At 60.4% G+C, this 55,896-nt stretch carries 55 protein-coding genes and 3 pseudogenes (1 of these 58 only partly in view); 36 read left to right on the top strand and 22 right to left on the bottom strand.

The window, feature by feature from the left end; translation table 11 throughout:
* Window positions 1-85 carry part of the coding region annotated (locus ACEW8Q_RS19490) for an aldehyde dehydrogenase (RefSeq protein WP_373505721.1) on the bottom strand (this coding region is incomplete at its 3' end). The annotated region extends 963 nt beyond the left edge of the window, so 85 of the 1,048 annotated nt are shown.
* A 144-nt stretch (window positions 86-229) separates the two neighbouring features.
* Here ACEW8Q_RS19490 and ACEW8Q_RS19485 point away from each other — a divergent pair.
* From ACEW8Q_RS19485 to ACEW8Q_RS19470, 4 genes and pseudogenes are all read left to right on the top strand, one after another.
* Window positions 230-835, top strand: coding sequence for a helix-turn-helix domain-containing protein (locus ACEW8Q_RS19485; protein ID WP_373505720.1), 606 nt, complete (start codon window positions 230-232; stop codon window positions 833-835).
* Window positions 836-876: 41 nt separating this feature from the next.
* Entirely contained in the window at window positions 877-1,107 is a 231-nt protein-coding gene (locus ACEW8Q_RS19480) for a hypothetical protein (protein ID WP_373505719.1), read from the top strand.
* Between the two features lie 134 nt (window positions 1,108-1,241).
* Window positions 1,242-1,550, top strand: a pseudogene (locus tag ACEW8Q_RS19475) (CoA transferase); the annotation flags it as partial.
* Window positions 1,547-2,710 (top strand): acyl-CoA dehydrogenase family protein, encoded by a 1,164-nt coding sequence (locus tag ACEW8Q_RS19470; RefSeq protein ID WP_373505718.1) that lies wholly within the window; start codon window positions 1,547-1,549, stop codon window positions 2,708-2,710. The pseudogene ACEW8Q_RS19475 and the gene ACEW8Q_RS19470, both read left to right, overlap by 4 nt.
* A gap of 45 nt (window positions 2,711-2,755) precedes the next feature.
* On the opposite strand, the gene hydA is transcribed toward ACEW8Q_RS19470, so the two are convergent.
* The 5 genes and pseudogenes from hydA to ACEW8Q_RS19445 form a co-directional block, all read right to left on the bottom strand.
* Window positions 2,756-4,213, bottom strand: a complete 1,458-nt coding sequence (hydA, locus tag ACEW8Q_RS19465) for a dihydropyrimidinase (protein WP_373505717.1) — start codon at window positions 4,211-4,213, stop codon at window positions 2,756-2,758.
* Window positions 4,214-4,261: 48 nt separating this feature from the next.
* Complete coding sequence (locus ACEW8Q_RS19460; RefSeq protein WP_373505716.1) at window positions 4,262-4,471, bottom strand: hypothetical protein; 210 nt, start codon at window positions 4,469-4,471, stop codon at window positions 4,262-4,264.
* Window positions 4,472-4,480: 9 nt separating this feature from the next.
* A complete protein-coding gene (locus tag ACEW8Q_RS19455) occupies window positions 4,481-4,987 on the bottom strand; it encodes a nitrilase-related carbon-nitrogen hydrolase (RefSeq protein WP_373505715.1) in 507 nt (168 codons plus the stop codon).
* Window positions 4,988-4,997: 10 nt separating this feature from the next.
* Entirely contained in the window at window positions 4,998-5,177 is a 180-nt protein-coding gene (locus ACEW8Q_RS19450; RefSeq protein WP_373505728.1) for a hypothetical protein, read from the bottom strand.
* 71 nt (window positions 5,178-5,248) lie between these two features.
* A pseudogene (locus tag ACEW8Q_RS19445) lies at window positions 5,249-5,422 on the bottom strand (NAD-binding protein); the annotation flags it as partial.
* Between ACEW8Q_RS19445 and ACEW8Q_RS19440 the strand changes: the two are divergent.
* Window positions 5,421-5,927, top strand: a complete 507-nt coding sequence (locus tag ACEW8Q_RS19440; RefSeq protein WP_373505714.1) for a hypothetical protein — start codon at window positions 5,421-5,423, stop codon at window positions 5,925-5,927. The pseudogene ACEW8Q_RS19445 and the gene ACEW8Q_RS19440 sit on opposite strands and share 2 nt — an antisense overlap.
* A 62-nt stretch (window positions 5,928-5,989) precedes the next feature.
* Here ACEW8Q_RS19440 and ACEW8Q_RS19435 read toward each other — a convergent pair whose 3' ends face one another.
* The 4 genes from ACEW8Q_RS19435 to ACEW8Q_RS19420 all read right to left on the bottom strand — a co-directional run bounded on the left by ACEW8Q_RS19435 (window position 5,990) and on the right by ACEW8Q_RS19420 (window position 9,134).
* Window positions 5,990-6,748, bottom strand: a complete 759-nt coding sequence (locus ACEW8Q_RS19435) for a M10 family metallopeptidase C-terminal domain-containing protein (protein ID WP_373505713.1) — start codon at window positions 6,746-6,748, stop codon at window positions 5,990-5,992.
* Between the two features lie 21 nt (window positions 6,749-6,769).
* Complete coding sequence (locus tag ACEW8Q_RS19430) at window positions 6,770-6,964, bottom strand: M66 family metalloprotease (protein WP_373505712.1); 195 nt, start codon at window positions 6,962-6,964, stop codon at window positions 6,770-6,772.
* Window positions 6,965-7,048: 84 nt separating this feature from the next.
* Window positions 7,049-7,534: a hypothetical protein gene (locus tag ACEW8Q_RS19425; protein ID WP_373505711.1), complete on the bottom strand. Its 486-nt coding sequence runs from the start codon at window positions 7,532-7,534 to the stop codon at window positions 7,049-7,051.
* A 220-nt stretch (window positions 7,535-7,754) separates the two neighbouring features.
* Window positions 7,755-9,134 carry an aminotransferase class III-fold pyridoxal phosphate-dependent enzyme gene (locus ACEW8Q_RS19420; protein ID WP_373505710.1) on the bottom strand — a complete coding sequence of 460 codons (1,380 nt, stop codon included), beginning with the start codon at window positions 9,132-9,134 and terminating at the stop codon, window positions 7,755-7,757.
* A gap of 149 nt (window positions 9,135-9,283) precedes the next feature.
* Here ACEW8Q_RS19420 and ACEW8Q_RS19415 point away from each other — a divergent pair, with 149 nt between their 5' ends.
* Window positions 9,284-10,063 (top strand): SDR family NAD(P)-dependent oxidoreductase, encoded by a 780-nt coding sequence (locus ACEW8Q_RS19415; protein ID WP_373505709.1) that lies wholly within the window; start codon window positions 9,284-9,286, stop codon window positions 10,061-10,063.
* A 10-nt stretch (window positions 10,064-10,073) separates the two neighbouring features.
* On the opposite strand, the gene ACEW8Q_RS19410 is transcribed toward ACEW8Q_RS19415, so the two are convergent.
* The 4 genes from ACEW8Q_RS19410 to ACEW8Q_RS19395 all read right to left on the bottom strand — a co-directional run bounded on the left by ACEW8Q_RS19410 (window position 10,074) and on the right by ACEW8Q_RS19395 (window position 14,669).
* Complete coding sequence (locus tag ACEW8Q_RS19410) at window positions 10,074-11,102, bottom strand: ABC transporter permease (RefSeq protein ID WP_373505727.1); 1,029 nt, start codon at window positions 11,100-11,102, stop codon at window positions 10,074-10,076.
* Window positions 11,102-12,067 (bottom strand): ABC transporter permease, encoded by a 966-nt coding sequence (locus ACEW8Q_RS19405; RefSeq protein ID WP_373505726.1) that lies wholly within the window; start codon window positions 12,065-12,067, stop codon window positions 11,102-11,104. Before ACEW8Q_RS19405 ends, ACEW8Q_RS19410 begins: the two co-directional genes overlap by 1 nt.
* Window positions 12,068-12,093: 26 nt before the next feature.
* Complete coding sequence (locus ACEW8Q_RS19400; protein ID WP_373505708.1) at window positions 12,094-13,614, bottom strand: sugar ABC transporter ATP-binding protein; 1,521 nt, start codon at window positions 13,612-13,614, stop codon at window positions 12,094-12,096.
* Window positions 13,615-13,688: 74 nt separating this feature from the next.
* Window positions 13,689-14,669, bottom strand: coding sequence for an ABC transporter substrate-binding protein (locus ACEW8Q_RS19395; RefSeq protein ID WP_373505707.1), 981 nt, complete (start codon window positions 14,667-14,669; stop codon window positions 13,689-13,691).
* A gap of 367 nt (window positions 14,670-15,036) precedes the next feature.
* On the opposite strand from ACEW8Q_RS19395, the gene ACEW8Q_RS19390 reads away from it, so the two are divergent.
* The 4 genes from ACEW8Q_RS19390 (at window position 15,037) to ACEW8Q_RS19375 (ending at window position 19,470) form a co-directional block, all read left to right on the top strand.
* On the top strand, window positions 15,037-16,125 hold the full coding sequence (locus tag ACEW8Q_RS19390; RefSeq protein WP_373505706.1) for a mandelate racemase/muconate lactonizing enzyme family protein: 1,089 nt from the start codon (window positions 15,037-15,039) through the stop codon (window positions 16,123-16,125).
* Window positions 16,126-16,137: 12 nt separating this feature from the next.
* On the top strand, window positions 16,138-17,760 hold the full coding sequence (locus ACEW8Q_RS19385) for a GMC family oxidoreductase (protein ID WP_373505705.1): 1,623 nt from the start codon (window positions 16,138-16,140) through the stop codon (window positions 17,758-17,760).
* A gap of 36 nt (window positions 17,761-17,796) precedes the next feature.
* Window positions 17,797-18,852, top strand: coding sequence for an aldose epimerase family protein (locus ACEW8Q_RS19380; RefSeq protein ID WP_373505704.1), 1,056 nt, complete (start codon window positions 17,797-17,799; stop codon window positions 18,850-18,852).
* Window positions 18,853-18,915: 63 nt separating this feature from the next.
* The gene (locus tag ACEW8Q_RS19375) at window positions 18,916-19,470 is read left to right on the top strand and encodes an SIS domain-containing protein (RefSeq protein WP_373505703.1); all 555 of its coding nucleotides are present in this window, start codon (window positions 18,916-18,918) and stop codon (window positions 19,468-19,470) included.
* Between the two features lie 700 nt (window positions 19,471-20,170).
* On the opposite strand, the gene ACEW8Q_RS19370 is transcribed toward ACEW8Q_RS19375, so the two are convergent.
* On the bottom strand, window positions 20,171-21,250 hold the full coding sequence (locus tag ACEW8Q_RS19370; RefSeq protein WP_373505702.1) for a YeeE/YedE family protein: 1,080 nt from the start codon (window positions 21,248-21,250) through the stop codon (window positions 20,171-20,173).
* A gap of 118 nt (window positions 21,251-21,368) precedes the next feature.
* On the opposite strand from ACEW8Q_RS19370, the gene ACEW8Q_RS19365 reads away from it, so the two are divergent.
* Complete coding sequence (locus tag ACEW8Q_RS19365; RefSeq protein ID WP_373505701.1) at window positions 21,369-22,319, top strand: MBL fold metallo-hydrolase; 951 nt, start codon at window positions 21,369-21,371, stop codon at window positions 22,317-22,319.
* Between the two features lie 9 nt (window positions 22,320-22,328).
* Here ACEW8Q_RS19365 and ACEW8Q_RS19360 read toward each other — a convergent pair whose 3' ends face one another.
* The 3 genes from ACEW8Q_RS19360 to ACEW8Q_RS19350 all read right to left on the bottom strand — a co-directional run bounded on the left by ACEW8Q_RS19360 (window position 22,329) and on the right by ACEW8Q_RS19350 (window position 24,297).
* On the bottom strand, window positions 22,329-23,423 hold the full coding sequence (locus tag ACEW8Q_RS19360; RefSeq protein ID WP_373505700.1) for a YeeE/YedE family protein: 1,095 nt from the start codon (window positions 23,421-23,423) through the stop codon (window positions 22,329-22,331).
* 58 nt (window positions 23,424-23,481) lie between these two features.
* Complete coding sequence (locus ACEW8Q_RS19355) at window positions 23,482-23,847, bottom strand: ArsR/SmtB family transcription factor (RefSeq protein ID WP_373505699.1); 366 nt, start codon at window positions 23,845-23,847, stop codon at window positions 23,482-23,484.
* Between the two features lie 69 nt (window positions 23,848-23,916).
* The gene (locus tag ACEW8Q_RS19350) at window positions 23,917-24,297 is read right to left on the bottom strand and encodes a transcriptional regulator (RefSeq protein ID WP_373505698.1); all 381 of its coding nucleotides are present in this window, start codon (window positions 24,295-24,297) and stop codon (window positions 23,917-23,919) included.
* A 98-nt stretch (window positions 24,298-24,395) separates the two neighbouring features.
* Here ACEW8Q_RS19350 and ACEW8Q_RS19345 point away from each other — a divergent pair, with 98 nt between their 5' ends.
* The 11 genes from ACEW8Q_RS19345 to ACEW8Q_RS19295 all read left to right on the top strand — a co-directional run bounded on the left by ACEW8Q_RS19345 (window position 24,396) and on the right by ACEW8Q_RS19295 (window position 34,421).
* Window positions 24,396-25,130, top strand: coding sequence for a cytochrome c biogenesis CcdA family protein (locus ACEW8Q_RS19345; protein ID WP_373505697.1), 735 nt, complete (start codon window positions 24,396-24,398; stop codon window positions 25,128-25,130).
* 18 nt (window positions 25,131-25,148) lie between these two features.
* Window positions 25,149-25,739, top strand: a complete 591-nt coding sequence (locus ACEW8Q_RS19340) for a SoxW family protein (RefSeq protein WP_373505696.1) — start codon at window positions 25,149-25,151, stop codon at window positions 25,737-25,739.
* 143 nt (window positions 25,740-25,882) lie between these two features.
* Complete coding sequence (soxX, locus tag ACEW8Q_RS19335) at window positions 25,883-26,344, top strand: sulfur oxidation c-type cytochrome SoxX (RefSeq protein ID WP_373505695.1); 462 nt, start codon at window positions 25,883-25,885, stop codon at window positions 26,342-26,344.
* 26 nt (window positions 26,345-26,370) lie between these two features.
* Window positions 26,371-26,826, top strand: coding sequence for a thiosulfate oxidation carrier protein SoxY (gene soxY, locus ACEW8Q_RS19330; protein ID WP_373505725.1), 456 nt, complete (start codon window positions 26,371-26,373; stop codon window positions 26,824-26,826).
* Window positions 26,827-26,848: 22 nt separating this feature from the next.
* Window positions 26,849-27,175, top strand: coding sequence for a thiosulfate oxidation carrier complex protein SoxZ (gene soxZ, locus ACEW8Q_RS19325; RefSeq protein WP_373505694.1), 327 nt, complete (start codon window positions 26,849-26,851; stop codon window positions 27,173-27,175).
* A gap of 110 nt (window positions 27,176-27,285) precedes the next feature.
* Complete coding sequence (gene soxA / locus ACEW8Q_RS19320; RefSeq protein ID WP_373505724.1) at window positions 27,286-28,092, top strand: sulfur oxidation c-type cytochrome SoxA; 807 nt, start codon at window positions 27,286-27,288, stop codon at window positions 28,090-28,092.
* Window positions 28,093-28,210: 118 nt separating this feature from the next.
* Window positions 28,211-29,902, top strand: a complete 1,692-nt coding sequence (gene soxB / locus ACEW8Q_RS19315; RefSeq protein ID WP_373505693.1) for a thiosulfohydrolase SoxB — start codon at window positions 28,211-28,213, stop codon at window positions 29,900-29,902.
* A gap of 51 nt (window positions 29,903-29,953) precedes the next feature.
* Window positions 29,954-31,240, top strand: coding sequence for a sulfite dehydrogenase (gene soxC, locus ACEW8Q_RS19310; RefSeq protein WP_373505692.1), 1,287 nt, complete (start codon window positions 29,954-29,956; stop codon window positions 31,238-31,240).
* Window positions 31,224-32,321: a c-type cytochrome gene (locus tag ACEW8Q_RS19305; protein WP_373505691.1), complete on the top strand. Its 1,098-nt coding sequence runs from the start codon at window positions 31,224-31,226 to the stop codon at window positions 32,319-32,321. Before soxC ends, ACEW8Q_RS19305 begins: the two co-directional genes overlap by 17 nt.
* 33 nt (window positions 32,322-32,354) lie before the next feature.
* Window positions 32,355-33,095 carry a c-type cytochrome gene (locus tag ACEW8Q_RS19300; RefSeq protein WP_373505690.1) on the top strand — a complete coding sequence of 247 codons (741 nt, stop codon included), beginning with the start codon at window positions 32,355-32,357 and terminating at the stop codon, window positions 33,093-33,095.
* A 51-nt stretch (window positions 33,096-33,146) separates the two neighbouring features.
* Window positions 33,147-34,421 carry an FCSD flavin-binding domain-containing protein gene (locus ACEW8Q_RS19295; protein WP_373505723.1) on the top strand — a complete coding sequence of 425 codons (1,275 nt, stop codon included), beginning with the start codon at window positions 33,147-33,149 and terminating at the stop codon, window positions 34,419-34,421.
* Window positions 34,422-34,467: 46 nt separating this feature from the next.
* On the opposite strand, the gene ACEW8Q_RS19290 is transcribed toward ACEW8Q_RS19295, so the two are convergent.
* Window positions 34,468-34,728, bottom strand: a complete 261-nt coding sequence (locus ACEW8Q_RS19290; RefSeq protein WP_373505689.1) for a hypothetical protein — start codon at window positions 34,726-34,728, stop codon at window positions 34,468-34,470.
* Between the two features lie 144 nt (window positions 34,729-34,872).
* Here ACEW8Q_RS19290 and ACEW8Q_RS19285 point away from each other — a divergent pair, with 144 nt between their 5' ends.
* The 5 genes from ACEW8Q_RS19285 (at window position 34,873) to ACEW8Q_RS19265 (ending at window position 46,283) form a co-directional block, all read left to right on the top strand.
* On the top strand, window positions 34,873-35,100 hold the full coding sequence (locus tag ACEW8Q_RS19285; protein ID WP_373505688.1) for an alpha/beta hydrolase: 228 nt from the start codon (window positions 34,873-34,875) through the stop codon (window positions 35,098-35,100).
* Window positions 35,101-35,299: 199 nt separating this feature from the next.
* Window positions 35,300-35,614 carry a co-chaperone GroES gene (gene groES, locus ACEW8Q_RS19280; RefSeq protein WP_373505687.1) on the top strand — a complete coding sequence of 105 codons (315 nt, stop codon included), beginning with the start codon at window positions 35,300-35,302 and terminating at the stop codon, window positions 35,612-35,614.
* A gap of 53 nt (window positions 35,615-35,667) precedes the next feature.
* A complete protein-coding gene (groL, locus tag ACEW8Q_RS19275) occupies window positions 35,668-37,293 on the top strand; it encodes a chaperonin GroEL (RefSeq protein ID WP_373505686.1) in 1,626 nt (541 codons plus the stop codon).
* A gap of 73 nt (window positions 37,294-37,366) precedes the next feature.
* The gene (locus ACEW8Q_RS19270; protein WP_373505685.1) at window positions 37,367-37,504 is read left to right on the top strand and encodes a hypothetical protein; all 138 of its coding nucleotides are present in this window, start codon (window positions 37,367-37,369) and stop codon (window positions 37,502-37,504) included.
* Between the two features lie 433 nt (window positions 37,505-37,937).
* Complete coding sequence (locus ACEW8Q_RS19265; RefSeq protein ID WP_373505684.1) at window positions 37,938-46,283, top strand: GH36-type glycosyl hydrolase domain-containing protein; 8,346 nt, start codon at window positions 37,938-37,940, stop codon at window positions 46,281-46,283.
* 250 nt (window positions 46,284-46,533) lie between these two features.
* Here the strand turns inward: ACEW8Q_RS19265 and ACEW8Q_RS19260 are convergent, their stop codons facing one another.
* Both ACEW8Q_RS19260 and ACEW8Q_RS19255 read right to left on the bottom strand, forming a co-directional pair.
* Complete coding sequence (locus ACEW8Q_RS19260; protein WP_373505683.1) at window positions 46,534-47,511, bottom strand: hypothetical protein; 978 nt, start codon at window positions 47,509-47,511, stop codon at window positions 46,534-46,536.
* A gap of 122 nt (window positions 47,512-47,633) precedes the next feature.
* A complete protein-coding gene (locus tag ACEW8Q_RS19255; protein ID WP_373505682.1) occupies window positions 47,634-47,981 on the bottom strand; it encodes a hypothetical protein in 348 nt (115 codons plus the stop codon).
* Between the two features lie 94 nt (window positions 47,982-48,075).
* Here ACEW8Q_RS19255 and ACEW8Q_RS19250 point away from each other — a divergent pair, with 94 nt between their 5' ends.
* From ACEW8Q_RS19250 to ACEW8Q_RS19210, 9 genes and pseudogenes are all read left to right on the top strand, one after another.
* A complete protein-coding gene (locus ACEW8Q_RS19250; protein ID WP_373505681.1) occupies window positions 48,076-48,519 on the top strand; it encodes a hypothetical protein in 444 nt (147 codons plus the stop codon).
* A gap of 123 nt (window positions 48,520-48,642) precedes the next feature.
* On the top strand, window positions 48,643-49,779 hold the full coding sequence (locus tag ACEW8Q_RS19245; protein WP_373505680.1) for a TRAP transporter substrate-binding protein: 1,137 nt from the start codon (window positions 48,643-48,645) through the stop codon (window positions 49,777-49,779).
* 82 nt (window positions 49,780-49,861) lie between these two features.
* Window positions 49,862-50,440 (top strand): TRAP transporter small permease subunit, encoded by a 579-nt coding sequence (locus tag ACEW8Q_RS19240; RefSeq protein ID WP_373505679.1) that lies wholly within the window; start codon window positions 49,862-49,864, stop codon window positions 50,438-50,440.
* 36 nt (window positions 50,441-50,476) lie between these two features.
* Window positions 50,477-51,895, top strand: coding sequence for a TRAP transporter large permease subunit (locus tag ACEW8Q_RS19235; RefSeq protein WP_373505678.1), 1,419 nt, complete (start codon window positions 50,477-50,479; stop codon window positions 51,893-51,895).
* On the top strand, window positions 51,885-53,228 hold the full coding sequence (locus ACEW8Q_RS19230; RefSeq protein WP_373505677.1) for an amidase: 1,344 nt from the start codon (window positions 51,885-51,887) through the stop codon (window positions 53,226-53,228). Before ACEW8Q_RS19235 ends, ACEW8Q_RS19230 begins: the two co-directional genes overlap by 11 nt.
* 13 nt (window positions 53,229-53,241) lie before the next feature.
* Window positions 53,242-53,403: a hypothetical protein gene (locus ACEW8Q_RS19225; RefSeq protein WP_373505676.1), complete on the top strand. Its 162-nt coding sequence runs from the start codon at window positions 53,242-53,244 to the stop codon at window positions 53,401-53,403.
* A gap of 676 nt (window positions 53,404-54,079) precedes the next feature.
* Window positions 54,080-54,379 (top strand): hypothetical protein, encoded by a 300-nt coding sequence (locus tag ACEW8Q_RS19220; RefSeq protein WP_373505675.1) that lies wholly within the window; start codon window positions 54,080-54,082, stop codon window positions 54,377-54,379.
* 37 nt (window positions 54,380-54,416) lie between these two features.
* A pseudogene (locus tag ACEW8Q_RS19215) lies at window positions 54,417-54,718 on the top strand (helix-turn-helix domain-containing protein); the annotation flags it as partial.
* 242 nt (window positions 54,719-54,960) lie between these two features.
* Window positions 54,961-55,158, top strand: a complete 198-nt coding sequence (locus ACEW8Q_RS19210; RefSeq protein WP_373505722.1) for a UPF0149 family protein — start codon at window positions 54,961-54,963, stop codon at window positions 55,156-55,158.
* On the opposite strand, the gene ACEW8Q_RS19205 is transcribed toward ACEW8Q_RS19210, so the two are convergent.
* Window positions 55,076-55,561 carry an aromatic acid exporter family protein gene (locus tag ACEW8Q_RS19205; protein ID WP_373505674.1) on the bottom strand — a complete coding sequence of 162 codons (486 nt, stop codon included), beginning with the start codon at window positions 55,559-55,561 and terminating at the stop codon, window positions 55,076-55,078. The two genes, ACEW8Q_RS19210 and ACEW8Q_RS19205, sit on opposite strands and share 83 nt — an antisense overlap.
* Window positions 55,562-55,896 lie beyond the last annotated feature (335 nt).

Here is a 55,896-nt window from a genome sequence, read left to right as displayed (position 1 = left end):
GATGGCTCGTGGCCTGGCTGGCAACGAATTCGCCGCCGACATAGATCTTTCCTGACAATCGCGAAAAGTCATCGAGCACCGTCATCGCCGGAGGTCTCCCTGTCAGGCCTGCCAAGAACCGCTTGGCGAGGGCGTTAATTCTTTTTATAGTCCTGACATAAGTTTTTTTGACACGCAAGAGGTCCCCCGTGAGAGCCATCGCGCCGCAAAGCAGACCGGGCCGTTTGGCATGACTGCCCGCACCGCCTCGAAGTCGGCGGCCCGAAAGAAATCGCGCAGCCAGGCCAACGACCTCGCTGTGGGCGCGCGCCTGAAGGTGGTGAGGGAAGGCGCCGGGCTTTCACAACGTGAACTGGCAAAACGCGCCGGCGTCACCAATGCGACGATCTCGCTCATCGAGCAGGAAGCCCATGCGCCGTCGCTGTCCTCGCTGCACAGGATACTTTCGGCCGTACCCATCTCGATGGCCGACTTCTTCGCCCTTCCGGCCACGCAGAAGAACATCCTGTTCTACGATGCCAACGACCTGGCTGTGGTGAGCCGCGGCGCCGCCGACCTCAGAGTGCTCGGCAGCGAGCGGCGCGACAAGAAACTGCAGCTCTTCATCGAGCGCTACAAGCAGGGAGCCGGAACCGGCGATGAACCGATCTCGCATGCAGGCGAGACCGCCGCCGTGGTCATCCGGGGGACGATAGACGTCGAGGTCGCCGGAGAAACCCGAAGGATCACAGCTGGCGGCGGCTATCAGCTGATCGGCAACCAGCCCTATCGCTTGCGGAATGCCGGAAAGATCACCGCCGTCGTCGTCTGCGCCTGCACCCCGCCGATGATCTGAACCGGCAGAGTACTGCATTCGCTATATAGGAATGCGTGCTCATGACGGATGTTGCAGGACTGCCCGGAAACGCGGCACGCAAGATGTTCGAGAAGGCAGATGGCAGAGTTGTCGTCATCGATCGCATGGGAGCACCAGGCGGGGATCGCGATGTGATCGAATGCGACGTCACGGATGTTCACGGACTTCACGGCATTGCCCGCCGCAGCGCGATCACTGGCGGGACATGTATGACGCCGGGCGAGATTGCCGATGTTGTACGCCAGGTGTGAGCTTTCAACAGGTTGTCCATCCGGCCTGGATCGAGGAAGCTGCTGTTGCGGGACGGCAGGGGCATTGAGGAAGACCGGATGAACATTCAAAAGAACGCCAAACTGACGCCCAGTGGTCGAGAACGAATGGTGCGGGCGAACGGCTGGGCCTGGGCCACGCGGTCCTTCGGCGCAGCAATCCGATGCTCGTGACCTGTTCCATTTCCGGTTATCGTGCTGGCGGGCCTTGCGAGAGCGGCAAGGCCTACCATCTGCAACCTGCCGCTCGCCTGTGCTGGCAGGACTTCGGCACGCCTGTGGGACCGCTGCCGGGTCTCAAGCCTGTGACAGGCGAAGCCTGGACGCCGCGGTTCGATCCGGTGCCGGCTGTCGGCAAACACACCGCGAAATTTCCAGCAGCGTTCGGCACCGCCAAAGATACTTCGAAAGACAAGACGCCATGATGATCCCAAAGCCCGACCGCCACCAGGACATGCGCGAAGCCTTGCGTGCCCTTTGCGCCGGGTTTCCGGCCGAATATCATCGCAAGCACGGCGCGGACGCGACCTATCCCGTCGAATTCATTGAGGCGCTGACACGGGCGGGATGGCTCGCCGCCATGATTCCGGAGAAGTATGGCGGGTCGAACCTTGGCCTCACCGAGGCTTCGGTGGTGATGGAGGAGATCAACCGTTCGGGAGGCAATGCCGGTCATTGCCATGGCCAGATGTACAATATGGGCACACTGCTGCGCCATGGATCGAAGGCGCAAAAGGATATCTATCTGCCGAAGATCGCCACCGGCGAATTGCGCCTCCAGTCGATGGGCGTCACCGAGCCTTCGACGGGCACCGATACGACGAAGTTGAAGACGACGGCCGTGCGCAAGGGCGACCGCTATGTGGTGAACGGGCAGAAGGTCTGGATCTCACGTATCCAGCATTCCGACCTGATGATCCTTCTCGCCCGCACCACGCCACTTGCGGAGGTTCGGAAGAAATCTGAAGGGCTGTCGATCTTTCTGGTGGACCTCAAGACGTCCATCGGCAATGGGCTGACCGTCAAGCCGATCCGCAACATGGTCAACCACGAGACCAGTGAGCTTTTCTTCGACAACCTGGAAGTCCCTGCGGAGAACCTCATCGGCGAGGAAGGCCGCGGCTTTCGGTACATCCTCGACGGCCTGAATGCCGAGCGCATCCTGATTGCGGCGGAATGCATCGGCGACGGCTACTGGTTCGTCGACAAGGTCTCGGCCTATGCGAAGGAGCGGATCGTCTTCGACCGCCCGATCGGCCAGAACCAGGGCGTACAGTTCCCGATCGCGCGGGCCTACATCAATGTGGAGGCAGCCAGCCTGATGCGTTTCGAGGCGGCGCGCAGGTTCGATGCCCATGAGGACTGCGGCGCCGAGGCCAACATGGCGAAACTTCTCGCCGCAGATGCCTCATGGGAAGCGGCCAATGCCTGCCTGCAGTTCCATGGCGGCTTCGGTTTCGCGGAGGACTATGATGTGGAGCGCAAGTTCCGCGAAACGCGGCTTTATCAGGTGGCGCCGATCTCGACCAACCTGATCCTGTCCTACGTGGCCGAGCATATCCTCGGCCTGCCCCGATCGTTCTGAAAGAAAACGGGCCGTTCCCGCCCCGGGGAAACGGCCCGTCCCGGATCAAACCCCGATGGGCATGTGCTCGGCGGAACGCATCACGGCACGCGGTGCCGTCAGTTCCTTCCACTTCGACAGGGCCTTGTTGATGGCCGGAAAGGGCTTGCGTTCCACGAACTTGCCACGGCCCGGGCGGGCCTGGTCGTTCTTTCCATATGACCAGACCACCTCGCCGCGCGAGATCGTGTAGCGCGCCTGCCCGTTGACCTTGAAACCCTCGAACACGTTGTAGTCGATGATCGATTTCTGGTTGGCAGCCGAGATCGTCTTGGAAATGCCGGGGTCCCAGACGACCACGTCGGCATCGGAGCCCACCATCAGCGCGCCCTTCTGCGGATAGATGTTGAGAATCTGCGCGATGTTGGTCGACGTCACGGCCACGAACTCATTGGGCGTGAGGCGGCCGGTTTCAACACCCTTGGTCCAGAGAACCGAGAGACGGTCCTCGAGCCCCCCGGTGCCATTGGGAATCTTGGGGAAGTTGCCGACGCCGAAGCGCTTCTGCTTCGTTGTAAAGGCGCAATGGTCCGTCGCCACGACCTGCAGCGAGCCCGCTGCAAGGCCGGCCCACAGTGAATCCTGATGGCTCTTGTCGCGGAACGGCGGCGACATCACCCGCTGCGCGGCATAGTCCCAGCTCTTGTTGAAATATTCGCTCTCGTCCAGCGTCAGATGCTGGATCAGGGGTTCGCCGTAGACGCGCATGCCCTTCTGGCGCGCCCGGCGGATCGCCTCATGTGCCTGTTCGCACGATGTGTGGACGATATAGACCGGCACGCCCGCCGCATCGGCGATCATGATGGCGCGATTGGCCGCTTCGCCCTCGACTTCCGGCGGGCGCGAGAAGGCATGCGCTTCGGGGCCGGTGACGCCCTGGCTCATGTACTTGTCCTGAAGTGCTGCGACGATGTCGCCATTCTCGCAATGAACCAGCGGAAGCGCTCCCAGTGAAGCGCAACGCTGGAACGAGGCGAACATCTCGTCGTCATTCACCATGAGCGCTCCCTTGTAGGCCATGAAGTGCTTGAAGGTGTTGATGCCCCGCTCCACCACCTTGCCCATCTCGTCAAAGTGCTTCTCCGACCAGCCATTGATGCACATGTGGTAGGAGTAGTCGCTTGAAGCCTGCCGGGTCGCCTTGGCTTCCCATGCCGCAAGGGCCGCCAGCATGCCGTCCGGCCCTGGAATGACGAAGTCGACGACGGTCGTGGTGCCGCCAGACAGCGCCGCGAAGGTTCCGCTTTCCCAGGTCTCGGCAGCCGTCGTGCCCATGAATGGCATTTCGAGATGCGTATGCGGATCGATGCCACCAGGCATGATGTAGGCGCCTTCGGCATCGATCACGGTATCGCCCTTCAGGCCCGGTCCGATCGCAGCGATCCGCTCGCCTTCGATGAGGATGTCGGAAACGTAGGTGCGGTCGGCAGCGACGATCGTTCCACCCTTGATGACCTTCGACATTGTGTTTCTCCCGTTTGACAATCTTGAACGAATGAATGAACCGGCCCGTCACGCTTCCGGCGATGGTAAGGCGCCCTTGAGTTCGACGATGAGACGGCAGGCGTCAGGCTCGCGGTGCTTCGCGAAACTGAAGATCGTCTCGCGATGGCGCTTGCCGAGATCGAGATCGCAACGCGCGGTTATGATCTCGTCGCCCAGCGATACGGCCTGCGCGGCGATCTCGCCCGAGGGCGCGATGATGACGCTCTGTCCTACCATCTTCGAACTTTACTCCTTGCCGCACTTGGCCGTTCCGATGACCCCAGCCGCATTCTGATACGCGCGGGCCTGCATGGAAAGATGATTATGGAAGCTGGTCAAACCATCGATATCGGCATGGACCGGAAGTTTGACCTTGCTATACCTTCCGATGATCTTGCCGTTGCGGTTGACGGGAATCGAGGTGTTGAACAGGCCCTTCCGGCCTTCCTCCACGACCAGGCCTGCGGATCCCAGATAGAGACTGACACGCCGCTTTCCGGCTTCATCGAACAGCGGTTGCGTTTCGGGACCTGGCATGCCGCGTTCGGAATAGCTGTCGAGTTCCGCTTCGTCCTCGATCTGCCGCCGCGGGAGGAATGTGGTGAACGCCATTTCCGTGAAGACCACGAGCGCCGTGCCCCTTTCCTTGCCCCGGCGCAGCAGCGCGCTCAATCGGCGCACCGTGTCCTTGCGAGTTTCCGGCTTGGCAATTGGCCTCATCTGGGCTGCGGCCGCTTGAATGATCAATGTCATGGCGCCCTCACTAAGGAATGCCGCTCAGGACGGCAAGATGGCGATGGATTTCGCTATGGCTGGCTTCGGGGCCGAACACCGCAGAGGCATCCGGCCACAGTTCGGCCGTTTCTTGTGCATCGGTTGCATTGATGCCCAACCCGTCGGCAAGGCCGGTGGCTGTCTGCAGATCATTGGCCATGAGCGCCATCGGGAAGCCGGCGGGGGGATGCTCCAGACAACACGAAGGGCTTCATCTTCACCTCTTCGGAGTTTGCTCCGGCCAGTCGGTGCGTTCAATACGTCGACACGCACATTCCCATCGATCCCGGATCTCGCGGCAATGATCGCGGCCTCGCATGCGGCCCGAAGCCCGGCCGCCGAAACATGATTGTTAAGTGCCTGCACAGCATGTCCGGAGCCGGCAGGACCCGTTGCAAGGATACTCTTGCCCATGGCCTCGAACAGTGGGCGCGCGCTGCCTGCTCGAAAAAGCACAGGACATACAGAGGCGCGTGGATGTCGCTCAAAGTCCCGCGCGGCTGCTGGCATCCGGCACGACGCCATTCTGCGCATCGGCTACACGACCATCATGGGCCAATCTCTCGTTCCTGACACTTCATGGGAGTTCCGCATAACCAGCCGCGAAGTACAACTCGAGTTGACCTGCCTCACCTCGCCCGCCCAGCGCGGCAACATACTGCAAGGCGAGTTCCGCATGGATGGCTACAGCGCGGCCAGGTGCTACGATCCTGGCAGCAGTTGCGGAAGCATGCTCGAGGCCCATGTCGAGAACACCGGCCATGGCGCCCTCGCGCGCGAACAGGTCCGAGATGGCGGCACCGATTCAGTTGATGCCGCCAGTCACCAGTGCAGCTCTTCCATCCAGTTTGCCCATTGCTGCCTGCGCGTGTTGTCGATTGTCGCACCGTTGGTCACAGAGGCAAACGGCCGAGCCTGACCATTGGCGCGTTCTTCCACGCGGTGGGAACGCTCGCACCATCAAGACGTGGGATCAAACAGCTAGAATACGAAACCCGCTGAACTGTAAGACTGTCCCGTTCCGATCTGGTCTACCGTGATACCGGTCAGCAGAATGCTGTTGCGTCCTGCAACGATCATGGCGAAACCCGTGGCGCCGTCGGTCTGCAGGTGATTGTTCAGCAGATCGGCAAAGCCGGTGATGCCGCTGACGGCCGAGAGGTCGATATCCTCCGTGTTGCTGGCCGAGAAATCGCGGATCGTAACCTTGCCGAACACGTCAGCGAACACGAACTGATCAGCGCCGCCCGAACCTGTCAGGATATCGCGCCCATCGATGATGTCGGTTCCATCAAAGCTGCTGAACTGGTTGTCGGCCGCATTGCCGGTGATCCAGTCGTTGCCGCTGCCGGTGTAGGCGCGCTCGATGACGGTGCCGACCGCCAAGGTCATGTTCCCGGTGAGCCCGCCGACATTGGACGTCCGGTAGTTGGTAAACTGGAAGTCATCAGCGCTGACCACCGTGAGATCAAGGTATTGGTCGGCGCTGTAGCCGGAGAAGTTCAGCGTGTCGTAGCCGCCATCATCCACGATGGTGAAAGTGGCCTTGTCGGCATAGAAGCTCAGGTCGTGCATCACCTGGCTGGTTGCGGCGGAAATGTCCGTATCGAAGCCGTAGGTGGTGTCTCCAAGGAAGGCTGCAGAACCATAACAATGGCGGAGCGCCTCGATATCCGCCGCCATGGTGGTGATCGTGTAGGCCCTGCTGGCGCCAACCTCGGTGTTCCTGGTCTGGCTCATGTAGGACATCATGGACAGCTGTCAGCTGTCGTTCAGGAAGATGTTCGAAGTGTTGCCGCAATTGACGTCCGCGGTATCGGTCACGAAATTGGCCCGGCCGTTGTAGTTGCCGGCATGACCAAGACCCATGGTGTGCAGTATCTCATGGATGAACGTCTGGTAAGTGTAGTCGTTGATACCTGCCGTGCCCCCGTTCCAGCCAGCCTCCACGTTCACGAAGGCATAGGCGTTGAGCGGTGGTTGAAACTCTGGCCGCCTCCTGATGAAACCGAATAGGCAAAGGCGCCGCCATCAGGATCGCTATCGAGAAAAATAGAAATCGACGATGTCGGTCGAGGTTTCCGTTGTCATCTGGAAATCGATTCCGAGAACTGCGCCCAGATAATCGAAGGCTTGATCGACCAACTCCCGGTGCGCGGTAGAAATGCCGTTCGTGTCGGAGTTTCCATCGGCGCCGGAAGACCCGGAATAATTGTAGTGAAGAACGCCATTCTTGGCCCCGGAGCCCGTATCCGACATGTTGAAGGAGCGCTGGCTTTGTCCGCCGGCCCAACTCCAGTAACCGCTCAGCAGTTGCTGAGACATCTGGCCGATGCTGGCCTCTGGGAGCCGCGCGGCTGCCTGTAAGGAAGACAATCCTGCGCTTTCCGACGTCAGCAGGGACAGGCTCCACGCTTCCATCAGGGTGGCACCGCTGCCAGGCAAATCACTGTCCGGCCCGATGGCGCATAGCCCGCGGACTATGACAATAGGGCCAACTTCTTGGTGTTCAAGACCAGCAATCAACTGAAAATCGCATTTCGCGCACAAGGCAGGGTTACGAACAGGTTGCCGGGTTTTGAGGTGGTCATCTCGCCTCCTTCGGCACTGTTGGTTGTGACAGTGCATTGAAGACAGCGGTGAACATCCCGCCGCCCGCAACCCGGTACCGCGGCATGAACCCAGCCGATACGGAAACCCAGATACAGTGGGGTGAAACTTCATGTGACAGCGCAAAGAGGACCGGTCAGCGCACCGCGTGAGCTGCCAAGACCCGGTCAAGCGCGGCGCGCAGGCGGCGGCCAAGCTCCGTGATTTCGGCCTCGGTAATGATAAGCGGTGGGGCCATCACGAAGCAGCCTGCCAACGGGCGCACGATGACGCCCTCCTGAAGGCCTGCTTCGTAAACTTCCTTCGTGGCACCCCCGACTTTGAGGCTCGCCGCCGGACCGGCGCGGCCTTCGCCCGGGTATGCAACTTCCACCGCACCGGCAAGGCCCCATTTCCGCGTTCCGACGACGAGGGGATGGTCTTCTAGGCTTGCGATCATCCTGTTCCAGTGCGGCACCATCCGGCGCACGTGGCCAAGGATGTCGCGCTCTTCGAAGATGTTCAGCACTTCGTTGGCGACGGCGGCGGAGACGACGTGGGCATGGTGCGTGGCGCCATGGGCAAACCAGCCCTTCTGCTCATTGCCGATGTCGAGGCGGCGGTTGAATTCCTCGCCCATTATGATACCGGCAATCGGCATGTAGGCGCCTGAGATGCCCTTGGCGCAGGTCATGCAATCAGGCTCGAGCCCCATGGCTTCCGTCGCCCACATGTGTCCCGAGCGGCCAAAGCCCGTCACGACCTCGTCGATGAAGAGCTGGATGCCGTATTTCTTGAGGACCCTGGTGATCTTCGGAAAATAGCTGGCGGGCGGCGGGAACATGCCAGACGACACCGAGACGGGTTCCGCGATCATGCCGCCGATCGTCTCGGGGCCGGCCTCGATGATGGTATGCTCGAGTTCCTCCGCGAGCCTGTCGGTGAAGCCCTCTTCGTCCTCGCCGGGAAGTGCGGCGTTGGGCCAGCTCGGATGGCTCACCTGCAGCGAGAACCCCATCGGGATGCCGAAGCTGTCGTGCAGGTCCTGCGAGCCGCCCAGCGCGGACGTTGCAATGGTCGAGCCGTGATAGCTGGCCTTGCGCGAAATCATCTTGCGGCGCTCGGGCTCGCCCGCAAAGCCGTTGCCGTACCACATGAACTTCATCAGGTGGTCGTTGGCCTCTGAGCCGGTTGTCGAGAAATAGATGCGCGGATTCTTGACCGGCGAAAGTTTCGCCAGGCGCTCGGTCAGTTCCATCACGGCGGGAACGGTGCGGTGAATGGCTGAGGAGTACATCGGCAGCGTCTTCATCTGCTTGTAGGCGGCGTCCGCCAAACGCTCCTCGCTGAAGCCCAGCGATACGCAATAAAAGCAGGAAACCGACTCGATATAGTCCTTGCCGTTCTCGTCGAAGATGAAGATGCCCTTGCCCTTCTCGAACACAAGCGGCCGCTCCGTCTTCAGCCGCTTGAGATCGCTGAAACCGAGCAGGATCGAGTCGTTGCGATAGTTGGTATTCTTCACTTCGATGTTCATGGCGCCAGATCCCAATTCTGGATGCGAGACTATTCGCCTGTCCGCCGGAGTCAACGCGCAACTGCCATGCACTGGCACCCGGACCGCTATTGACAGCTTTGCGGTTCGGATTCGAAGATCGCTCTTCATTTTACGGAAGTGTTTTCCCCATGAATGGCATGATCGACCAGCCCGCCTCGTTCCCCAGCCTCGAAGGGCGCAGCGTCTTCATAACCGGTGGCGGCAGCGGCATCGGCGAAAGCCTGGTCGAGCATTTTTGCCGCCAGGGGGCACGCGTCTGCTTTGTCGATATTGCCGAGGATGCTTCACGAGCCGTCGTGGAGCACATGCGCTCGGCAGGAGTGGCGGTGCCGCATTTCATCCGGTGCGACCTGCGCGACATCGAGGCCCTGCGCGCCGCCATTGCGGACGCCCGGGAACTGCATGGCAACATCCAGGTGCTGGTCAACAATGCCGGCAATGACGACCGCCATACGACCGAGAGCGTCACGGTGGAATACTGGGACGATCGCATGCAGATCAACCTGCGGCACCAGTTCTTCGCGGCGCAGGCTGTCCGCCCGCAGATGCGCGAGGCGGGCGGCGGCTCCATCATCAACTTCGGGTCTATCACCTGGCTCGTGGGAGATCCCGACTGCCCGGCCTATGTCACCGCGAAATCAGCGATTGGCGGCCTGACGCGAGCACTGGCCCGCGAACTGGGGCCAGAGAGGATCAGGGTCAATTGCGTGCTTCCCGGCTGGGTCATGACCGAACGCCAGATGAAGCTCTGGCTCGATGAGGCCGGTGAAAAGCAGATCGCCGACCGCCAATGCCTGACCGACAAGCTCTATCCCGCGGACATCGCCCGCATGGTGCTCTTCCTCGCCGCCGACGACAGCCGCATGTGCACATCCCAGAACTACATCGTCGATGGCGGCTGGGTTTGACCCGTCAGCATCATGCCACCTTGGCTGCACGTGACAGCTTGGCCTGCAACACCACCACCACGAACAGGAACAGACCGCGCACAACCGACTGCCAATAGGCGGAAAGCGAAATCCAGCCCATGCCGTTCTCGAAGTTGAGAATGGTGAAGATGATACCGAGAAGAAGTGCCCCGGCCAGCGTGCCGCCAATCGAACCGTTGCCGCCGGTGAGCAAGGTACCGCCCACCACGACCGAGGCGATGGCGAAGAGTTCCCAGCCCACGCCCTCGATCGGCTGGCCCGCGCCGAACTGCGAGGCAAGGATGACGCCAGCCATGCCAGCCATGCCGCCCGAGATGATGTAGACCCAGAAGATCGTGCGATCGACGGGAAGGCCCATGAGGCGCGAGGCTTCAGCGCCGCCGCCCACCGCCAGCACATGCCGCCCGAAGGCCGTGTGGTTGATGACGATGGCGCCGGCGATGTAGGCGGCGAGCGCGATGAATGCCGGCGTGGGAAAGCTCAGGATGAAACCGAGCGTGCTTCCGAAGATGCCCACGTCGTCAGCGTCCACCCACTCGGGACGCATGAAGCTCAACAGGTCACCCTGCCCGAGGTTCGTGAAATAGGTGTCGTAGGACACGGAGACCGACTGGTTGTTGGCCAGCAGGAGCGCGGTGCCCGATGCGGCCAGCATTGTCGCGAGTGTGGCGATGAACGGCAATATCTTGAGCCGGGTGATAAGAAGCGAATTGATGAGGCCTGCGAACAGTCCTGCGGCGACCCCGCCGGCGAGACCCGGCAGCAACCCGTATCCACTCAGATGAGCTGCAACGACACTCGAGAAAGCTGCGACCGAGCCAACCGAGAGGTCGATGCCACCGGTCATGATGACGAAGCACATGCCGAGCGCCACCAGCGCGAACATCGAATTGTAGCGCAACACCGTCTGGACATTGTAGGTGCCGATGAAACCGTCGTAGCGCCAGGCGCCGAGCAGCGTCAGGATCACCAGCACGGCGACCACCGCCATGCTCGGCGATATGCGGAAGCCCTTCATCATGCCTGCTCCTGCCGCTGCAGCCACACGGCCAGGACGATAAGACCCGCCTTGACGACAAGCGCCGCCGGATCGGGTACACCGTTGGCGAGAAGCGTATAGCGCACGAGTTGGATCACCAGTGCCCCCAATAGCGTGCCGACGATGGTGGCGCGGCCGCCCGAAAGCAGCGTGCCGCCGACGACGACCGCGGCGATGGCGTCAAGCTCCATGCCGAGGCCGATGAGGTTCGCATCCGCCGCGGAGTTCATGGCGATGACGATCAGGCCGGCAACACCGCTGCACATGCCGCAGATGCCATAGACCATAAACTTGATGCGGTTGACGGGGATGCCGGAAAGACGCGCCGCCGCCTCGTTGCCACCCACCGCGAGAACCTGCCGCCCAAAGACCGTCTTGTGAAGGACAAATGCCGCGACAACAACGATCGCCAGCATGATCCAGACCTGAAATGGAACACCGAGAACGCGGCCGATGGCGATGGCCTGGAACTCGGGAACCTTGAACACCTGCAGGTCGCCGTTGGTGGAAACCTGCGCGATGCCTCGGCCGGCAATGAACAGCACAAGCGTTGCAATGATCGGCTGAATCGAGAACCGGGTGATGAGCCAGCCATTGAAGAGCCCGAAGACGCCCGCGATGAGAATGGGAAAAACGATGCCGAGAGCAATTCCCACATAGAGATTGGGAATCGGGATGAGTTGGCCAGTAAAGAACATGGGCGACAGCGCGCCTGCAATGGCCATCAGCGAGCCGACCGACAGATCGATGCCGCCCGTGGCGATGACCAGCGTCATGCCGACACCGACGATGACGATCGTGCAGACCTGCGTGAGGTTCACGGCCAGTGTCTGCGCCGTGGCGAAGTTCGGCGTGACGATGAGGTTGAAGATGATGAGCAATATGAGGGCCAGTCCCACGCCATAGCGCTGGAAGAAGGCAGCGCGATCGAACGAGCGGGTCATCGGCTTCTTTTCGTCAACTGTCGCCGTCATGCTTCGTGTCCGTGCGCCATCGCATGCATGACTTCGCCCTCGGTGATGTTCTTGTGTTTGAATTGTGCGACTGTCTTCCCCTCGCGCAATACAAAGACGCGGTCCGCGCCCTCGACGATCTCTTCCAGTTCGGAGGAAATCATCAAAACGCCGAGCCCATCGCTGGCGAGGCGGCGGATCAGGGTCTGGATTTCAGCTTTGGCGCCAACATCGATGCCGCGTGTCGGCTCGTCGAGGATCAACAGTTTCGGGTTCATGCAGAGCCAGCGGGCGAGCAGGACCTTCTGCTGGTTGCCGCCGGAGAGTTCACGGATCTTCTGGTTCGGCCCCGAGCACTTGATGCCGATCTCCTTGATGAATCGCTCGACGATCACGCGCTGCTTCGCCTCATCGAGCATGCCTGAACGCGTGAGCGCCGGCATCAGCGCAAGCGTGAGGTTTTCCGCCACCGACATGCTGGGCACGATGCCTTGAGTCTTCCGGTCTTCCGAGCAGTAGCCCATGCCGGCGGCAATTGCATCGGCAGGCCCCTTGAACTCGGCCGGCTTGCCGTTGAACGTCACCGTGCCTGAAGTCTTGCGATCGGCCGCGAAGATTGCGCGTGCGGTCTCTGTCCGCCCTGACCCCAGAAGCCCTGCCAGCCCGATGATTTCACCGCGGCGGATATCGAGCGTTGCATCCTGCACGCGATGGCCCAGCGCCAGATGCTTCGCATCCAGCAGTTCGCCGCCGATATTGGCCGTGCCCCCTGCCTCGAACGCGGTGGCGCCGCGCTTTTTCACTTCCGCCAGATCACGGCCCAGCATGCCGGCGACGAGTTGCAGCTTGGTGATGTCGCCCATGGGCTGGACTGCAACCGTGCGGCCGTCCCGCATGATGGTGACGCGGTCGCACACCTGATAAAGCTCGTCCAGCTTGTGACTGACGAAGATGACCGCCACGCCTTCCGCCTTGAGCTGGCGGATGGTACGGAGCAGCACAGCCACCTCGGCCTCATCGAGCGAGGACGTGGGCTCGTCCATGATGACGAGCTTGGCGTTGAACGACACTGCGCGTGCGATCGCCACCATCTGCTGGACGGCGGTCGAAAATCGCTCAAGCGGCTCGCGCACGTCGACGCGCACATCGAAGCGCGCCAGCAAGGATGCAGACTCCGCATTCATCTTCGACCAGTCGAGCAGGCCGAAGCCGCGCTTTGGCTCGCGGCCGAGAAAGATGTTCTCGGCCACCGAGCGGTAGCCGATCAGGTTGATTTCCTGGAAAATGGTGCTGATGCCGGCACGCTGCGCCTGCTGCGGCGAGCCTGCCGTCCAGTCCTTGCCGTCAAATGAAATGGTGCCTGCGTCGCGGACATACGCGCCATTCAGGATCTTGATCATGGTGGACTTGCCGGCGCCGTTCTGGCCGACCAGTGCCATGATTTCGGCTGGCATGACCTCCAGCGAAGCGTCAACGAGTGCTGGCACACCGCCGAAGCTTTTGGATATGGCCTGCATCGAGAGAAGGGGAGACGTCATCGTACCTGCCACAGCGCATAAGAACGGTGTGGAAGCCTAGGGCTTCCACACCAGAGTTTGCAATGTCCGAAAACTCAGTAGGCTTCGGGCATGTATTCGGCCGCGTTCTCCTTGGTGAAGACGCGGTCGATGTTGACGAGGCGGGTTTCGAGCGTTTCGCCATTGCCATACTTCTCGATGGCGTCGAAGGCGGCCGGACCGAACTTCGGATTGCACTCGATGACGACAAGCACCTTTCCGTCGATCAGGGCCTGGGTCGCGTCCTTGGTGCCGTCGATCGAGGCGATGATCAGGTCCTTGCCCGGAACCTTGCCGGCCGCCTCCATGGCAGCGATGGCGCCCATGGTCATTTCATCGTTGTGCGAATAGAGCGCCGTCGCTTCCGGGTGCGCCTGATAGAGCGTCTCGAAGACCTGGCGGCCCTTGTCGCGTGCGAAGTCGCCGGACTGCGAGGCGATGATCTCCATGCCCGGATGGTCCTTGATGTAGTCGGCGAAGCCCTTCATGCGGTCATTGGCCGGAGAGCTTCCGACGGTGCCCTGCAACTCGATGATCTTGGCCTTGCCGCCAACGGCCTTGACCAGAACCTCGGCGGCCATCAGGCCTTCCTTCACGAAGTCCGAGCCGATGAAGGCTACATAGTCTTCGCCACCCTTGGCGAGTGACTGGTCGACGTTGCGGTCGATGAGGAGCAGCGGAATGCCGGCTTTCTTGGCTTCCATGACGGCAGGAATCAGAGGCTTTTCTTCACGCGGCGCGAGGAGGATGACGTCGACCTTCTGGGCGATCATGGAACGCACGTCGGCGACCTGCTTTGCCGCGGAACCCGCAGCGTCGGTGTAGACGAGCTGCCAGCCGCGCTTCTCGGCTTCCGCCTTCATGCTGGCTGTCTGTGCGAGACGCCAGGGATTGTTGCTCTCAGTCTGCGCGAAGCCGACCTTGTACTTGTCCTTCTTCTCAAGCTTGGGCAAAGCGGCATAAGCCGGGCGGATGGTGAAACCTGCAATCGAGAGGCCCCCGAGGGCCTGCAGAACGGTACGGCGATTCATCGACATCTTGACTCTCCCATGTGTGGCCACGCGTGATGATCACGCTCGGCGGGGCCATTGCCGCCTTCTACCTTATAAAACATCAGCGCAGACAGCAGACTGATCAATGAGCTTCTTCTGCCGGCCATGAAGATGCAGACTGCGAGATCGTGATCTCTATATGTAGTACAATTGCATATTGGCCACTTCGTCAAGCGTTGTAATGTTGTGCGGCGCAACAAGAGTGCACTTCCGCAAACTTGCGTACCTTCTCCACTGATCCGGCAGGAATTTCGTCAGCGGGGACTGTTGCACCTCGATTTTCCATGCGATGACTCGTCGCGAAACTCAGCTCGCGCACGGGCTACCCGGCAAGGCAATTCAGCGAGAAGACATGGCAAAGATTCATTCCGTCACCACCGGGTTCTTCCGGGTGCCTCTGCCCGAAGTTCTCACCGATTCAATGCACGGCATCATGCGCGATTTCGAACTTGTCACCGCAACGGTACGCGATGCCGATGGCGCCGAAGGTGTGGGCTACACTTTCACTGTGGGGCGCAACGGCGGCGCCATCGCCAATATTCTCGAACGCGAGATGTCGGAGATCGTCACTGGCCTCGATGCCGACTTTATCGAGGCGATCTGGATGAAGCTGTGGTGGGACATGCATTATGGCGGGCGCGGCGGCCCGACAGTCCTGGCTCTCTCCGCACTCGACATGGCGCTATGGGATCTCAAGGCAAAAAAGCTGTCGCAACCTTTGTGGAAACTGCTCGGCGGATTTTCAGACCGCGTGCCGTGTTATGCGGGCGGCATCGATCTGGAGCTTCCCCTGCCGGACTTGCTGAAGCAGACTGACCGCAATCTGGAGCGCGGCTTCCGTGCCATCAAGATGAAGGTTGGCCGCAAGCGCCTGTCGGAAGATGTGGAACGTGTCGCAGCGATGCGCAAACATCTGGGCGCGGATTTTCCGCTGATGGCGGACGCGAACATGAAATGGACGGTCGACGAGGCGATCCGCGCCGCGAGGGCTTTCGCTTCATCAGACCTGACCTGGCTGGAAGAGCCGATCTCGCCCGACGATATCGGCGGCCACGCCCGCGTGGTGCGCGAGGGAGGCCTTCCCATCGCTGCCGGCGAAAACCTGCGCAACCTGTGGGATTTCAGGCATCTGATCGCGTCGGGCGGTGTGACCTATCCTGAACCCGATGTCACCAATTGCGGCGGCATCACGCATTTCATGAAGATCGCCCATTTGGCCGAAGCCTTCAATCTGCCCGTCACGTCACATGGGGCGCATGATGTGACCGTGCATCTGCTGGCGGCCGCTCCGAACCGCTCCTATCTGGAGGCGCATGGCTTCGGGCTCGACCGCTTCATCGCAGAACCGCTGAAGATCGAGGATGGCTTTGCAATTGCGCCTTCAACCCCCGGACACGGCATCGTGTTCGATTGGAAGGGCTTAGCCGCCATCCGTGCCTGAGGACTTACACATATGATCGAGAGCTACGATTACATCGTCGTCGGCGGCGGATCGTCGGGATGCGTCGCGGCGGCGCGCCTTGTCACCGAAGGCAAGGCACGCGTGCTGCTCCTTGAAGGTGGCCACTCGCACCGCCATCCCCTACTCGACATGCCGCCCGGCATCTTCAAGATGATCAACGGCTCGAAGTTCATGCGGTATCATCAGACGGTGCCGCAGGAACATCTCGGCAATCGCGTGCATGACATTCCACAGGGCAACGTGCTTGGCGGCGGCTCCTCCGTCAACGCGCAGGTCTATATTCGCGGGCGGCCATCGGACTATGAAGAATGGCATGAACTCCTGCGTGGTGACAACGATTATCCCGGTTGGGGATGGAAGGACGTGCTGCCGCATTTCCGCGGAATGGAAGGCAACAACCGCCTGCAGAACGACCTGCACGGCAGCGAAGGCCCGTTGCTGGTTTCCGATCCGGGACACATCAACGAGGTGTCGCGCTGGTTCGTGCAGAGCGTTCAGGCGCTCGGCGTTCCGTTAAATCACGACTTCAACGGGCCAGCCCAGCAGGGTGTCGGATTCTACCAGTTCATGAATCGCGCGGGCAAGCGCAGCAGCGCGGCCTATGCCTTCATCGCGCCACTTCAGAACGATCCAAACCTGAAGCTCGAACTCAATGCGCGTGTGAGCAAGATCGATATCGAGAATGGCGCGGCAGTGGGCGTCACTTATCGCGACCGCACCGGGAATGAACGGAAAGCCCGCGCAAACCGAGAGATCATCATGGCGGCGGGGGCACTCGTCACACCACAGCTTCTGATGCTGTCGGGAATTGGCGATGCTGCGCAACTGAAGGCGCATGGTATCCACTGTGTGGCCGATCTGCCGGGTGTCGGGCAAAATCTGATCGATCATCCGGAAGTGCCGATCATTGCGCTCGCCAACGGCAAGTATGGTTATTATCGGCAAGGCGTGGGCTGGCGGATGCTGCTCAATGGCTTGCAGTTCAAGCTGTTCGGCTCAGGGACAATCTTGTCTGCGGGTGTCGAGGCTGGCGCATTCGTCAATCCCATCCATCCTGAAGCGGAACCCTCGATCCAGGCGTTCTGCGTCCCCATTGTCTACCTCGACCGTGACATCCTGACCCTGGTCGAGAATACCTATGGGCTGACCGTGACCACGGTTGTCATCAAGCCGAAGTCGCGTGGCGATGTGCGGCTCAGGTCCTCCAATCCCGAAGACATGCCGCTGGTGTCGCCAAATCTTCTCAAAGACCCGGACGACATGCGAACGATGATCGAGGGCCAGCGCTACTTCCTCCGGGCCTTCGATAAAACTCCGCTGGCGGGCCGCTACAACAAGATCGCCATTCCCGACCGGAGCAAGATCACGGACGAGGACCTCGCTGCGCATTGCAAGCGCTTCGTCAAGACCAACTACCACCCGACCGGCACCTGCCGCATGGGGCCCACGGGCGATCCGCTCGCGGTGCTGGATTCACGATTGAAGGTACGGGGCATTGAAAAGCTCCGCGTCTGCGATCTTTCCGCGATGCCGAATATCAATGGCGGCAACACCAATGCGCCAGCCATGATGATGGGCAGCCGTTGCGCGGAACTGATCCTGCAGTCATCTTAGGCTTGCGTTGCGATTTACAGGAGACGGGACGGAGCGATGATCGAAGAATTCGAGTTTGGAAAGATCGACGGGGTTCCCGTCAGAGGCTTCGTGTTGCGCAATGCCAATGGCTTGACCGCCAGGCTCATCAGCTACGGCGCGCGGCTGACCGAGTTTCATGCGCCCGGGCGGGATGGAAAGACGGCCGACATCGTGCTGGGTTTTGATGACCTCGCATCGTACATCGCCACCAACACCTATTTCGGCGCCACCTGCGGGCGCTATGGCAACCGCATCCGGAACGGCCGCTTTTCACTCGATGGAAAGCAGGTGCAGGTCGATTGCAACGAGGGCGCCAACCACCTGCATGGCGGCCGCGCCGGATTCGACCGCAAGATCTGGAACGCACATCCCGACGCGGGGAAGAATGCCGTCGTGTTCTCCATCGTCTCGCCCGATGGTGATCAGGGCTTTCCGGGCACCGTGCACCTGACCGCAACCTACCGGCTGACCGACGACAATGTGCTCGACATCTCGATGCGCGGCACGACGGACGCGCCGACCATTCTGAACGCCGTTCATCACACATACTGGAACCTCGCGGGGCAAGGCTCGGGCGACGTGCGCGACCAGCGCCTCAGGCTCAATGCCGATTTCTATACGCCGGTCGATGCGGAACTCATCACGACGGGAGAAGTGCTGGGCGTCGCGGGCACGATCTTCGACTTCCGCGAGGCCAAGCCCATCGGAACCGATATCGATGCGCTTCAGGATGTGGGCACGGGAAATCTCGTCGGCGGCGGCTATGACCACAACTGGTGCCTCAACGGTCCCGGCGATGGCCTGAGGCTTTGCGCCCATGTGGCCGATCCGCATTCCGGAAGAGGCTTCGAGCTATTCACCAATGAGCCCGGCGTGCAATTCTATACCGGAGGGTATCTCGATCAAAAAGTCATCGGCAAGCGCGGCCTGCCCTATTGCCGCTTTGCCGGTTACACGTTCGAGACACAGAAATTTCCCAACTCGCCGAACGTCGCGCATTTCCCCTCCAGCATCCTCAGGCCGGATGAGGTCTACGACCACCGCATGGTCTTCCGCTTCTTCGCGGAGTGAACCGCATCGTATTCATGAAAGCCGCCAGTTTGCGATGGTGAAGTGATGACAAGGAAAAATGACATGAACACTCTCTACAAGACCGCGCTTTCCGAACTCGGCACCGTGTTCGACCGCTTGAGTGATGCGGACGTGGATCGGGCCTGCCAGATGATCGCGGAAGCCAACAAGGTTGTGGTATTCGGCGGTGGCCGCGAGCGATTGCAGATCATGGGCTTTGCCATGCGCCTTTATCACATGGGCCGGAACGTGGCGGTCGAAGGCGACATGACGACGCCACCTGTGGGCAAGGGCGACCTCTTCATCGTGACTGTGGGCCCGGGCGAAATTTCCACCGCTCTGGCGCTGCTCGGCGTTGCCAAGTCTGCAGGCTCGAAGATCCTCGTGATCACGGCCCAGCCCAAGGGACGCGCTGCAGCCTACGCGGATTTCGTGCTGCATCTTCCAGCGCAGACCATGGCGGACGACCAGGGCGACAAGAAAACTTCCGTGCTGCCAATGGGCTCGCTCTATGAAGGGGCACTCTTTGTGCTGTTTGAAGTGATGGTTCTCAAGCTGGTCACCATGCTGAAGGTGACGCCGGAGGCGATGCGGGCCAACCACACAAATCTCGAGTGAGCTTGTGGCCTGCTCGGGCTAGCTTGCGCGTGGAACTCTCTCACCCTCATGGATTCATTCCGTTGATCCGGCGGGACTGGCGGTTTGCAATTCACCACAAGCGGGATCATTGACGATTCCTGTCCCCGCCGGAACGGAGACAGCAAGCCTGGCTCGATTTTTGCTGCGAGCAGGTTTTCGCACATGGTGATGCGAACGGTGGAATTACCTCCCGCGGAGTTCGGCTAGGCTTACTGCCGATTTGGAGCAAACTGGTAGCCTTGCTGACGCATCTTTTCGAACTCATCGCCAGGCGCGGCGATAGCCCCGCCGCAGTCGGCAGCCGGCAGCCGGGGTCGCGGGCCACTTCCCGGACCTAGAGCAACCGGCGGTCGACTGACCGCCGACAAGTTGCTCGAAAGCTTTGAATCCGGCGCATTTTCGCTTCGCAAGTGATTCCACTTGCTCCCCCAATGCGCTGGTCGACCTGCACCACCAATGGGGACAGGACCCATGAACATGGAAAGATGTCCTTGATGCGGAGTGTCTTTCACGTGAGTTCAGCGATCCACTGGACACAGTGCTGGCACATTCGAAGGACCGTTCTCCGAGGGGTCTCTCGAACGCCCCCGAATGGATGTGGTGGGTGCGTTCGCGGCACAGTCAGTCAGCACGCCGCAAGCATTCGCCCGTTGGGTCTTGGCGCGCCGGGCAACTGAATTTATTCTCCCATGACTGGAACAAGCCGTTCCGTCTTCACCGGATCCAGAACACGGTCGGTCAGCGTAGCCGCGATCCATATCGCGCCGAGTGTGATCCATGCCGTGACGGCGAAGACCGACGCCCCGGTGACGCCTGCGCCAACCGCGCAGCCACCTGCCAGCATGCCGCCAAAGCCCATCAGCGCGGCCCCGGCAAGATACCTTCGCATCGACTGGCCGTCATGGAATCCCTGCAAGACGAGTTCGCGCGACATGAACGCCGCGAGGAAGGAGCCGAGAAACACGCCAGGGACCAACCCGACGTCGAAATCGAGCAAAGTGCCCGGCTGCGAAAGAAACAGCATCAGTGTATCGGCGGAAGGCCCAGTGAAGGTGACGCTCTCGACTTGCACGGGATCAAAGGCCTGCTGCGACATGGATGATGTAAGCCACCATGCCAGTGGAATGGACAGCCCGACGCCGATGGCGGCGGCGCTGCGCCAGGTGCCTGCCCTGGCACGGATGGCGACGGCAACTCCGGCCAGAAGCCACATCGCGGCAAAGGCGATAGCAATGGATTGTGAGACTCCGGTGAATGCAATGAGGTCATTGCCACCGATCTGACCTGTGGTGAGACGTGACGCCATCCATTCGCGCACCGGTTGGAGGAAGCCGCGAAGACTCGCTTGCGCCACCACGGCAAAGACAAGGCCGGACAGAAGCGCCCTCAGGTTGCCGGTCGCCGACAGCACCAGGAGGCGGCTGGCGCAGCCGCGCGCCAGCACCATGCCCGCCCCGAACATCAGGCCGCCGATCGCGGCCCCTGACAGGCTTTGAGGTGACGCCAGTTGCCGGGCCTCGGCCAGATCGGCCATGCCACTCGTGGCGAGAAGCTGGGTGCCAGTGACGGCCGCACCAAAGGCCAGCAGCCAGATCGACAATTTCTGGCCCAGGCTGCCATGGGCGAATTCGAGGACCGCTGCCCGGAGGCAAAACCGGCTCTGCTGCGCGAAGGCGCCAAACACCAGCCCGACCAACAAGCCGATCGCCAGATTGGTGCCGTCTTCGCCCAGAACCTCGATCACTCCTGTCATGTCCATCGCCGCAGCCCCTCGCTCATGCCCGGTTCACTTTTCCACGCTGCAAGACAGATTGACTTTGATCCCGGTCAATCAGATATTAACATTCAAATAATTGCATGTTTAGTGGGAGTCACCGATGCCTGCAACCCGTGATCCGCATGCCAATGACCTGTGGCCGCTGTCGCGCCGAAAGTTCCTGACTCTGGCAGGTGTCAGCCTCACCATGCCGTGGACGAGTCGGTGGGCGTTGGCTGCGCCACTCGACATTGGAGGCGCCGAGGTGACGGTGGTGAGCGACGGCCAATTGAACCTGCCCCTGAGTTTCGTGCTGCCGGATATTCCCGAACCGGAGATCAAGACCCTGTTCGACGCCAACGGCATGGCGATGGAAGCCTTCGCCCCGGACTGCAATGTCACGTTGCTGCGAAAGGACGGGCGGCTGGCGATTTTCGATGCGGGATCGGGCTCCAATTTCATGCCGACTGCAGGAAAGTTGCTGGACGGGCTTTCGGCGGCAAGCATCGACCCCGCAGAGGTAACGGATGTCATCTTTACCCATGGCCATCCGGATCACTTGTGGGGCGTTCTCGATGACCTGGACGAACTGGTGTTCCCGAACGCGTCCTACCGGATGGGCAAGGCCGAATGGGACTTCTGGCGCGACCCCGGGACAGTCGAGGCCATGCCGGAGGAACGCAAGAGCTTCGCGGTTGGCGCCCAGACCCGGCTCGCCGCCATCGAGGAGAAGATCGTGCTGTTCGGTGCTGGTGAAGAAGTCTTCTCCGGAGTCGAAGCTGTCGACACGGCGGGGCATACGCCCGGGCACATGTCCTTCATGGTCCATGGCAGCAGCGATAAGGTGTTCATCGTCGGTGATGCCATCAGTCACGCGGTGATTTCGTTCCAGAAGCCGGACTGGCACTCGGGTTCTGACCAGGATGCTCCGCGCGGTGCGAAGACCCGAACCGCGCTGCTCGACAGGCTTGCGACGGAAAAGCCGCGCATCATTGGCTATCATCTGCCGCATCCCGGCATCGGCCGGGTCGAACGCAAGGACGCAGCCTTCGCCTTCGTCCCGGAGGAGTAGGCCGAGTGACTACTCGGCAGGTGCCCTGCCACGGCGTTGGAACATTGCAAAGCTTGAACCTTCGAGCAGATGGCCAAGCCCCATGCGGGCGCCGAGCACGATAGACACCACCACGATGGGTGCTGAGATCGCAAGCACCGAAAACGCCGATACGGCCTGCCCTATCGTGCATCCCATCGCCATGACGCCACCCACGCCCATGAGTGCCGCTCCCGCGATGTGGCGCGACAGTTCACGTGCGTCGTCGCAGGCCTCCCAGCGGACGTCGCGGCGGATCAGGGCCGCGCCGGCGGCGCCTGCAACAACACCCAGCACGAGGCCCACGCCATAGTCCGGCAGCACGCCGGTATAGGCGATGATCTGCATCACCGTATCGGCCACCGGCACGACAAAGGATCCGGCTTCGATCTGAACGGGAGCAAAGGCATGCGTGGCGGCAAGCGAAGTGACGAGCCATCCGGCTGCGATGCAGACACCGACGACGGCACCGGCCAGCATCCTGGTTCGCGCCTTGCGCGGAACGCCGCCGCCGAAGACGAAGGCCGCAAGACCCAGCGCAACAGCCACAGCAGTTGGCAAGGCAAGGTCGATGCCCACCAGGGCGGATATAATATCGCCAATAGACTGGCTCCGGGCGGGAGCAAGGTCGATTGCAACATCATCAACCGTCATGACGCGGAAGATCGACAGCAAGCCCTTCTGGGCAGCAAGCGCGAAAATCGACATCATGATGAGTGCGACAAGGGACTTGAGGCTGCCGCCGCCCAGCCGGACCAGCGCACCAAAACTGCAGGTGCCGGTCAATGCCATGCCATAGCCAAACATAAGACCGCCGGCGATGGCGCCTGTGAGGCCGAGAACGGGCGCTAGGTAGAACGACTGCGAGACATCGACGATACCTGAAAGCACCATCGCCTGCGTGAGAACAAGGGCCGTGAGTGTGGCGAGTGCCCAGCTCCGCAGGCCGTTCTTGTCGCCGGCATAAGCCCAGCGCTCGATGGCATTCAGCGAGCAGAAATGCGCATAACGTGCCGCAAATCCGGCTATGACGCCGATGGCGATGCCGCCTGCGAAGGGAAACCACTGCCAGCCGAGAATATCCACGATCACCTCGCCTGGAATGAACTGGGGCGTGAGAGCCTATGCCTGGGTGGAGCCGGGGTCAATTACTGCCGGGCTTGCGCTTGATCGGCGGGCGATGCGGGCGGCAGAATAGCTGGTGCAGTGTTTCGATCACGGAAGACACCTCCTCGCTGGCTATCGAGTAATAGATGCTGCGGCCATCGCGGCGGGCATTGACCAACCCGTCGAAACGCAGACGGGCCAGCTGCTGCGACACAGCGGCTTGCGGCATATCCATGATGTCTTCGAGCTCCGACACCGACTTCTCGCCCTCGGCGAGCAGACAGAGAATCAGCAACCGGTTTTCATGCGACAGGGCTTTCAGCATCTCGCTGGCCTTGCGGGCCTGATCAATGAGTTCCCGCTTCTCCTTGGCGGTGGCGGTTGAAAAACTTGGCAGGCTCATGATTTGACCGATGATTTGCACTTTTTGAATAGGTTGCGGAGACTGCGATGGCACATCTTTGTAACGGGTTCAACCTTCAGGTGAGAGAGGGGTTGCCGCGTCTGGCGGCAGCTTCGCGATCATCTCATCCAGCAAGAACCAGAAGAACTGGTCGCCGGCATAACCCCGCATGCGCGAAACCTCCCGTCCATCATGCACCAGTACGAAGCTCGGCGTGAAACGTTCCGGAGCAACCGCGCGCAGGTCCTCCGGCCAGGCCTTTGTGATGTCGACGCGGCGGAGCGGCGCTACCGCAGCCTGCTGCGTCTTGGGATAAGCCGCGCCGATCTCGGCCTCGAAGCGAAGGCACCAGGCGCAGCCGGGCTGGTGCAGCATCACCAGTTCCGCTGCCATGGCCGGAAGTGGCACCAACATCACGAGGCCCAAAACCATGCCCGCCATCGTTCTCATGCATATGCTCCAAAAATTCAGTTTGCAATATATATCAAAGACTGCATATTTTCAAAGAAAAGCGCTGAGCGCCGCTGCGGCAAATGGGAGTGACTGACTTGATGGACGTTTCCTACCCCGGCGCTTTGCTGGCGGGGCTCCTGTCGTTCATTTCGCCCTGTGTTCTTCCCATAGTGCCGCCCTACCTCGCCTATCTCGCGGGACTGAGTTTCGAGGAAATGCGGGACGAATCGGCGGGGCGTGCCCGCGAGCGGCGGATCGTGTTTGCCGCAATCGCCTTCGTGCTGGGCTTCACCACGGTCTTTGTGGCGCTTGGAGCGACGGCCAGCGTGATTGGTCAAACCATCGCGCAGTACTTTCACATCCTTTCGATCATTGCAGGCGTCATGATCATCATCATGGGCTTGCATTTCCTGGGGCTTTTCCGCATCGGGCTGCTCTACCGGGAGGCGCGGGTCAATGTCGGCAAGAAGCCCGCGGGCCTTGCCGGTGCCTACGTGATGGGGCTCGCCTTCGCTTTCGGCTGGACACCCTGCGTTGGACCGATCCTCGCGGCCATCTTGTTCATCGCCGGGTCAGAGGGAACAGCGTTGCGCGGCGCCAGCCTCCTTGCCACCTATTCGCTCGGCATAGGCGTGCCGTTCATCATCGCTGCGCTGTTTGCCAGCCGCTTCATCAAATGGGCGGCCCGGTTCCGGAAGAACCTGCCGGTGGTCGAAAGGGTGATGGGGGGATTGCTGGTGGCGACAGGCCTCCTGTTCATGACCGGGCAGATGTCGGCCATCGCCAACTGGCTGCTTCTTACTTTCCCTGCATTCTCCGAGATTGGCTGACCAGAAAAGGAAACTGATATGCCCAAGACACTTGTCGCCCTTCTGTTTGCAGCTTTGACCTTCGCGGCATTTCCGGCCAGCGCCACGACCGTCGGCGACGACGGCCTGCATAAGGAGGACTGGTTCTCGATAACCTTCCGCGACCTAAGGGAAGACATCGCGGCGGCAAATGAAGAAGGCAAGCGGCTGGCCATCGTCTTCGAGCAAAGGGGCTGCGTCTATTGCGCCAAGATGCATGAGGTGATCCTCGCCGACCCGGAAGTCGCCAGTTACATCAAGGCAAACTTCAAGGTGGTGCAGTACAACATGTTCGGCGACGAGGACGTGACCGACCTCGACGGCGAGACACTGACGGAGAAGACTGCCGCACGCAAATGGGGCTTCGTCTTCACTCCGACGATCGTCTTCCTCCCCGAAGAGGTGCCGCAAGGCAAGACCGCGGCCCAGGCAGCCGTCGCGATCATGCCGGGGGCCTTCGGCAAGTGGACTTTCCTCAACATGTTCAAGTGGGTGAGGGAGAAAGGCTACGAGGGCGACGAACATTTCCAGAAGTATCACGCCCGCATCATCAACGAATTGCGCGCCGCCGGCAGGCTCGATGCAGAGTAAGTCCGCAGGCTCTGTCCGACCTCATATTCAAATAATCATATTTTTCTATTGATGAAAGTTCGAAACGCAGTTAGCTTGACAAAAAAAGCAGAACAGACCGATCCGGAACAACTGGAGAGTTTCAAATGGGAGGAGCGTGCCGCATGAGAGTGGCTATCAGTACTATTGCGATCATCGCCACGCTGGCTGGAACATCCCTCAGCGTCGCGGCCGAAGTGGCGCCTGGTGACGTGAAGATTGCTGACCTTGCGGTCCCGGATTCGCTCACCGGTCAGCCCGGCGATGCCGAGGCCGGCGCAAAAACCTTCAAGGATGGCAAGGCCGGCAATTGCCTCGCCTGCCACACCAACAAGGCAATGTCGAAGGAACTTTTCCATGGCAACGTCGGCCCCACGCTCGACGGAGTGGCATCGCGCTACGAACCAGCTCAGCTGCGCGCCATCATCGTGAATGCCAAGGCAGTGTTCGGCAAGCAGACCACCATGCCCGGTTTCTACTCGCTGGATGTCGGAAAGGATGTCCGCGAAGAGTTCGTCGGCAAGACGGTCCTGACTGCACAGCAGGTCGAGGATGTGCTCGCCTACATCACCACGCTGAAAGACTGAGAATTCCCGAGAGGAGCATGATGGAAATGCACGTAACAAGACGACAGGCGCTGGCCCTTGGTGCGGGAGCGGCCGTGTTCACGCTGATGCCGGTTATATCCCGCGAGGCCTTGGCCTCCGCCGAGGACACCGACAAGATGATACAGGAGTTCACCGGCGGCAAGGCACCCGAGGCCGGCAAGATCACGCTGACGGCGCCTGAGATTGCCGAAAACGGCAATACGGTTCCGATTTCGGTTTCGGTCGAGAGCGCCATGACTGGCGACGATCTCGTCGACTCGGTCATCATCCTGGCGGACGGAAATCCCAACCCCGCTGTCATCACGTTTCATTTCACCGAAATGAGCGGCAAGGCCGATGCGACGACCCGCATGCGCCTCGCCAAAACCCAGAACGTCGTCGCCGTCGCGAAGATGAAGAACGGTGCCGTGTTCATGGACAAGAAGCAGGTCAAGGTCACCATCGGCGGCTGCGGCGGCTGAGCGAGAAAAGGACGAGACAAACATGGCAGCCCCAAAACCCCGCGTAAAAGTTCCGAAGACCGCATCGGCCGGCGAGATCATCGTGATCAAGACGCTGATCAGCCACGAAATGGAATCGGGTCAGCGCAAGGACAAGGATGGCAAGGTCATCCCCCGCAAGATCATCAACAAGTTCACCTGCGAGTTCAACGGCGCGAAGGTGTTCGAATGTGACATCGATCCGGCGATCTCGGCAAACCCCTACTTCGAGTTCAATGCCAAGGTTCCTGAAAGCGGTACGTTCAAGTTCAGCTGGGCCGATGATGACGGCTCGGTCTACGCCCACGAAGAAAAAATCGAAGTGAAGTGAGCCGTGTGGAGCCAGCCACACCAAGAGCCGGCCGGTCACATCATTTTTGGGAGGAACAGCCTGTGAAGAAGTCAATTTTATCGGCGTGCGCAGCAGCGGCGGTCATCGCGATGTCGGGCGCCGCCATGGTGAGTGCCGACCCCATCGATGCGAAGCTTGTGATCGACGGTCAGGAAATCTCCACCCGTGCCAAGGCGCCGGAGGGATATCCCTTTCCTGAGGTGATTTCAGGCTGGCTGTTCCGCGAAGCCGAGACCCGGGCACTGCAGGAAGACAGCTTCTCCAATCCGGGCATGCTGATCGTCGAAGAAGGCATTACGGCCTGGAGTGCGGTCGAAGGCACAGCGGGCAAGTCCTGTGCTTCATGCCATGGCGATGTGGCCGAGAGCATGAAGGGTGTGGGCGCGAAATATCCCACGTGGAATGCCGAGGCGAACAAGCCCTTCAATCTCGAACTTCAGATCAATGCCTGCCGCGAAAAGAACATGGGTGCCGAGCCCTACAAGTTCGACGACAAGGCGCAGATCGGCCTTACGGCGCTGATCAAGCATCAGTCATTGGGGCTTCCGATGTCGGTGGACCTTGAGCCAGGCGCAATGAAGTCGTGGTGGGAAAAGGGCAAGGACGTCTACTACACCCGGACCGGACAGCTCAATATGTCCTGCGCGACGTGCCATGAAGACAACATGGGCAAGATGATCCGTGCCGACCATCTGAGCCAGGGACAAGTCAACGGCTTCCCCACCTATCGCCTCAAGGACGGCATCAATTCGCTGCACAACCGCTTCCGCGGCTGCATCCGCGATACGCGTGCAACGATCCCGAAGGCATTTTCGGACGAACTCATGGCGCTTGAGGTTTACGTGACCTGGCGCGGTACGGGGTTGTCGATCGAGACTCCGTCAGTTCGTCAGTAATTGGAACCGGGTGGCATCACCGATGCCGCCTGGCGGCCACCGCAGTCCTGTGTGAGGACCGGCCGCGCACAGCGCTGGCCGGTCACTTCAGAGTTTTGCTCGACTTGGGGTTTCAGTGATGTTTTCCAGACGTGAGTTCCTGCAGTTCGGCGCGGTGGCGGCAGCACTCCCTGTATTTTCCAATGGCATAACCCGCGCTGCCGCACAGCAGAAGCTCACGCAATCCGACCTTCTCAAGTTCGACAGCAAGGGTCAGGTGACGCTGCTGCACCTCACCGACATTCACGCCCAGTTGAAGCCAGTCTACTTTCGCCCGCCATCGGAGAATTTCGGCGTCGGCGCCTTCGAGGGAATTCCGCCCCATCTGGTGGGCGAGGCCTACCTCAAGCACTTCGGCATCGAGCCCGGCAGCGCCTATGCCTATGCCCATACCATGGTCGATTACGTGAACCTGGCCATGGCCTATGGCAAGCTCGGCGGCCTTGATCGCACGGCGACGCTGGTCAAGGCCATTCGTGCCGAACGCGGCGACGACAAGGTGCTCTTCCTCGATGGCGGTGACACTTGGCAAGGCTCGTTCACATCGGTCAAGACCAATGGCCAGGATGTCGTCGACTGCATGAAGCTGCTGAAGCCCGATGCAATGGTGGGGCACTGGGAATTCACCTTCGGCGAGGATCGCGTCAAGGAAATCATCGAGGGCATGGGCTATCCCTTCCTCGCCAGCAACATCTTCGATGCCGAATGGGACGAACCGGTCTTCGAGAGCACGGCGATGTTCGAGAAGGGCGGCGTCAAGGTCGCGGTCATCGGCCAGGCCATGCCCTACACGCCGATTTCCAATCCGAAGTGGATGTTCCCCAAGTGGTCCTTCGGCATCCGCCCCGAGGTATTGCAGGCAAATGTCGACAAGGCGCGAGCCGATGGCGCGGAGATCGTCGTGCTCCTGTCGCACAACGGCTTCGACGTCGACCAGAAGCTGCCAACGGTCGTCAGCGGCATCGATGTCATTCTCACCGGCCATACCCATGACGCCGTGCCGCGCGCTATCGAAATCGGCACCACGCTCGTCCTGTCGTCGGGGTCGCACGGCAAGTACCTCGGCCGCATCGACCTCGATGTGAAAGATGGGAAGGTCGCAGGCTATTCCTCGACACTCATCCCTGTCTTCGCCGATGTCATCGAGCCCGACGCCGAGATGGCTGCCAAAATCGCTGAAGTCCGCTCGCCTTTCGAGGCCGATGCGACCCGTGTTCTCGGCAAGACCGAGGCCCTCCTCTACCGGCGCGGCAATTTCAACGGCACCTGGGACGACCTGATCTGCGAAGCATTGATCGAGGAGCGGGATGCCGAGATCTCGCTCAGCCCCGGCTTCCGCTTCGGCACGACGCTGCTGCCCGGTCAGGACATCACCGTCGACGATCTCTACACCCATACGGGCATCAGCTACCCAGCCGTCTACCGTCTCGAGTTCTCCGGCGCGCAAATCAAGGAGATCATGGAAGACGTCTGCGACAACCTCTTCAACAAGGACCCCTTCTTCCAGCAGGGTGGAGACATGGTCCGCGTTGGCGGCATGGGCTACACCTGCGCGCCCAAGGAAGAAATCGGCAATCGCATTTCGGATCTGACCTTCCTCAAGACCGGCGAACCCATCGATCCGGCACGCAACTATGTCGTTGCCGGCTGGGCCTCGGTCAACGAAGGCGTCGAGGGCCCGGCGATCTACGACGTTATGGAAAGCTACATTTCCAAGAAGAAAGTCATCAACATGCCCGGCAACCAGACCGTCAAGGTCACAGGCATGTAGCGGACAGGTAAACATCATGAAGGCAAGCAAGTTGTTGTTGAGGAGAAGCTGGTGACCGAGAGGACGAGAACCGGATCATCGTCATCGCGCCGCGGATTTCTGAAGGCGGGTCTCGCCGCCGGGAGCGCAGTGGCGGTTGCAGGCGTAACGGGAGCCGCGCAGGCCGACGGTGACCCATTGATCACCGAGATTCAGGACTGGAATCGCAACCTCGGCGAAGGCGTGGACGCCATGCCCTATGGCGTGCCGTCGCCCTTCGAGAAGAACGTGGTCCGCCGCAACGTGGCGTGGCTCACAGCGGACTCCAAGAGCTCCATCAACTTCACGCCGCTCCACGAGCTTGATGGCATCATCACGCCGAGCGGCGTGTGCTTCGAGCGCCATCATGGCGGCGTGGCGGAAATCAATCCGGTCGATCACCGGTTGATGATCCACGGTCTGGTCGACACGCCGCTGGTCTTCACCATGGAGGACCTGAAACGGTTCCCGCGCGAGAACCGGGCCTACTTCCTCGAATGCGCCGCCAACACCGGCATGGAGTGGAAGGGGTCGCAGCTCAACGGCTGCCAGTTCACCCACGGCATGATCCACTGTGTGATGTATACGGGCGTGCCGCTCAAGTACCTGCTGCAGGAGGCCGGCGTGAAGACCGAAGGCAAGTGGATACTAGCAGAAGGCGCTGATGCTGCCGCCATGACGCGCTCTATCCCGCTCGACAAGGCAATGGATGATTGCCTCGTCGCCTTCAAGATGAATGGCGAGGCGTTGCGTCCCGAGCAAGGCTATCCGGTGCGCCTGTGTGTTCCGGGCTGGGAAGGCAACATGTGGGTGAAATGGCTCCGCCGCCTTGAGGTGGGAGACCAGCCCTGGGCCCAGCGCGAGGAAACATCGAAGTACACCGACCTGCTGGAAAACGGCAAGGCGCGGCTTCACACGTGGGAGATGGACGTAAAGTCCGTCATCACCAATCCCAGCCCGCAGGCGCCGATCACCCACGGCAAGGGCCGCACCGTGATCACCGGGCTTGCATGGTCTGGGCGCGGCCAAGGCCTCATCACACGGGTCGATGTTTCGATCGACGGAGGAAAGAACTGGCAGACCGCACGCCTTGACGGGCCGAGCCTGCCAAAGGCGCTGCATCGTTTCTATCACGAGTTCGATTGGGACGGATCTGAACTGCTGCTGCAATCGCGCGCCATCGACAGCGAGGGGCTGGTGCAGCCGACCAAGGATGAGCTTCGCGCCGCGCGTGGCGGCAACTCGATCTATCACAATAACGGGATCCAGACCTGGTGGGTCCGCAAGGACGGGACGGCGGAAAATGTCGAAGTTTCGTAAGGGCGCGCTGGCAGTAGCGGGTTTGATCACACTCACGGCCGCCCCCGCATGGGCCGAGGGCGATGCAGCGGCAGGCGAAAAGGTGTTCAAGAAGTGCACGGCCTGCCATGCGGTCGGCGAAGGTGCAAAACACAAGGTTGGCCCGCAGCTCAATGGTGTCATCGGCCGCACAGCAGGCACAGCCGAGGGCTACAAGTATTCCAAGGCGATGATCGAGGCAGGTTCGGGCGGGCTGATCTGGAATGCCGAAACGGTGTCGCAATATCTCCACGATCCCAAGGCCTTCGTGAAGGGCAACAAGATGGCCTTTGCCGGCCTCAAGGAAGACGCCGACGTCGCAAATGTCATCGCCTATCTGGCAGACTTCCCGGGCGCGGTGACGGGTGCTGGCGAAGCTCCAGCTGCTGAGGCACAAGTGGCGGAGTCTGCTCCAACTCCGGAAACCGCTCCGGCACCCGCGGCAGCGGATACAGAAATTCCGGACCATGGATTGCTCCATCTGGGCCGCAAGGCCACCGAGGATGAGATCGCCGCCTGGGATATCGACATCCGCCCGGACGGCCTCGGCCTTCCCGAAGGCAAGGGCACCGTGGCGCGGGGCGAAGAGCTCTACGTCGAGAATTGCGCTATTTGCCATGGCGAGTTCGGCGAGGCCGTAGACCGCTGGCCCGTTCTCGCAGGCGGACACGATACCCTGAAGAACGAGCGGCCCGAAAAAACCATCGGTTCCTACTGGCCTCATGCCTCGACAGTATATGACTACATTCGCCGCGCCATGCCCTTCGGCAGCGCACGCTCACTGAGCGATGACGATGTCTATGCCCTTACCGCCTATGTGCTCTATCTGAACGACGTGGTGACCGATCAGGAATTCGAGCTGTCGAAGCAGAACTTCACCAGCATCACGCTTCCAAACGCCGACAACTTCATCCCCGACGACCGGCTGTCCGAGCCGCATTACGCGGGAAAGAAGGAGCCTTGCATGAAGGACTGCAAGCCGAGTGTCGAGATCACCGCGCATGCCCTCGTGCTTGACGTGACACCCGACAGCGATGGCGAAGGCCAGGGCGCAATCGAGTAATCCGGCACAACGGAACCATGAGGTTTAAGGCGGGTGAAGCAGATCGGCGCAGCAAGGAAGATCGGAGCCTGTTTCCTCCCCAGGCTGGCCGCGATCCTGTTTGTTGCTGCCTTTCTTGTTTCACCTGCATTGGCGGATGACCTGTCCGGCGAGGCATTGTTCGGCCAATGCAAGGCTTGCCACGACATCGGCCCCGGCGCCCGCCACAAGGTTGGGCCGCATCTGGATGGTTTGATGGGCCGGAAGGCAGGCTCGATCCCGGGATTCAACTATTCCGGCGCCATGAAAGCCGCTGGCGGCTCCGGTCTTGTGTGGAACGCCGAGATGCTGAAGCTCTACCTCGAACGTCCGCGCGATTTCATTCCCGGCAACCGAATGTCTTTCCGCGGCATGGCCGAGGCGGACAAGCGCGACGCACTGATCGGGTGGCTGGAGTCATTCTCCGCCGTCTCCCCTGCTGATGATCCCGCAGCCGCCGCGTCTTCCGGAGATCATCAGGCGGGAAGTTTCGCCGACATCGTGCTCGCCCTCAAGGGTGACCGCGACTACGGCGAATATCTCTCTGGCGAGTGCGTGACATGCCATCAGGTGTCGGGCCACGCCGATGGCATTCCCTCGATCGTCGGCGTGCCCCGCGATTACTTCGTCCGTGCACTGTTTGAATACAAGGTCAACATCCGCAGCAACGAGGTGATGAAACTCCGCGTCAATAATCTTGGCAACGAGGAGATTGCCGCGCTCGCCGAATACTTCGGTACGCTTTCGCCACAATGACGAAGCGGTTTCGTGACCAACCATAACAGATTTCAACGGGAGAAAATCATGATCACCCTCTCACGCCGCCGCTTCGGCCTTCTCGCGGGCGCCTTCGCTGGAAGCCTCGCCATGCCTGCCTATCTCCGCGCCCAGGCCAAGCCACGAGTCGTGGTGATCGGCGGTGGTGCCGGAGGCGCCACGGCGGCGCGCTACATCGCCAAGGATTCGGAAGGCGCCATCGACGTGACGCTGATCGAGGCCTTGGACAAGTACACCACCTGTTTCTTCTCCAACCTTTATCTCGGTGGCTTCCGCGACTTCGACTCGATTAACCATAGTTATGACAAGCTCCAGTCCAACTACGGGATCACCAAGGTGACCTCGCGCGCCACGGCGGTCGACCGTGACAAGAAGGAAGTGACCCTGCAGGACGGCTCGAAGATCGCATACGACCGCCTCGTTGTGTCGCCAGGCATCGATATCGTGTGGGACTCGGTTCCGGGCTACTCGGAAGAGTTGGCCGAGATCGCCCCCCACGCCTGGAAGGCGGGGCCGCAAACGCAACTGCTGCACGGCAAGCTGAATGCCCTGAAGGATGGCGAGAACATCGTGATGGTGGCGCCACCCAATCCCTACCGCTGCCCGCCCGGGCCCTATGAGCGCATTTCCATGATGGCCCATGTGCTCTATGCCAAGGGTTACAGGAACAGCAAGATCTTCGTGCTCGACCCGAAGGACAAGTTCTCCAAGCAGGGGCTGTTCCAGGAAGGCTGGGAGAACCACTACCCCGGCATGGTGGAGTGGATGGGGCCCGACGTCCATGGCGGCATCAAGTCCGTCGACGTGAAGGCGGGAACCGTCGAGACCGATCTCGATACCTTCGAGGGCGCGCTGCTCAACATCATTCCGGCACAGAAGGCAGGCGCCATCGCGCAATCGGCGGGACTTACCGATGACAAGGGCTTCTGCCCCATCGACGCAACGTCCATGCGCTCGAACATGGATACTAACGTCTTCGTTCTCGGCGACGCGGCGATTGCGGGCGACATGCCGAAGTCCGCCTTTTCGGCCAACAGCCAGGCCAAGGTGGCGGCCATGAACATCCGGGCCGACCTTCTCGGCTCCAAGGCTTTCCCGGCACGCTATTCCAACACCTGCTGGAGCCTGATCGAGACGGACGACGGCGTGAAAGTCGGCGCGCAGTATGAGCCGAAGGACGGCAAGATCGCCTCTGTCAGCAACTTCGTCAGCCAGACCGGAGAAGAGGCCGCTGTGCGGAAAGCCACCTACGAAGAGTCGCTCGGCTGGTATGCCGGAATCACGTCGGACATTTTTGGAGGCTGACTTCGGATCAACGTGCTCCTCCCCTCCGCCCAGTTCGGGCGGGAGGTCATCTCACTACACCTGCAGCGGACAATGCCTCACCTCCGCGGAAGGAAAAGGCCTGGTAGCTGTTCATGTCCTCATCATTTGAGCAGATCACTTTCGTGTTCTCGATTCCGTCGGGGTGTTGAAGAATCCGAAAATCAACCAGCGGCATGCCAAGCGGTATGCCTTTGAAGTCGATGCCAGGAGCGGCAAGTGCCAGGTTCGTGAACAGCACTGAAATACAAGCCATTGACAGCAGTCGATTGGAAAGGGCGTATGGCATGGTCTCTTTCAACATTATCGAATGGTCATGGGAGGACGTCGCGAGTAACTTGCCTCAATTATCATTGCTCTTCAACACAGTGAAGCCGTTCAAGCAACAAGCAATATGATCATTGCATCCAGAACCCTACTGTTACTGTAAGGTTTGGAAAGGAACCGCGCTCCGACCGGGAGGTGCAGTTCCGCGATTGTTCATGATTCGAAGGTCGTCGCCGTGCCGGTCCTGTTCACATGGGCCTCTCGCGGCCAAGCTTCGGAATATGTGTATGATGGCAACAGCGCGACTGCCGCTGGTGATCACCTTGAACATACGCTTCCCCTGCCGGCATGCGCACAAAGTGTGGCACGACATGCGCTTCACGGTGAGAGCTGATTGCGCCCAGGTTTTAGCCCAGCCTTCCCGTTTTCTCTTGCTTGTTCGACCTGGAGCGCCCATCTGAGCATAGAGCATTGGCACTCTCGTGCTACGAGCGCCAATCTGTCTTTGTCCAACATATTACAGTGAACAGCGACCATCGCTGACAGCGCAGGCTCGTGCCTTGCGAAGCCATATTCTTTTGAAGGATGATCCCATGCAGTTCCGTCCGTTGCACGACCGCGTCGTCGTAAAGCGCATCGAAGAAGACACCAAGACCAAGGGCGGGATCATCATCCCCGAGAACGCCCAGGAGAAGCCCATGCAGGGTGAAGTCATCGCCATTGGCCCCGGCGGCCGCGATGAGTCCGGCAAGATGATCCCGGTTGACGTGAAGGCCGGTGACATCGTGCTGTTCGGCAAGTGGTCTGGCACCGAAGTCAAGATCGACGGTACCGAGTACCTCATCATGAAAGAGAGCGACATCATGGGCGTTCTCGAAGGAAAGCCGGCTTCCCGAAAAGCCGCCTGACCGCTTGGTCTTCTCTGCCTCATTTCATTTTCTGTTTCTGAAGGACACACATAATGGCTGCCAAGGACGTAAAATTTTCAGGCGAAGCCCGCGAGCGCATGCTGCGCGGTGTCGACATTCTCGCCAACGCGGTGAAGGTCACCCTGGGGCCCAAAGGCCGCAACGTGGTGATCGACCGTTCTTATGGTTCACCGCGCATCACCAAGGACGGCGTCACCGTCGCCAAGGAAATCGAGCTTGAGGACAAGTTCGAGAACATGGGTGCCCAGATGCTGCGCCAGGTTGCCACCAAGACCAACGACATGGCGGGCGACGGCACAACAACGGCAACCGTGCTTGCACAATCGATCGTGCGCGAAGGTGCCAAGGCTGTGGCTGCTGGACTGAACCCCATGGACCTGCGGCGCGGCATCGAACTCGCTGTAGCGAGGGCGATTGGCGATCTTAAAGTCCAGTCGAAGAAGATCGCGTCATCAACCGAGATCCAGCAGGTCGGCACGATCTCCGCCAATGGCGAGAGCGAGATCGGCGAGATGATTGCCAAGGCGATGGACAAGGTGGGCAAGGAAGGCGTCATCACCGTCGAGGAAGCGAAGAGCATGGAGACCGAACTCGACATCGTCGAGGGCATGCAGTTCGACCGCGGCTATCTCTCACCTTACTTCATCACCAACGCCGACAAAATGTTGGCCGAGCTTGAGGATGCCTACATCCTCCTGCACGAGAAGAAACTTGGAAACCTGCAAGCACTGTTGCCGATCCTTGAAGCCGTGGTGAAAGCGGGCGCACCGCTCGTCATCATTTCTGAAGATGTCGAAGGCGAAGCACTAGCAACGCTTGTCGTCAACAAGCTACGTGGCGGCCTCAAGGTCGCTGCCGTCAAGGCGCCGGGCTTCGGAGATCGCCGCAAGTCCATGCTCGAGGATTTGGCCGTTCTCACCGGCGGCCAGGTCGTGTCCGAGGACCTCGGCATCAAGCTCGAGAACGTGACGCTTGAAATGCTCGGCCGCGCCAAGCGCGTGCGGATCGACAAGGATACGACCACGATCGTGGATGGCCATGGCGACAAGGACAAGATCCAGTCGCGCATTGGCCAGATCAAGGCGCAGATCGAGGAATCCACCTCGGACTACGACAAGGAAAAGCTGCAGGAACGCCTTGCCAAGCTTGCGGGCGGCGTTGCCATCATCAAGGTCGGCGGTGCCAGCGAGATCGAAGTCAAGGAACGCAAGGACCGTGTCGACGATGCACTGAACGCAACGCGCGCAGCCGTTGAAGAAGGCATCGTTCCGGGCGGCGGCGTCGCGCTGCTGCGTGCCAAAAAGGCGGTTGATGCGCTGTCATCCGACAATGCCGATATCCAGGCCGGCATCAGGGTCGTCTCGCGCGCACTCGAGTCCCCGCTCCGCCAGATTGTGGAGAATGCCGGTGTCGAGGGCTCGATCGTGGTTGGAAAGCTGCTTGAAAGGACCGGCAGCTATGGCTTCAACGCCCAAACGGAAGAGTATGTCGACATGGTCAAGGCCGGCATCATCGATCCGACCAAGGTCGTGCGCGTAGCACTTCAGGATGCGGCCTCCGTTGCCTCGATCCTGATTACCACGGAAGCGATGATCGCCGAGCGCCCCAGAGACAGTGATGCCATGCCATCAATGGCCGGCGGCGGCATGGGTTATTGATCCAACTTCAACTCGAGTGCCGCGGGGACATCACTCCGCGGCACAACTCTCTCGCAACAGGAGGACTGAAGACATGGCCAAGGGCGAACAGAGGAGCAATCGCGAAAAGAAGAAACCGAAGCAGGAGAAGGTTAAGCCGATTGCTGCCGTTTCGATGTTCTCGTCCGGTAAGTCCGACCTGAAGAAGTCGATGAACACCGGAAAGAAATAGCACTTCCACCGTCCATCGGCGGAGTGTGATTCTCAAGGCTGAAGCCTGCGCCGGCCGATGCACGCGAAGCCGTGCCCATTTTTTGCGTCGTTCCCAATGGGCTCTAGATCCCGCCGGATCCCTCAAGCTGCAGGGAACTTTGTTACCTCCACTCACGTTACATATTCTTATGCGACTCGCTCGCCGATGGCCCGTTTGTTTGGTGTCGCATGGCGACGGAAAGATCCATATGCTCCTCAATCTCCGGACCCTGTTCTCGCCTTCGTCTTCTATGTCGCTTTGGGACAATAAGGACCCGGTCCGCGAAGAATTGTTCAGCGTTGAACGGCTTGAAGAGCATGCACTAAGCCTTGCGGCAGCCCAGCCAGTAAATCCGGTTCAGGCCCGGGGCCATTCATTGTCGCGGCGTCTTGAAGACAATGGCGCAGTCATTATGGACGCCTATCGCAACACCGTTGTTGCGATCAGCGAGGGCCGCGCCATTACTCCGGCCTCAGAATGGCTGGTGGACAATTATCATCTGGTTGAACGCTACATACGCGAGATACACTCCGACCTGCCGCCCGGTTACTACAGGCAACTGCCAAAGCTGACAGACGGGCCCTTTGGTGGCTACCCCCGCATGTTCGGCCTCGCATGGGCCTTTGTTGCCCACACCGATAGTCGCTTCGATTCCCACATGCTGCTGCGCTATCTTCAGGCCTATCAAACCGTACAGCCGCTGAGCATCGGCGAACTGTGGGCCGCTTCAGTGACGCTGCGAATCGTGCTGATCGAGAACTTGAGGCGGCTTGCGGAATATATCGTGCAACATCGCCGCGAACGCGCCGAGGCCGACAAGCTCGCCGACCGTCTGCTGGGTGTAAATGGCCAGACACCCGAACCTGTGGAGGACGTGCTTTCAGCCCATAATGATGGGCTGCTTGCGGACGCCTTCGCGGTGCAACTTGTTCATCGGCTGCGGGATCAGGACCCCCGGATTACGCCTGCTCTGGACTGGCTCGACCGGCGCCTCGCCGCGCAGTATAGCTCACCCGATGCGGTCGTGCGCGAAGTTCACAGGCGGCAGGGCGCATCCAATGTCTCGGTACGCAATGTCATTACCAGCCTCCGGCTGATTTCCGATGTCGACTGGCGGGATCTCTTCGAGGCGAGCAGCCTCGTGGACGGCATTTTGGCGGAGGGAAGCACTTTCCGCGAAATGGATTTTGCCACACGCAATCTCTACCGCAGCGCCATCGAGCAAATAGCGCGAGGCTCCGGCCTAACCGAAATCGAGGTTGCCCAGCGTGCCATGCGTTCCGTTTCAACGGCACAGAGAAAAGCCGACACAATTCTCGATGAGCGGCTGTCGGACCCCGGATACTTCCTGCTAGCCGCAGGTCGCGCGGCCTTCGAACAAGATATTGGTTATCGTCCCTCCATTCGCGCCCGGCTGGCACGCCTGAATGACGCGGTGGGCATTCGCGGCTATGCGGCGGGCGTCATACTTGTCACGGCGTTGCTGCTAATCATTCCCATTGTCGTTCTGCCGCATTTTGGACTCGGCGTTCTTCCGTTGATGGCGCTTGTTGCGCTTGGAGCCATTCCGGCGGTCGACGCTGCCGTGGCTCTCGTGAACCGTGCCGTGAGCATCGGCTTTCTGGCCGCGCGCCTACCCGCGCTGGCATTGCGGAACGGCATTCCCGATGATCTCCGCACGGTCGTCGCCGTGCCGACCCTGCTGACTTCGGCTGCTTCCATCGCAGAGCAGGTGGAGCGGCTCGAAATCCATTATCTTGCGAGTCCGGACAACAATCTTCACTTTGCCTTGCTGTCCGACTGGAAGGACTCTTCTTCCGATACCGACGAGGGCGACGCGGCGCTGCTCCATGCGGCGGCTTCAGGCATCAATGGCTTGAATGAGCGTTATGGCCCGGCCACCTCCGGCCCCCGCTTTCTTCTTCTCCATCGCCGCAGGATGTGGGCTAAGAGCGAGGATCGCTGGATCGGCTGGGAGCGAAAGCGCGGCAAGCTTCATGAATTGAACCGCTGGCTCCGTGGTGCTGACGATACCAGTTTCATATCCATCGATGGCGTGAAGCCGGTGCCACCACCCGATATCCGCTATGTCGTCACGCTGGATGCTGACACGCGTCTCCCGCGCGATACGGTGTTGAAGCTCGTCGGCAAGATGGCACATCCCCTGAACCGTCCGCGCTTCGATGCAAGTGCCGCACGCGTGACCGAGGGCTATGCCATTCTGCAGCCGCGGGTGACACCATCGCTGCCGATGGGCGAGGAAGGCTCCCTCTTCCAGCGCATATTCTCAAGCGTCAGCGGCATCGATCCCTATGCCTCCGCTGTGTCCGACGTCTATCAGGACATGTTCGGCGAGGGCTCCTATGCCGGCAAGGGCATCTATGACGTCGATGCCTTCGAGGTAGCGCTTGCTGGCCGCGTTCCGCAATCAACACTTCTCAGTCACGATCTCTTCGAGGGTATCTTCGCACGCGCAGGTCTCGCGTCCGATGTCGAAGTCGTTGAGGATTATCCCTCGCGCTATGATGTCGGCGCATTGCGGCACCATCGCTGGGCCCGCGGCGACTGGCAGTTGCTGCCATGGGTTCTCGGTTCCGTGCCCTCGTCCGAAGGGGCAGATCCGGCGTTCAACGCCATTCCGCCTGTCGGGCGCTGGAAGATGATCGACAATCTGCGCCGCACCCTGACAGCGCCTCTGGCGATCATCGCGCTCATCGCCGGCTGGATGATGCCGTTTCAGGCGGCATTGATCTGGACGATATTCATCCTGACGACGATCGCGCTTCCATCGATTATTCCCGTGGTCGCAGCTATTCCCCCGCGCCGTTCTGGCGTAACGATGGCCAGCCACGCGCGCGCGCTTGGCGGCGATTTCCGACTCTCTTTGTCGCTGTCGGGGCTGGTCGTCACTTTCCTCGCGCACCAGGCCTGGCTTATGGGTGATGCGATCATCAGCACGCTGTACCGGCTGTTCATCTCGCGCCGGAACATGCTGGAATGGATACCCGCCGCCCAGGCCGGAGCAGGCCGCAGCCTCGACCTCGCCGAGTTCTACCGTGTGATGGCTGGAGCACCGATTATTGCAGTTCTTGCTGTCGGACTGTCGGTGATCGCGGGACAAGGCTCATGGCCGCTCGCCATGCTGTTCGCGCTCTTGTGGTGCGCTTCGCCAGCCGTTGCGCTGCAAGTGAGCCTTTCTCCAAAGCGCGCCGGGCAAGTGCATGTGGGAAGCGATGATGCGCAGGCGCTGCGGCTGACCGCACGGCGGACATGGCGCTTTTTTGAAAGCTTCGTGACGCCGGACGACAACATGCTGCCACCCGACAATTTCCAGGAAGTGCCCGCGCCGATTCTGGCGCACCGTACGTCACCTACCAACATCGGGCTTTATCTTCTGTCGGTGGTGAGCGCGCGCGACTTTGGCTGGATTGGAAAGCGCGAAGCCGTGGACAGGCTGGAAGCGACCTTCACTACGATGAAGGCACTGGAGCACTTCAGGGGCCATCTCTTCAACTGGTACGACACGCGCGATCTTCGTCCTCTCGATCCCCGCTATGTTTCGACCGTCGACAGCGGCAATCTTGCCGGGCACTTGATCGCGCTGGCCAATGCTTGCAGTGAATGGCGGCGCACGCCGGGTGCTGAAGATCAATGTCTCGCCGGCATTGTGGATGTGATCGATCTCGCGCGCGATGAGGCGGCGCGATTGCGTGATGGCCCCCGCACCCAGACTGCAACATGGGAGCAACTTGATGCTGCGCTTCTGATGCTAGCCTCCGATTCAGGGCGAGACCTGAACACAGATGAATCCATCTCGACACGATTGGCGGCACTTGCTGCCCAGGCAGATACTGCTGCAGATATAGCATTTGCGATCGCCAGCGAGCGCGGAACTGGATCGTGCATCGACATGCTCTACTGGGTGCAGAGCATCGCGAGCACGATTGATGCCCACCGGAATGACGCCCTTCACGATGCCGAGGCCCGCCTCATTGCACTGGAGATCGAAAGCCGGGCCATGGCGCTCGACATGGACTTCGCGTTCCTGCTCGACAAGGACCGCATGCTGCTCTCCATCGGTTACCTCATGCATGAAGGTAAGCTCGACGAGAACTGCTACGACCTGCTGGCGTCGGAGGCGCGGCTTGCAAGCTTCTTCGCCATCGCGAAGGGAAATATTCCGGCGCGCCACTGGTTCAGGCTTGGCCGCTCCGTGACACCGGTGGCCCACGCGGCGGCACTCGTCTCGTGGTCGGGATCGATGTTCGAATACCTGATGCCGTCGCTCGTCATGCGGGCGCCTGCCGGGAGCCTTCTGGAACAGACCAGCCGCCTGATCGTGCGCCGTCAGATCGACTACGGTGCATCGCTGGAACTCCCATGGGGAATTTCGGAATCCGCCTACAACGCGCGGGATCTCGAATTCACCTATCAATACTCCAATTTCGGCATTCCGGGTCTGGGTCTGAAGCGCGGACTTTCCGAAAACAGCGTCATTGCACCTTATGCCACTGCACTTGCCGCGATGGTCGATCCTGCCGCGGCCACAGCCAATTTGAAACGGATCGAGAGCGAAGGCGGTCTTGGACGCCACGGCTTCTACGAGGCACTGGACTACACGCCCTCGCGGGTTCCAGAAGACAGGAGTGTCGCCGTGGTGAAAGCCTTTATGGCGCATCACCAGGGCATGACCATCGTTGCCATCGCCGACACCTTGTTCGGTGGCAGGATGCGGGCGCGCTTCCATGCGGAACCGATCATGCAGGCGACCGAACTGCTGCTGCAGGAGCGCATGCCGCGTGACGTTTCTGTTGCGAAGCCTTGGGCATCCGAAGTCAAGACAGGTGCGAGATCCCGCGACATTGAGCCTTTGGGCGGCCGACGCTTCTCGTCCGCCGGTCAGGCAGCGCCCCCGACGCTGCTGCTCTCCAATGGGTACTACACCACCATGCTGACCACGGCCGGTTCGGGCTATAGCTCATGGGGCGACATCGGCGTTACGCGGTGGCGCGAAGACGCGACACTCGATGACTATGGTTCCTATGTTTTCCTGCGGGATGTGAACAGCGGTGCCGTGTGGTCCGCAGGCTTCCAGCCGAGCGGCATCGAGCCCGACGATTACCGGGTGAACTTCAACGAGGACCGGGCCGAATTCACCCGGCAGGACGGAACGCTGACAACGACGCTCGATATACTGGTGTCGCCCGAGGACGATGCCGAGGTTCGCCGCGTGTCGATCACCAACAGCGGCAACCGAATGCGCATCATCGACGTCACGTCCTATGCCGAACTCGCACTGGCGGCACCGGCGGACGACATGGCGCATCCGGCCTTCTCCAAGCTCTTCATCGAGACAGAATACCTGAGCGATGTTGGGCTCATTCTTGCCACAAGGCGGAAGCGCGCCGCGGGCGAGGCCGAGCTCTGGGCCGGGCATCTCGCCGTCGTCGATGGTGATATCGTTGGAAAGCCGCAGATCGAAACCGACCGCGCCCGTTTTCTGGGCCGGGGCCACGGAGTGCGTTCACCGATTTCAGTGATGGACGGGCGCGTCCTGTCGAACACCGTCGGAACGGTGCTCGATCCCGTCTTTGCATTGCGGCACCGCGTGCGGGTGGCGCCGGGCGCCACTGTGCGCGTCGTGTACTGGACGATGGCGGCATCGAGCCGCCAGGCGCTTCTCGACTGCGCCGACAAGCATCGCGATACGACTGCCTTCAACCGTGCGGCGACACTTGCCTGGACACAGGCCCAGGTTCAACTGCATCATCTCGGCATCACCGCGGGCGAAGCGGCGCTTTTCCAGCGTCTTGCTGGTTATCTGATTTACGCTGCGCCTGCTTTGCGTCCTTCGTCGGACGCCATCACACGCGGTGTGGGCGCGCAGTCGGGCCTGTGGTTGCAAGGCATTTCAGGCGATTTGCCCATCGTGCTGCTGCGGATTTCCGACACAGAGAATCTCGACATCGCACGCGAGCTGCTGCAGGCGCATGAGTATTGGCGCATGAAGGGACTGCCGGCGGACCTCGTTATACTCAATGAGCGCCAGTCGTCCTATGTGCAGGACTTCCACATCGCCCTCGAAACCCTTGTGCGCACAATGACGACGAGGCCCGATCCCGCCACGGGCCGGAAAGTGCAGGGGCGCGTCTTCGTGTTGCGCGCCGATCTCATTCCGGCGGAGGCGCGGGCGCTTCTGTCATCGGTGGCGCGGATCGTGCTTGTGGCCCAGCGCGGAAATCTCTTCGACCAGCTCGACCGACTGTCCGAGGCCGTCAAAACGCCAAAGACAATCGCGAGGGCGCTTCCCGTTTCCGCTGCACCTCAGCCGCCGCTTGCTGTTCCCCATCTCGAATTCTTTAACGGGCTTGGTGGCTTCGCCGATGACGGCAAGCAGTACGTTACAGTTCTCGGTCCTGGCCAATCGACGCCAGTGCCTTGGATCAACGTGATCTCCAACCCCGCCTTCGGCTTTCAGGTTGCAGCAGATGGAGGCGGCTATACATGGTCCGTCAACAGCCGCGAAAACCAGCTGACGCCATGGTCGAATGATCCGGTCACCAATCATCCGGGCGAAGCCTTCTATCTCCGTGATGACGATACCAGCGCCGTGTGGAGCCCCACGGCACATCCGATCCGCGATGACAAGGCCAGCTACATGGCCCGGCACGGCCGAGGCTTCAGCCGTTTCGAGCATATAGCGCATGGCGTTGTCAGCGACCTCGTCCAATATGTTCCGCTCGATGCGCCGGTGAAGATCTCACGGCTCAAGCTGCACAACAATTCGAACCGAACGCGCCATGTGAGCGTCACAGCATATGTCGAATGGGTGCTAGGCCGCGCGCGTTCCGGCTCGCTCGCCTTCGTGACGACGTCGATCGATCCAGCCACAGGAGCAATGCTGGCCAGGAACCCGTGGAACCGTGATTTCGGATCGCGGGTAGCCTTCGCTGACTTCCGCGGGGCGCAGACGGACTGGACTGGTAACCGCAAGGAGTTCATCGGCCGCAATGGCAGTTTGTCCTCGCCCGCCGCCCTGGGCAGCAACGCACCTTTCTCCAAAACCACAGGCGCAGGACTGGACCCCTGCGGTGCCTTGCGCACCAGGCTCGAGATTGCGCCGAATGCGAGTGTGGAGGTCGTGTTCCTGCTTGGCGAGGCGGATCATGCGGAGGAAGCCCGCACTATCATCTGCCGGTACCGCAGCATCGATCTTGATGCCGTGTTGAAGGAAGTCGAAGCCCATTGGGGTGCAATGCTCGACAGCGTGACAGTCAAGACGCCAGACAGGGCGATGGACATCATGCTCAATGGCTGGCTCATGTATCAGACGATCGCCTGCCGCGTGTGGGCGCGGTCGGGCTTTTACCAATCCAGCGGCGCCTATGGCTTCCGCGACCAATTGCAAGACGGCATGGCACTGGCCGCCATCGAACCCGCGATGACCAGAAGCCATCTGCTCAGGGCGGCGGCGCGGCAGTTCGTTGAAGGCGACGTGCAGCATTGGTGGCTGCCGCATTCCGGCCAAGGCGTTCGCACCCGCATCTCGGATGACCGCGCATGGCTCGCCTACACAGTTGCACATTATGTCGAAGTCAGCGGCGATGCTGCCGTGCTCGACGAGGTGGTACCGTTCCTTGAGGGCCAGCAGTTGGAACCTCATGAGCATGACAACTTCTTCCTGCCAAATATCTCCGACGAGACCGCCACGTTGTTCGAGCACTGCGCGCGGGCGCTGGACCAGAGCCTCATCGTCGGACGTCACGGCCTGCCGCTGATCGGCACTGGCGACTGGAATGACGGCATGAACCGTGTGGGCGAGAAGGGCGAGGGCGAAAGCGTGTGGCTCGGCTGGTTCCTCCATGCCGCACTTGCAGCCTTTGTTCCGGTTGCGGAAGCACGGGGCGACCTCGACCGCACCGCACGCTGGCGTGAGCATATGGCCACGCTTGAAATCGCCCTCGCTGAAGAGGCCTGGGATGGAGAATGGTATCGCCGGGGCTTCTATGACGACGGCACAGCGCTTGGATCCTCGCTCAGCGATGAATGCAAGATCGACTCGATCGCCCAATCATGGTCAGTGCTATCCGGCGCCGCTGATGGCGCCCGCACCAGAATGGCCATGGAAGCGCTGGAGCGCTCGCTGATCAAGCCGGATGATGGCCTTGCGCTGCTGTTTGCCCCGCCCTTCGACAAAACGTCTCATAATCCAGGCTATATCAAAGGCTATCCGCCTGGCATCCGGGAGAACGGCGGGCAGTACACCCATGCTGCGACGTGGTCCGTCATGGCCTTGGCGAAACTCGGCGAGGGCAACAAGGCCTTCGACCTTTTCGCGATGCTCAACCCGATCAACCATGCGCGAACGCGGAGTGAAGTCCATCGCTACAAGGTCGAGCCCTATGTCGTTGCCGCCGACATTTATGCAAGGGCGCCCCACGTAGGCCGTGGCGGCTGGACCTGGTACACAGGCTCGGCAGGCTGGCTACAACGCGCAGGCATCGAAGCCATTCTCGGCCTCCGGATAAAGGGAAATTCCCTGCACCTCAACCCGTGCATTCCACGGCATTGGCCTTCTTTCGACATGACACTCCGCTACCGCTCGGCAACCTACGCCATCAGAATCGAAAACCCGGAAGGTGTCTGTAGCGGGATCGCATGTTCGACTCTGGATGGAGTGCCAATTCTAACTCCGCCTAATCAAATGCCGCTTATTGATGACGGTTTGGCTCACGTTGTTGTCGTGAGACTTGGATGAGTTGCACACCAGCGATCGAGATAGCCATAAACTAGGGTCTGTGCTCACACAAACGCCAGATTTGAACTGACGACCTTCAGGTTATGAGGCCCATCCAGACGCCCGGAATAAACACGTGATTTCAGGACTTTAGGAGACTTTGCAAGTCGCAACGTCGGCGTCGTGTCGCACGGAACAGCCGCAAACCGTCGGGAAGAAACGGCATCACTTCTTCTGGGTCCGCGTCCCCGCAACGGCCGCCGCATGCAAGCTACCTGCTGTCTTTATCCTCACCATCGTCAATCTCGAAGTCCTCGGTGTCCTCATCTTCGACCTCTACGCCATAGGTCAGATTTTCGAGCGTCGATGCCTCCAACAGTTCGCGACGTTCCTTGAAGTTCGTGACGTCCTCGTAATGCGAGACTAGCTCGTCCAGCACAGTAATCTTTTTCCTGTCGGACCGGAGAGCTGCCAGATATTCGCCCTCGAGAGCAGGATCGAACGGTAGAGGCTTGATAAGATCGCGGATCAACTGTGCGTTCGGACCGCAGGCTTCGCGAGAGAGAAAATAGGCCATGAGTTCGGCCTGCAGGATGTCCTCGTCCTCGAAATCGAATTTCTTACTCAGGAAAATCTTCGAAGCTTTCGACCGGTAGTCGATCTCATAGGTGTAGATATTAAGCCGTCTGGCTTCATTCTCGACGATTTGGTGAACCGGGTTCACAATTTTCGAGACTACTTTGCCCATGAATTTACGGTACTTGCGCTCGTTCGGCGTGACCGTCAGAAAACCACTAACGTCAATCTTAACATCGAGGTGTGTTTCAAGGAATTTGACGAGTTCTTTGCGCTCTTGGGCTGGTGCATACACAGAATTGATGCTGTAGCGACCATAGCGCTGGGACTTATAGAACCGGCCCAGCAGGGCGATAAACTCGTTTTCCCGCACCGGATATGTGAGGTTGTGCTTAGCTCTCAAGCGTAGGACCAGCTCCTGGTGCGTATGAGTGATAAGGCTTTTTTCAAAGGCTTCCTGGTCAGCGGCGGTATCGTGCTCGGTCAAAATGATCGCAATCTTCAACAGGCGCTCGATGCCGACGGCGACCGAGTACAAGAACTCAAAGGAGTCCTCCTCAGCGGCGAAATGCTCCATCTCGTGGAAGGCCTGTAGCCCGTTGAACAGAAACCGCCCGGCAATATCGAGTTCAGTTCCGAGGTTGAAATTCTTCCAGTATTCGTCGGGCCGCAATTGGGTCTTCCTTCTTCCGCTGTAGATTGGGAAGCAGCACAAGCTGCGGCGTCAGCGATTCCAGCCCCTCGACAATCCTTTTACCAGTATCACTTCGACAAGCCTACCCATGGTCTCAATCCTCACATGTCGATGCAGGCGGCGATCTCGATCGATCCACCATTCTTCAGGATTGGGCAGCCACTGGCCTTCTTGTGCGCATCTTCAAGGCTCGACGCCTCAATGAGGCTGTAACCGCTCGCCGGATTGGCGCCGCCGCCACTTGTCAACGCACCATCTGGCTTCACCGTGCTGGACTTGCCCACCGGATTGCCACCATCGATGACCGCCGATCCCAGTGACCCAAACCACGCGCCCCAGGCATCATGGATGGCCTTGATCACCGCCGGATCGGTCGGAACAGGTCCCGTCGCACCGTGATAGACGAAGAGGTATTTGGTAATGTGTAGCTCCCTTGTTCGCGCCAACATCCGGCGTATGATTCTGAATATCTTCTGAGGAAGACGCAAACCATGGCGAAATTCGTGCTTTTCTCATGAGCAATCCTGTGAAACATTCACATTCATGGTCACCACAACCAGCTTGCATATCCTCCGCCACAGCCTTGACCAGCTCGCGAGCTTCGGGGGCATCCCCCAGGTTTATGTCACTCTTGCGCCGCATGCCGACGAGGCTGCAAAGGCCCTGCGCGATGCCGTACTTGCGGAAATTCCCGGTTTTTCCGCCTCTGCCAATCCACAAGTTCTTCCGGGCCTCGCGAGCCACGGGCGCGAGCATGTTGACGAGATCTGCCGCCTCATCGCGGAAGGATCGCTCGGCGATTTCGGTTTCGTGCGCGATCACGCGAGGCAGAGGGCGGAGCAGCGCTTTCCGCTGGAGGCATCGCTTCACGCCTACCGCTGCGGCCATCGCGTACTCTCGCAATGGCTGCGCAATGCAGTCATAGCCACGCTCACCTCAGGCGTTGAGCAGGCGGTGGCGGCAGTTGCCGACTTTGCCATCGAATAAGTGCCGCGTCTGGACGGCGGGTGAACTGTATGATTGCAACGCCGTAAGCCTTGCTGTTTACTGAAGGAATGGCCGGACACGAAAGCAGTTCTGGCTGATAACAAATCAAGATGGGAGAACGACATGGACAGTGTGAATTTGCCGAAAGCCTCCCGGCGCTCGTTTTTGAAGAAGGGAGCCGCCGCTGGAAGCTTTGTGGCGGCCAGTACGCTCGCGGCCCCGGCCGTGCTTGGGCAGGCCCCGATCGTGATGAAGATGCAGACGTCATGGCCGGCGTCCGACATCTGGATGGACTTCGCCCGCCAGTATGTGGAGCGGGTAGAGGCCATGTCGGGCGGCCGCCTCAAGGTGGACCTCCTGCCCGCGGGTGCCGTAGTTGGCGCATTCCAAGTTCTCGATGCCTGCAATGACGGCGTGCTGGATGCGGCCCACTCCGTGCCTGTCTATTGGTATGGCAAGTCGAAGGCCGCGTCGCTATTCGGCACCGGTCCGGTGTTCGGCGGGTCGGCCACCACCATGCTGGCGTGGTTCAACGCCGGTGGCGGCGCCGAATTTTACCGCGAACTGACCCAGGATATTCTGGGCCTCAACGTCGTCGGATTCCTCGGCTTCCCGATGTTTGCCCAGCCCTTCGGCTGGTTCAAGAAGGAAGTCAACACGGTCGCCGACATCCAGGGCTTCAAGTATCGCACAGTTGGCCTTGCGGCTGACCTGATGCAGGCGATGGGTATGTCGGTGGCTCAGCTTCCGGGTGGCGAAATCGTGCCAGCCATGGAGCGCGGCGTTATCGATGCCTTCGAGTTCAACAACCCGTCCTCCGACAGCCGCTTCGGCGCGCAGGACGTGGCCAAGAACTACTATCTGTCGTCCTACCACCAGGCCTCGGAGTCCTTTGAATTCCTTTTCAACAAGGATTTCTTCAACGACCTGCCGCCGGATCTGCAGGCGATCCTGCGCCACAGTGTTGAAGCGGCCTCGACGGCGAACACGGCATCTGCCATGGACAATTACTCGGCGGATTTGTTGAAGCTGGAGAAAGATTCGGGCGTTTCCGTGCGCCGCACGTCTTCGGAAATCCTCGATGCTCAGATCAAGGCATGGGACAAGCTCATTGGCGAGTTGGAGGCCGACGCCTTCATGAAGAAGGTTCTCGACAGCCAGCGCGCCTGGGTCGAGCGCGTGACTTACTACGAGCTGATGAACTCTCCTGACTACGCCTTGGCCTACAACCACTACTTCCCGGGCAAGCTGAAGCTCTAGACTATCGATAGAGTTGGACTGAAATCTGCTCCGGCCACGAATAGCGCGGCCGGAGCAGTTCACGCAACGGGGAGGGTGCGGGATGCTGGGATTCATCACTTTTGCCGACAAGCTGTCGGCTGCATTCGGCAAGGCCTTCGCCTGGCTGATCGTGCTGATGACATTCGGTGTCAGCTATGAAGTTCTGGTGCGTTACGTGTTCAACGCGCCGACGCCGTGGTCGCTGGACGTATCCTTCATCATGTATGGCACGATGTTCATGATGGGCGGCGCCTATACGCTTTCGCGCAACGGACATGTCCGTGGTGACTTTCTCTACCGGCTATGGAAGGCACGCACACAAGCCAAGGTCGATCTGGTTCTCTATATCCTGTTCTTCTTTCCCGGCGTCACGGCGCTGATCCTTTCCGGCTGGAAGTATTCGTCGCGTTCATGGGGTTACACCGAAGTCAGCGTGAACAGCCCTGCGGGGATTCCGATCTTCCAGTTCAAGACCGTCATTGTCGCGGCCGGCCTGCTGCTGTTCATCCAGGGCATTGCGCAGGTGTTCCGCTGCATCCTCTGCATTCGCGAAGGCTATTGGCGGACTGCGGCAGAGGATGTGCAGGAAACCGAAGTCCTCCTGATGAACAAGACAGGGGGCGAGATCAGTGGCAATTAATTTCATTCTCCATTCGGCACTCCCGGGAGCACTGCGGTGACCGATCCCCAAATCGCATTGATGATGCTGGGCCTGTTCATCACGCTGGTGTTCCTGGGTTTTCCCATCGCCTACACGCTCATGGCGATGGGCATCGGCTTTGGTTACTACGCCTATTACGACGGCGCCCGCATGTGGCGGTCCTTCAACCGCCTCGGCGAGGATGCCGGATGGTGGGACCAGTCCAGCCTTTGGGTCGAGGGCCTGTTCAACAACCGCATCTTCGACCTCTTCATCAACCAGACCTACACGGTCATGTCCAATGACGTGCTGACGGCGATTCCGCTGTTCCTGTTCATGGGCTACATCGTTGAGCGCGCCAATATCGTCGACCGACTGTTCACCACGCTGAACATTGCCTCGCGCAACATCCCGGGCTCCATGGGTGTCGCGGCCCTCATCACATGCGCGCTCTTCGCTACGGCAACCGGCATTGTCGGCGCCGTCGTGACGCTGATGGGCCTCCTGGCGCTGCCGGCCATGCTCAAGGCCCGTTATGACCGCAGCTTTGCAGCAGGCATCATCTGCGCAGGCGGCACGCTTGGCATCCTCATTCCGCCGTCGATCATGCTGATCGTCTATGCGGCTGCTTCCGGCGTGTCGATCGTCAGGCTCTATGCCGGCGCGATGCTGCCGGGCCTCTTGCTGGTGGGGCTCTATCTCACCTATGTCGTCGGCCGATCCATCTTGCAGCCGCATATTGCACCGAAGCCAACCAAGGAAGAAGTGCCCGACGTTCCGTTCGGCCAGGTTTTCGTGATGCTGCTGACCTCGTTCTTCCCGCTGGCGGTTCTCATTCTCGCGGTGCTGGGATCGATCCTGTTCGGCCTCGCCACACCGTCGGAGGCGGCGGCCATCGGCGCGCTTGGCGGCATGGTCCTGGCGGTCGGCTATCGTGCCATGACGTTCCAGCGCCTACGGGAATCCGTCTACCTGACGGTCCGGACCACGGCCATGGTGTGCTGGCTGTTTGTCGGATCCTATACCTTCTCGTCGGTGTTTTCCTACCTCGGCGGCGAACAGGTGATTTCCGAATTCGTGACGTCGCTCGATCTCACGCCCCTGCAGTTCCTGTTGCTGGCGCAGTTGATCATCTTCGTTCTCGGCTGGCCGCTGGAGTGGTCGGAGATCATCATCATCTTCGTTCAGATCTTCCTGCCGATCCTGCCGCTTTTCGGAATTGATCCGCTGTTCTTCGGCATTCTGGTCGCGCTGAACCTGCAGACCTCGTTCCTTACGCCACCGATGGCGATGTCAGCTTATTATCTCAAAGGCATCGCGCCACCGGGCGTCGAACTGACGGAGATATTCCGAGGCATCATGCCGTTCGTGTTCATGGTCTTCATTTCCATGTTCATGGTCTATGCCTTCCCGCAGATCGTGTTCTACCTGCCTGAAACCTTCTATGGCAAATGACGCTGCCCTCATCGGCGCCAGCGCCGTGGAATTGCGGGACCGGATCGCCAGCGGTGTGTTGCGCGCCGTGGAACTGGCGCAGGCCCTGGTCTCCAGGATCAATGCTTGCGAAGACACGGTTCAGGCATGGGAATGGTTCGACGCCGACTTGGTGATGAAGCAGGCGCGCGAGCGCGACGCCTACCGGGCATCCGGCCGGCCCATCGGGCCGCTTCATGGCTTGCCTGTGGCGCTGAAGGATGTGATCGACACAACAGGCATTCCGACCGCCAACGGCACGGTTCTGGACGCCGGCCGGATGCCAACGCGCGATGCGGCGGTGGTCGAGCGCCTCAAGGCAGCGGGCGCCATCATCATGGGAAAGACTGTCACGGCGGAACTGGCCTTCATGGCGCCCGGCAAGACGCGAAATCCCAGCAACCCAAACCACACGCCGGGCGGTTCGTCGTCAGGCTCCGCGGCAGCCGTTGCTGCGGGCATGGTGCCACTGGCCGTCGGCACACAGACCGGCGGGTCGGTGATCCGGCCGGCGGCTTTCTGCGGAGTCGTGGGTTTCAAGCCGAGCTTCGGCACCATCCCGCGCACCGGCATTTTGGCCGAAGCGCCAAGCCTCGACACCATAGGAGTTTTCGCCCACTCCGTTGCAGACGCGTCATTGCTGGCGGAAACCCTGTTCGGCTGGGACGCTCTGGACAAGGCGACGGCACCGGTGCCTTTCCCGGCTCTTTTGAAGACCGCTTTGCAGAAGCCCCCTGTAAAACCGGTCTTCGCGTTTGTCCGGACTCCGTTCTGGGACCGGGCCGACGAGGATAACCGGTTGGCGCTCGAGGAACTCGCCGAACGTTTGGGCGAGCAATGCTTCGAGGCCGAATTGCCACCCGCCTTCACCGATGCCCCTGTGATCCGTGAACGGATTCACTTCGCTGAAATGGCCAAGTGCTATTATCCTTATGTGCGCCGGGGCGAGAATCAGCTGTCGGACATCCTGCGGGCCGCCATCGGGAAGGGCAACGCCATCCAGGCGCGCGACTACATCGCAGCACTTGATTGGCCGGATGTGCTCTACGCAGGACTGGGAGAAATCTTCGACCGCTGCGACGCGATCCTGACGCCCGCCTCATTCGGTTCGGCCCCGGCGACGCTGGCATCGACCGGCGATCCGCTGTTCAATGGCACATGGACCATGTGCGGAACCCCTGCCGTCACCATTCCGGCGTTTGTTTCGGATAACGGCCTTCCGATGGGAGTTCAACTTGTCGGCAGGCGCGGCGATGACGGGCGACTTCTGCGCAATGCACGCTGGCTTGCGGAATTCATCGAGACTGCCGAGTGAGGAGAATGCACCAATGATCACCGATCGAATCTTGGCTGCCTTCGCCATGCTCACCCTGTTCGGCTTCCTCGGCATACTGGTGTGGTTCGTGCCGCGTCTCGACCTGGGCATTGTCGTACTGATTACACTGGCGATGACCTTCTACGATTTGTTCTTCCATCGGCGCAGGCTGTGATCCACCCCAATTGAAATCGTCCGGCTTGAAGCGTTTCTTATTCCGAAGTAGAGCGCTGCTGAGGTGGGTAGTGCCATTGCCGCTATTGGGGGGGGGCCGGCTAATACCAGCGGCATGAAGTCTAGCGATCCTTCTTGTAATGCGTGCTCTGGAAAGTTGTCTGTGGGAAAGAGCCTCAATGCGGTCGGCAATCCACCCTATCCTTTCCCTGGAGCAGGCAAGGCCGTGATAGAGCGATAGCGACGTACGGGCCCAACCGAGATAGAGACCTGCACTCAAAATCGCCACAACAGCATCAGCACTGACACTTCGACCGCTGCTTGCGCTCCTTTTTCTAGCCAACCACAGCGTGCGTGTCACCATTGCTGACTTCAATAGATACATGGACGCTGCACACCGAGTTCATGACCATGCTTCCGGGGCGACGTACAAGCACGAGCATAAACAAAATCAGCGCACGGCATTTTGAGCGGGAAAAATCAATGTGGTTCCCGTTGCCACTCAGCAGCGTGTCCGGCTTTGACATGCTACTGAGGGGCTTGAGTTTGGAACCGATCGGTGTTGGGCTGCGCCTACGGTCCTTCGTGGTGAGTTTGACTTTGAGAGACCGGGATTGATGGTGTAACTGGAATGCATGTGTCGAGAAGGAGCGATGATGCAAGTTGGGCTTCGAACGATGTCGCTGACGGCGGCCATGTTGCTAGGCATGGCGTCCAGCGCGCCACCAACAATGGCAAATGTCGACATCAACATCGATATTGGTACCTTGCTCGGCATCGGCGGCCGAGTGAATTGCACCCAGGGGCGCCGGATCGTCGAGCGCAAGGGATTCTCATCTGTCCGGCCGCGAGACTGCGCGGGAGAAATCTACGTCTATACTGGCAGGAAGCGGGGATACACCTACTGGGTCGAAGTGCGCCGTCGGGACGGGCGCGTGATCGCAACGGAAAGAAACCGGATCAGGCGTGACCGATAGCACCAGTGATGTTGTCAGCCAGCGACAGTCTGTAGATATGGACAAGCTCGGCGTTCCCGGCCGACGTTCTACCGCTGGTATGATCGGTATCAATCCGGCGGCCCCGCGGCCTTGGAGGATCATCGGCCGCACCCTGGCCGGATCTGGAACCGCATCCCGGACGACATCCGCAACAGGGTCGTGAAGCTGGCCTTGGATGAGCCAACCTTGTCACCCCGGGAGCTAGCCGTGCGTTTCACCGACACGGAAAAGTATTTTGTGTCAGAGGCTTCGACCTATCGCATCCTCAAGGCCCATGACCTGATCACCAGCCCGGCCTTCATCGTCGTCAAGGCGGCCGTCGGTCGCCATCCGGGTGGGTGTTCGGCGGCAACCACAGAGCTGCCGCGCAGCCATCTGCCACGCTGAGGACTGCCTCATTGTCAAATGCCGCCCTGCCGAAGAGCTTCAAGACGATCCTCATCGGAAATGGCGGCAGTGTTGCCATCGGCCAGTGCATAGGTCGCCATGGCTCAACCCTCGACAAAGCGGAGAGCGATGCCGATAGCGAACAGGAAGCATCCTGCTTCTTCGGCATTCTCATGGATCACTGGAACCGCATCAACCGCGTCTTCCAGAGTGACGATATCTACATGCCCATCCTCCTCGAAGATGAGCACGGTGCCTCCCGCGGCAATGACTGGGCCAAGGGGTTCCTCAGGGGAACACAACTTCGCCACGCGGAATGGACGGCGGTCGCCGGCAGCGAGGAACATGGCGGCCCTTTCGTCTGTAACTGATGCCCCATGCTGCCAGCACGCCGATGACCGTTTCGACAAAGCGCAGAAACGCGTAGGAATGGGGTTCGGCGGCATGCTCGAGCAGCACGATGCCGCTGATGTATCCCGCGACCTTCACGCCCTCCCCCGCCTTGAGAAACTGGGCCAGCAGCATGGCGACCAGAATGCCGATGCCTACGCCCGTGACACCAGAAGGCACAACTTGGGCCATGGCCGCGCCGCAACTTGCCCCGATCACCGTCGCCCAGATGCGGCGCAAGCCCAGTTGCCGGCTGGTGGCCGGTTGCAGATCGGTGACGATCACGGCGGCGATGAAGGCGTAGAGTGGAAATGGCAGTTGCAGCGCCTGTGCGATCACCGGGAAACCACGATGCGCACCAATCCGCTTCTTCTGAAACTGCAATAGCGGTTGAGGGCGACCACTCCGGCGGCGCTGTCGCTGGTGATCGCCTGTGTTCAGGCCGTGAGGCGCACAGGGCCTCTCAATCTGCTCAATTAGCGCATTGGGCGAGCAAGTGGAATCACTTGCGAAACGGAAAATGCGCCAGATTGAAAGCTCTCGAGCAACCTTTCGATGGTCGCCCGACCGCCGGTTGCTCTACGCCAGCAGCTTCCGCACCGAGTCCTTCCAGCCGGCATACTTCGCTTCGCGTTCAGCCGCCTTCATTTTTGGTGCGAAGCGCACGTCGCGCTTCCAGGTCTTGGCGAACTCCCGAGGCGAAGGCAGCAAGCCCGCCT

Source organism: Aestuariivirga sp. (assembly GCF_041738905.1).
In the GTDB taxonomy this organism is placed as follows: domain Bacteria; phylum Pseudomonadota; class Alphaproteobacteria; order Rhizobiales; family Aestuariivirgaceae; genus Aestuariivirga.
This window is presented reverse-complemented; position numbering and strand designations above follow the sequence as displayed.

What these genes read in the sequence shown, in the direction of transcription:
- ACEW8Q_RS19485 (WP_373505720.1), top strand. Translation starts at nt 230, where the DNA reads ATGACTGCCCGCACCGCCTCGAAGTCGGCGGCCCGAAAGAAATCGCGC.
- ACEW8Q_RS19480 (WP_373505719.1), top strand. Translation starts at nt 877, where the DNA reads ATGACGGATGTTGCAGGACTGCCCGGAAACGCGGCACGCAAGATGTTC.
- ACEW8Q_RS19470 (WP_373505718.1), top strand. Translation starts at nt 1,547, where the DNA reads ATGATGATCCCAAAGCCCGACCGCCACCAGGACATGCGCGAAGCCTTG.
- hydA (WP_373505717.1), bottom strand. Translation starts at nt 4,213, where the DNA reads ATGTCGAAGGTCATCAAGGGTGGAACGATCGTCGCTGCCGACCGCACC.
- ACEW8Q_RS19460 (WP_373505716.1), bottom strand. Translation starts at nt 4,471, where the DNA reads ATGGTAGGACAGAGCGTCATCATCGCGCCCTCGGGCGAGATCGCCGCG.
- ACEW8Q_RS19455 (WP_373505715.1), bottom strand. Translation starts at nt 4,987, where the DNA reads ATGACATTGATCATTCAAGCGGCCGCAGCCCAGATGAGGCCAATTGCC.
- ACEW8Q_RS19450 (WP_373505728.1), bottom strand. Translation starts at nt 5,177, where the DNA reads ATGGCGCTCATGGCCAATGATCTGCAGACAGCCACCGGCCTTGCCGAC.
- ACEW8Q_RS19440 (WP_373505714.1), top strand. Translation starts at nt 5,421, where the DNA reads ATGGCCTCGAACAGTGGGCGCGCGCTGCCTGCTCGAAAAAGCACAGGA.
- ACEW8Q_RS19435 (WP_373505713.1), bottom strand. Translation starts at nt 6,748, where the DNA reads ATGAGCCAGACCAGGAACACCGAGGTTGGCGCCAGCAGGGCCTACACG.
- ACEW8Q_RS19420 (WP_373505710.1), bottom strand. Translation starts at nt 9,134, where the DNA reads ATGAACATCGAAGTGAAGAATACCAACTATCGCAACGACTCGATCCTG.
- ACEW8Q_RS19415 (WP_373505709.1), top strand. Translation starts at nt 9,284, where the DNA reads ATGAATGGCATGATCGACCAGCCCGCCTCGTTCCCCAGCCTCGAAGGG.
- ACEW8Q_RS19410 (WP_373505727.1), bottom strand. Translation starts at nt 11,102, where the DNA reads ATGAAGGGCTTCCGCATATCGCCGAGCATGGCGGTGGTCGCCGTGCTG.
- ACEW8Q_RS19405 (WP_373505726.1), bottom strand. Translation starts at nt 12,067, where the DNA reads ATGACCCGCTCGTTCGATCGCGCTGCCTTCTTCCAGCGCTATGGCGTG.
- ACEW8Q_RS19400 (WP_373505708.1), bottom strand. Translation starts at nt 13,614, where the DNA reads ATGACGTCTCCCCTTCTCTCGATGCAGGCCATATCCAAAAGCTTCGGC.
- ACEW8Q_RS19395 (WP_373505707.1), bottom strand. Translation starts at nt 14,669, where the DNA reads ATGTCGATGAATCGCCGTACCGTTCTGCAGGCCCTCGGGGGCCTCTCG.
- ACEW8Q_RS19390 (WP_373505706.1), top strand. Translation starts at nt 15,037, where the DNA reads ATGGCAAAGATTCATTCCGTCACCACCGGGTTCTTCCGGGTGCCTCTG.
- ACEW8Q_RS19385 (WP_373505705.1), top strand. Translation starts at nt 16,138, where the DNA reads ATGATCGAGAGCTACGATTACATCGTCGTCGGCGGCGGATCGTCGGGA.
- ACEW8Q_RS19380 (WP_373505704.1), top strand. Translation starts at nt 17,797, where the DNA reads ATGATCGAAGAATTCGAGTTTGGAAAGATCGACGGGGTTCCCGTCAGA.
- ACEW8Q_RS19375 (WP_373505703.1), top strand. Translation starts at nt 18,916, where the DNA reads ATGAACACTCTCTACAAGACCGCGCTTTCCGAACTCGGCACCGTGTTC.
- ACEW8Q_RS19370 (WP_373505702.1), bottom strand. Translation starts at nt 21,250, where the DNA reads ATGGACATGACAGGAGTGATCGAGGTTCTGGGCGAAGACGGCACCAAT.
- ACEW8Q_RS19365 (WP_373505701.1), top strand. Translation starts at nt 21,369, where the DNA reads ATGCCTGCAACCCGTGATCCGCATGCCAATGACCTGTGGCCGCTGTCG.
- ACEW8Q_RS19355 (WP_373505699.1), bottom strand. Translation starts at nt 23,847, where the DNA reads ATGAGCCTGCCAAGTTTTTCAACCGCCACCGCCAAGGAGAAGCGGGAA.
- ACEW8Q_RS19350 (WP_373505698.1), bottom strand. Translation starts at nt 24,297, where the DNA reads ATGAGAACGATGGCGGGCATGGTTTTGGGCCTCGTGATGTTGGTGCCA.
- ACEW8Q_RS19340 (WP_373505696.1), top strand. Translation starts at nt 25,149, where the DNA reads ATGCCCAAGACACTTGTCGCCCTTCTGTTTGCAGCTTTGACCTTCGCG.
- soxX (WP_373505695.1), top strand. Translation starts at nt 25,883, where the DNA reads ATGAGAGTGGCTATCAGTACTATTGCGATCATCGCCACGCTGGCTGGA.
- soxY (WP_373505725.1), top strand. Translation starts at nt 26,371, where the DNA reads ATGCACGTAACAAGACGACAGGCGCTGGCCCTTGGTGCGGGAGCGGCC.
- soxZ (WP_373505694.1), top strand. Translation starts at nt 26,849, where the DNA reads ATGGCAGCCCCAAAACCCCGCGTAAAAGTTCCGAAGACCGCATCGGCC.
- soxA (WP_373505724.1), top strand. Translation starts at nt 27,286, where the DNA reads ATGTCGGGCGCCGCCATGGTGAGTGCCGACCCCATCGATGCGAAGCTT.
- soxB (WP_373505693.1), top strand. Translation starts at nt 28,211, where the DNA reads ATGTTTTCCAGACGTGAGTTCCTGCAGTTCGGCGCGGTGGCGGCAGCA.
- ACEW8Q_RS19305 (WP_373505691.1), top strand. Translation starts at nt 31,224, where the DNA reads ATGTCGAAGTTTCGTAAGGGCGCGCTGGCAGTAGCGGGTTTGATCACA.
- ACEW8Q_RS19290 (WP_373505689.1), bottom strand. Translation starts at nt 34,728, where the DNA reads ATGCCATACGCCCTTTCCAATCGACTGCTGTCAATGGCTTGTATTTCA.
- groES (WP_373505687.1), top strand. Translation starts at nt 35,300, where the DNA reads ATGCAGTTCCGTCCGTTGCACGACCGCGTCGTCGTAAAGCGCATCGAA.
- groL (WP_373505686.1), top strand. Translation starts at nt 35,668, where the DNA reads ATGGCTGCCAAGGACGTAAAATTTTCAGGCGAAGCCCGCGAGCGCATG.
- ACEW8Q_RS19270 (WP_373505685.1), top strand. Translation starts at nt 37,367, where the DNA reads ATGGCCAAGGGCGAACAGAGGAGCAATCGCGAAAAGAAGAAACCGAAG.
- ACEW8Q_RS19265 (WP_373505684.1), top strand. Translation starts at nt 37,938, where the DNA reads ATGGACGCCTATCGCAACACCGTTGTTGCGATCAGCGAGGGCCGCGCC.
- ACEW8Q_RS19255 (WP_373505682.1), bottom strand. Translation starts at nt 47,981, where the DNA reads ATGTTGGCGCGAACAAGGGAGCTACACATTACCAAATACCTCTTCGTC.
- ACEW8Q_RS19250 (WP_373505681.1), top strand. Translation starts at nt 48,076, where the DNA reads ATGGTCACCACAACCAGCTTGCATATCCTCCGCCACAGCCTTGACCAG.
- ACEW8Q_RS19245 (WP_373505680.1), top strand. Translation starts at nt 48,643, where the DNA reads ATGGACAGTGTGAATTTGCCGAAAGCCTCCCGGCGCTCGTTTTTGAAG.
- ACEW8Q_RS19240 (WP_373505679.1), top strand. Translation starts at nt 49,862, where the DNA reads ATGCTGGGATTCATCACTTTTGCCGACAAGCTGTCGGCTGCATTCGGC.
- ACEW8Q_RS19230 (WP_373505677.1), top strand. Translation starts at nt 51,885, where the DNA reads ATGGCAAATGACGCTGCCCTCATCGGCGCCAGCGCCGTGGAATTGCGG.
- ACEW8Q_RS19225 (WP_373505676.1), top strand. Translation starts at nt 53,242, where the DNA reads ATGATCACCGATCGAATCTTGGCTGCCTTCGCCATGCTCACCCTGTTC.
- ACEW8Q_RS19220 (WP_373505675.1), top strand. Translation starts at nt 54,080, where the DNA reads ATGTCGCTGACGGCGGCCATGTTGCTAGGCATGGCGTCCAGCGCGCCA.
- ACEW8Q_RS19210 (WP_373505722.1), top strand. Translation starts at nt 54,961, where the DNA reads ATGGATCACTGGAACCGCATCAACCGCGTCTTCCAGAGTGACGATATC.